The organism is Streptomyces sp. NPDC058052 (assembly GCF_042885515.1).
Classification (GTDB): Bacteria; Actinomycetota; Actinomycetes; order Streptomycetales; family Streptomycetaceae; genus Streptomyces.
Window position 1 is genome coordinate 52584 of sequence record NZ_JBHVRX010000002.1, and the last position, 55515, is coordinate 108098.

Annotated in this window: 56 protein-coding genes and 1 tRNA gene (1 of these 57 cut by a window edge); 18 read left to right on the forward strand and 39 right to left on the reverse strand. The window is 74.5% G+C overall.

The genetic code is table 11. From position 1 onward, the window contains the following. Positions 1–97: 97 nt before the first annotated feature. The 6 genes from ACFVU3_RS02810 to ACFVU3_RS02835 all read right to left on the reverse strand — a co-directional run bounded on the left by ACFVU3_RS02810 (position 98) and on the right by ACFVU3_RS02835 (position 5884). Positions 98–466, reverse strand: a complete 369-nt coding sequence (locus tag ACFVU3_RS02810) for a PRC-barrel domain-containing protein (protein WP_390063075.1) — start codon at positions 464–466, stop codon at positions 98–100. A gap of 227 nt (positions 467–693) precedes the next feature. Then, positions 694–1878, reverse strand: coding sequence for an endonuclease/exonuclease/phosphatase family protein (locus ACFVU3_RS02815; RefSeq protein WP_390063076.1), 1185 nt, complete (start codon positions 1876–1878; stop codon positions 694–696). A gap of 6 nt (positions 1879–1884) precedes the next feature. Beyond that, positions 1885–2841, reverse strand: coding sequence for a D-alanyl-D-alanine carboxypeptidase family protein (locus ACFVU3_RS02820; RefSeq protein ID WP_390063077.1), 957 nt, complete (start codon positions 2839–2841; stop codon positions 1885–1887). A 232-nt stretch (positions 2842–3073) separates the two neighbouring features. Then, positions 3074–4330, reverse strand: a complete 1257-nt coding sequence (locus ACFVU3_RS02825) for an ATP-binding protein (RefSeq protein WP_390063079.1) — start codon at positions 4328–4330, stop codon at positions 3074–3076. Positions 4331–4344: 14 nt separating this feature from the next. Further along, on the reverse strand, positions 4345–5052 hold the full coding sequence (gene cseB / locus ACFVU3_RS02830) for a two-component system response regulator CseB (RefSeq protein WP_390063081.1): 708 nt from the start codon (positions 5050–5052) through the stop codon (positions 4345–4347). 205 nt (positions 5053–5257) lie between these two features. Beyond that, the gene (locus tag ACFVU3_RS02835) at positions 5258–5884 is read right to left on the reverse strand and encodes a hypothetical protein (RefSeq protein WP_390063083.1); all 627 of its coding nucleotides are present in this window, start codon (positions 5882–5884) and stop codon (positions 5258–5260) included. Between the two features lie 214 nt (positions 5885–6098). On the opposite strand from ACFVU3_RS02835, the gene ACFVU3_RS02840 reads away from it, so the two are divergent. The 3 genes from ACFVU3_RS02840 (at position 6099) to ACFVU3_RS02850 (ending at position 10663) form a co-directional block, all read left to right on the forward strand. After that, positions 6099–7793, forward strand: coding sequence for a protein kinase (locus tag ACFVU3_RS02840; RefSeq protein ID WP_390063084.1), 1695 nt, complete (start codon positions 6099–6101; stop codon positions 7791–7793). Positions 7794–8285: 492 nt separating this feature from the next. Beyond that, positions 8286–9416, forward strand: a complete 1131-nt coding sequence (locus ACFVU3_RS02845) for a cellulose binding domain-containing protein (RefSeq protein WP_390063086.1) — start codon at positions 8286–8288, stop codon at positions 9414–9416. Positions 9417–9532: 116 nt separating this feature from the next. Continuing rightward, positions 9533–10663 (forward strand): lytic polysaccharide monooxygenase, encoded by a 1131-nt coding sequence (locus ACFVU3_RS02850; protein ID WP_390063088.1) that lies wholly within the window; start codon positions 9533–9535, stop codon positions 10661–10663. A 66-nt stretch (positions 10664–10729) separates the two neighbouring features. On the opposite strand, the gene ACFVU3_RS02855 is transcribed toward ACFVU3_RS02850, so the two are convergent. Beyond that, the gene (locus ACFVU3_RS02855) at positions 10730–11581 is read right to left on the reverse strand and encodes an RNA polymerase sigma factor SigF (RefSeq protein WP_390063089.1); all 852 of its coding nucleotides are present in this window, start codon (positions 11579–11581) and stop codon (positions 10730–10732) included. A gap of 231 nt (positions 11582–11812) precedes the next feature. On the opposite strand from ACFVU3_RS02855, the gene ACFVU3_RS02860 reads away from it, so the two are divergent. Both ACFVU3_RS02860 and ACFVU3_RS02865 read left to right on the forward strand, forming a co-directional pair. After that, the gene (locus tag ACFVU3_RS02860) at positions 11813–12235 is read left to right on the forward strand and encodes an ATP-binding protein (RefSeq protein WP_390063091.1); all 423 of its coding nucleotides are present in this window, start codon (positions 11813–11815) and stop codon (positions 12233–12235) included. A gap of 203 nt (positions 12236–12438) precedes the next feature. Next, positions 12439–12696 (forward strand): WhiB family transcriptional regulator, encoded by a 258-nt coding sequence (locus ACFVU3_RS02865; RefSeq protein ID WP_390063093.1) that lies wholly within the window; start codon positions 12439–12441, stop codon positions 12694–12696. Between the two features lie 189 nt (positions 12697–12885). Here ACFVU3_RS02865 and ACFVU3_RS02870 read toward each other — a convergent pair whose 3' ends face one another. Both ACFVU3_RS02870 and ACFVU3_RS02875 read right to left on the reverse strand, forming a co-directional pair. Continuing rightward, positions 12886–13371: an ATP-binding protein gene (locus tag ACFVU3_RS02870; RefSeq protein WP_390063095.1), complete on the reverse strand. Its 486-nt coding sequence runs from the start codon at positions 13369–13371 to the stop codon at positions 12886–12888. A gap of 254 nt (positions 13372–13625) precedes the next feature. Continuing rightward, positions 13626–14021: a hypothetical protein gene (locus ACFVU3_RS02875; RefSeq protein ID WP_390063097.1), complete on the reverse strand. Its 396-nt coding sequence runs from the start codon at positions 14019–14021 to the stop codon at positions 13626–13628. Positions 14022–14369: 348 nt separating this feature from the next. On the opposite strand from ACFVU3_RS02875, the gene ACFVU3_RS02880 reads away from it, so the two are divergent. After that, positions 14370–14654, forward strand: coding sequence for a cupin domain-containing protein (locus ACFVU3_RS02880; RefSeq protein ID WP_390063098.1), 285 nt, complete (start codon positions 14370–14372; stop codon positions 14652–14654). A 136-nt stretch (positions 14655–14790) separates the two neighbouring features. Beyond that, positions 14791–14867 (forward strand) — tRNA-Trp (locus ACFVU3_RS02885). A 21-nt stretch (positions 14868–14888) separates the two neighbouring features. Here the strand turns inward: ACFVU3_RS02885 and ACFVU3_RS02890 are convergent. Continuing rightward, complete coding sequence (locus tag ACFVU3_RS02890) at positions 14889–15263, reverse strand: PRC-barrel domain containing protein (protein WP_390063099.1); 375 nt, start codon at positions 15261–15263, stop codon at positions 14889–14891. 187 nt (positions 15264–15450) lie between these two features. Between ACFVU3_RS02890 and ACFVU3_RS02895 the strand changes: the two genes are divergently transcribed. The 7 genes from ACFVU3_RS02895 (at position 15451) to ACFVU3_RS02925 (ending at position 22088) form a co-directional block, all read left to right on the forward strand. Further along, on the forward strand, positions 15451–15810 hold the full coding sequence (locus ACFVU3_RS02895; protein ID WP_390063101.1) for a PRC-barrel domain containing protein: 360 nt from the start codon (positions 15451–15453) through the stop codon (positions 15808–15810). A gap of 167 nt (positions 15811–15977) precedes the next feature. Then, positions 15978–16124, forward strand: coding sequence for a hypothetical protein (locus ACFVU3_RS02900; protein WP_390063103.1), 147 nt, complete (start codon positions 15978–15980; stop codon positions 16122–16124). A 203-nt stretch (positions 16125–16327) separates the two neighbouring features. Beyond that, entirely contained in the window at positions 16328–16684 is a 357-nt protein-coding gene (locus tag ACFVU3_RS02905) for an STAS/SEC14 domain-containing protein (protein WP_390063105.1), read from the forward strand. A gap of 285 nt (positions 16685–16969) precedes the next feature. After that, on the forward strand, positions 16970–18133 hold the full coding sequence (locus tag ACFVU3_RS02910; RefSeq protein ID WP_390063106.1) for an NUDIX domain-containing protein: 1164 nt from the start codon (positions 16970–16972) through the stop codon (positions 18131–18133). A gap of 123 nt (positions 18134–18256) precedes the next feature. Continuing rightward, the gene (locus tag ACFVU3_RS02915; RefSeq protein WP_390063108.1) at positions 18257–20227 is read left to right on the forward strand and encodes a hypothetical protein; all 1971 of its coding nucleotides are present in this window, start codon (positions 18257–18259) and stop codon (positions 20225–20227) included. 273 nt (positions 20228–20500) lie between these two features. Next, positions 20501–20929 (forward strand): SRPBCC family protein, encoded by a 429-nt coding sequence (locus ACFVU3_RS02920; RefSeq protein WP_390063649.1) that lies wholly within the window; start codon positions 20501–20503, stop codon positions 20927–20929. A 94-nt stretch (positions 20930–21023) separates the two neighbouring features. After that, a complete protein-coding gene (locus tag ACFVU3_RS02925; protein WP_390063110.1) occupies positions 21024–22088 on the forward strand; it encodes a MerR family transcriptional regulator in 1065 nt (354 codons plus the stop codon). 43 nt (positions 22089–22131) lie between these two features. Here ACFVU3_RS02925 and ACFVU3_RS02930 read toward each other — a convergent pair whose 3' ends face one another. The 11 genes from ACFVU3_RS02930 to ACFVU3_RS02980 all read right to left on the reverse strand — a co-directional run bounded on the left by ACFVU3_RS02930 (position 22132) and on the right by ACFVU3_RS02980 (position 36153). Then, a complete protein-coding gene (locus ACFVU3_RS02930) occupies positions 22132–22935 on the reverse strand; it encodes a DUF1295 domain-containing protein (protein ID WP_390063112.1) in 804 nt (267 codons plus the stop codon). Continuing rightward, entirely contained in the window at positions 22932–24299 is a 1368-nt protein-coding gene (locus ACFVU3_RS02935; protein ID WP_390063114.1) for a class I SAM-dependent methyltransferase, read from the reverse strand. The genes ACFVU3_RS02930 and ACFVU3_RS02935 overlap by 4 nt, the downstream gene beginning before the upstream one ends. Next, complete coding sequence (locus ACFVU3_RS02940; protein WP_390063115.1) at positions 24296–25069, reverse strand: DUF1365 domain-containing protein; 774 nt, start codon at positions 25067–25069, stop codon at positions 24296–24298. The genes ACFVU3_RS02935 and ACFVU3_RS02940 overlap by 4 nt, the downstream gene beginning before the upstream one ends. Further along, the gene (locus ACFVU3_RS02945) at positions 25066–26325 is read right to left on the reverse strand and encodes an NAD(P)/FAD-dependent oxidoreductase (protein ID WP_390063117.1); all 1260 of its coding nucleotides are present in this window, start codon (positions 26323–26325) and stop codon (positions 25066–25068) included. The genes ACFVU3_RS02940 and ACFVU3_RS02945 overlap by 4 nt, the downstream gene beginning before the upstream one ends. A gap of 128 nt (positions 26326–26453) precedes the next feature. Next, the gene (locus ACFVU3_RS02950) at positions 26454–27095 is read right to left on the reverse strand and encodes a sigma-70 family RNA polymerase sigma factor (RefSeq protein ID WP_390063119.1); all 642 of its coding nucleotides are present in this window, start codon (positions 27093–27095) and stop codon (positions 26454–26456) included. 191 nt (positions 27096–27286) lie between these two features. After that, positions 27287–28660 (reverse strand): cryptochrome/photolyase family protein, encoded by a 1374-nt coding sequence (locus ACFVU3_RS02955; RefSeq protein ID WP_390063121.1) that lies wholly within the window; start codon positions 28658–28660, stop codon positions 27287–27289. Between the two features lie 163 nt (positions 28661–28823). Next, positions 28824–30377 (reverse strand): SDR family oxidoreductase, encoded by a 1554-nt coding sequence (locus ACFVU3_RS02960; protein WP_390063123.1) that lies wholly within the window; start codon positions 30375–30377, stop codon positions 28824–28826. 159 nt (positions 30378–30536) lie between these two features. After that, positions 30537–31115 carry a fasciclin domain-containing protein gene (locus ACFVU3_RS02965; RefSeq protein ID WP_390063125.1) on the reverse strand — a complete coding sequence of 193 codons (579 nt, stop codon included), beginning with the start codon at positions 31113–31115 and terminating at the stop codon, positions 30537–30539. Between the two features lie 184 nt (positions 31116–31299). Further along, the gene (locus ACFVU3_RS02970) at positions 31300–32118 is read right to left on the reverse strand and encodes an ABC transporter ATP-binding protein (RefSeq protein WP_390063127.1); all 819 of its coding nucleotides are present in this window, start codon (positions 32116–32118) and stop codon (positions 31300–31302) included. After that, entirely contained in the window at positions 32115–34895 is a 2781-nt protein-coding gene (locus tag ACFVU3_RS02975; RefSeq protein WP_390063129.1) for an ATP-binding cassette domain-containing protein, read from the reverse strand. Before ACFVU3_RS02975 ends, ACFVU3_RS02970 begins: the two co-directional genes overlap by 4 nt. Before the next feature lie 10 nt (positions 34896–34905). Continuing rightward, positions 34906–36153 (reverse strand): ABC transporter substrate-binding protein, encoded by a 1248-nt coding sequence (locus ACFVU3_RS02980; protein ID WP_390063131.1) that lies wholly within the window; start codon positions 36151–36153, stop codon positions 34906–34908. Between the two features lie 175 nt (positions 36154–36328). Between ACFVU3_RS02980 and ACFVU3_RS02985 the strand changes: the two genes are divergently transcribed. Both ACFVU3_RS02985 and ACFVU3_RS02990 read left to right on the forward strand, forming a co-directional pair. Further along, positions 36329–37177 (forward strand): TauD/TfdA family dioxygenase, encoded by an 849-nt coding sequence (locus ACFVU3_RS02985; RefSeq protein WP_390063133.1) that lies wholly within the window; start codon positions 36329–36331, stop codon positions 37175–37177. A gap of 137 nt (positions 37178–37314) precedes the next feature. Then, on the forward strand, positions 37315–38466 hold the full coding sequence (locus ACFVU3_RS02990) for a S1 family peptidase (protein ID WP_390063134.1): 1152 nt from the start codon (positions 37315–37317) through the stop codon (positions 38464–38466). A 28-nt stretch (positions 38467–38494) separates the two neighbouring features. On the opposite strand, the gene ACFVU3_RS02995 is transcribed toward ACFVU3_RS02990, so the two are convergent. Continuing rightward, on the reverse strand, positions 38495–39256 hold the full coding sequence (locus ACFVU3_RS02995; protein WP_390063136.1) for a hypothetical protein: 762 nt from the start codon (positions 39254–39256) through the stop codon (positions 38495–38497). 86 nt (positions 39257–39342) lie between these two features. Next, the gene (locus ACFVU3_RS03000; protein ID WP_390063138.1) at positions 39343–40842 is read right to left on the reverse strand and encodes a DHA2 family efflux MFS transporter permease subunit; all 1500 of its coding nucleotides are present in this window, start codon (positions 40840–40842) and stop codon (positions 39343–39345) included. A 326-nt stretch (positions 40843–41168) separates the two neighbouring features. Here ACFVU3_RS03000 and ACFVU3_RS03005 point away from each other — a divergent pair, with 326 nt between their 5' ends. After that, positions 41169–41924 carry an ABC transporter permease gene (locus tag ACFVU3_RS03005; protein ID WP_390063139.1) on the forward strand — a complete coding sequence of 252 codons (756 nt, stop codon included), beginning with the start codon at positions 41169–41171 and terminating at the stop codon, positions 41922–41924. Between the two features lie 154 nt (positions 41925–42078). Beyond that, positions 42079–43263 carry a mannose-6-phosphate isomerase, class I gene (gene manA, locus ACFVU3_RS03010; RefSeq protein ID WP_390063141.1) on the forward strand — a complete coding sequence of 395 codons (1185 nt, stop codon included), beginning with the start codon at positions 42079–42081 and terminating at the stop codon, positions 43261–43263. 68 nt (positions 43264–43331) lie between these two features. Here manA and ACFVU3_RS03015 read toward each other — a convergent pair whose 3' ends face one another. Beyond that, positions 43332–43985, reverse strand: a complete 654-nt coding sequence (locus ACFVU3_RS03015) for a hypothetical protein (protein WP_390063142.1) — start codon at positions 43983–43985, stop codon at positions 43332–43334. A gap of 36 nt (positions 43986–44021) precedes the next feature. After that, positions 44022–45173: an insulinase family protein gene (locus ACFVU3_RS03020; RefSeq protein WP_390063143.1), complete on the reverse strand. Its 1152-nt coding sequence runs from the start codon at positions 45171–45173 to the stop codon at positions 44022–44024. A gap of 3 nt (positions 45174–45176) precedes the next feature. Continuing rightward, positions 45177–45872: an HAD family hydrolase gene (locus ACFVU3_RS03025; protein ID WP_390063144.1), complete on the reverse strand. Its 696-nt coding sequence runs from the start codon at positions 45870–45872 to the stop codon at positions 45177–45179. Then, positions 45869–46072 (reverse strand): (2Fe-2S)-binding protein, encoded by a 204-nt coding sequence (locus ACFVU3_RS03030; RefSeq protein ID WP_390063145.1) that lies wholly within the window; start codon positions 46070–46072, stop codon positions 45869–45871. The genes ACFVU3_RS03025 and ACFVU3_RS03030 overlap by 4 nt, the downstream gene beginning before the upstream one ends. After that, on the reverse strand, positions 46065–47396 hold the full coding sequence (locus ACFVU3_RS03035; protein ID WP_390063651.1) for an aminotransferase class III-fold pyridoxal phosphate-dependent enzyme: 1332 nt from the start codon (positions 47394–47396) through the stop codon (positions 46065–46067). Before ACFVU3_RS03035 ends, ACFVU3_RS03030 begins: the two co-directional genes overlap by 8 nt. Further along, complete coding sequence (locus ACFVU3_RS03040) at positions 47393–48400, reverse strand: nucleoside-diphosphate kinase (protein ID WP_390063147.1); 1008 nt, start codon at positions 48398–48400, stop codon at positions 47393–47395. Before ACFVU3_RS03040 ends, ACFVU3_RS03035 begins: the two co-directional genes overlap by 4 nt. Further along, on the reverse strand, positions 48397–49215 hold the full coding sequence (locus ACFVU3_RS03045; RefSeq protein WP_390063149.1) for a formyltransferase family protein: 819 nt from the start codon (positions 49213–49215) through the stop codon (positions 48397–48399). Before ACFVU3_RS03045 ends, ACFVU3_RS03040 begins: the two co-directional genes overlap by 4 nt. Then, entirely contained in the window at positions 49212–49943 is a 732-nt protein-coding gene (locus tag ACFVU3_RS03050; RefSeq protein WP_390063150.1) for an alpha/beta hydrolase fold domain-containing protein, read from the reverse strand. Before ACFVU3_RS03050 ends, ACFVU3_RS03045 begins: the two co-directional genes overlap by 4 nt. Further along, positions 49940–50683, reverse strand: a complete 744-nt coding sequence (locus ACFVU3_RS03055; protein ID WP_390063152.1) for a hypothetical protein — start codon at positions 50681–50683, stop codon at positions 49940–49942. Before ACFVU3_RS03055 ends, ACFVU3_RS03050 begins: the two co-directional genes overlap by 4 nt. Then, the gene (locus ACFVU3_RS03060) at positions 50683–51360 is read right to left on the reverse strand and encodes a hypothetical protein (RefSeq protein WP_390063153.1); all 678 of its coding nucleotides are present in this window, start codon (positions 51358–51360) and stop codon (positions 50683–50685) included. Before ACFVU3_RS03060 ends, ACFVU3_RS03055 begins: the two co-directional genes overlap by 1 nt. Before the next feature lie 64 nt (positions 51361–51424). Further along, positions 51425–52561 (reverse strand): hypothetical protein, encoded by a 1137-nt coding sequence (locus ACFVU3_RS03065; RefSeq protein ID WP_390063154.1) that lies wholly within the window; start codon positions 52559–52561, stop codon positions 51425–51427. A 17-nt stretch (positions 52562–52578) separates the two neighbouring features. Continuing rightward, positions 52579–53640 (reverse strand): diiron oxygenase, encoded by a 1062-nt coding sequence (locus ACFVU3_RS03070; RefSeq protein WP_390063156.1) that lies wholly within the window; start codon positions 53638–53640, stop codon positions 52579–52581. Positions 53641–53642: 2 nt separating this feature from the next. Then, positions 53643–53921: a PqqD family protein gene (locus ACFVU3_RS03075; protein ID WP_390063158.1), complete on the reverse strand. Its 279-nt coding sequence runs from the start codon at positions 53919–53921 to the stop codon at positions 53643–53645. Next, complete coding sequence (locus tag ACFVU3_RS03080) at positions 53921–54703, reverse strand: hypothetical protein (protein ID WP_390063159.1); 783 nt, start codon at positions 54701–54703, stop codon at positions 53921–53923. The genes ACFVU3_RS03075 and ACFVU3_RS03080 overlap by 1 nt, the downstream gene beginning before the upstream one ends. Continuing rightward, on the reverse strand, positions 54700–55515 hold the full coding sequence (locus tag ACFVU3_RS03085) for a type II CAAX prenyl endopeptidase Rce1 family protein (protein ID WP_390063161.1): 816 nt from the start codon (positions 55513–55515) through the stop codon (positions 54700–54702). The genes ACFVU3_RS03080 and ACFVU3_RS03085 overlap by 4 nt, the downstream gene beginning before the upstream one ends. Continuing rightward, position 55515 carries a 1-nt sliver of an asparagine synthase (glutamine-hydrolyzing) gene (gene asnB / locus ACFVU3_RS03090; RefSeq protein ID WP_390063163.1) on the reverse strand. Its footprint extends 2189 nt past the window's final position, so only 1 of the gene's 2190 nt is visible here; its start codon lies off the right edge, out of view; the stop codon is cut by the window's right edge — 1 of its three bases falls inside, at position 55515. The genes ACFVU3_RS03085 and asnB overlap by 1 nt, the downstream gene beginning before the upstream one ends.

Sequence of the window (55515 nt, forward strand, 5' to 3'; positions counted from 1 at the left end):
GGGGGGGGTCGCCCCGGCCCGCGGGGGGCGGGGGCCCCCCGGGCGGGGGGGGGGGGGGCCCCGCCCCCGCGGGCCGGGCCCCCCCCCACGACGGCGCTCAGGCCATCGGGCCGCCGAAGGGGCCGCCCGGTCCGTAGTACGCGCCCAGGTCGTGGCGGTAGGCGGGGTCGTCGAGGTGCTTCTCCCGGTGGAATTCCGGGGCGTCCTTGATCTGCTCCTTCGTGCGCTCGACGTAGACCTTCCGGTCGTCCACGTCGATCCGCACGACGGTGGCGGCGGGGAGGAGGACCTCCTTGCCGAAGATCCAGACCCCCGTGTCCACGACCAGATAGGCGTCCCCGACCTCGTCGGAGTGCTTGTCCACCTTCCCGATGCCGCCGTCGGTCGCCTCGACCTTGTAGCCGGTCAGTTCCGTACCGGCCACGTGGCCCGCGGTCGACCTGTAGCTCCACACGTGCTCACTCACGCGAAAACAACTCCTCCGGTGGTCGAGGGCGGCCGGCGGATCGCCGGCGCCCTCCTTCTCCGTGTTGTGTGTCTTTCGCGGCGGGGCGTTCTCCCCGCCTGGGCATCGCCTGCCCCGAGCCGTGCGAGCCAATCCCCCTCCTGTCGGCGGAGCCCGCGAGCCGGCCGGTGATCCTCTCGGCGTCGGCGACGAGGCCGCCGACGATCTCGTCGGCGCGAGGGGGCCTGTCAGGGCCCCGCCGCGGCCCGCGGGGCACGGTCGAGGCGGATGCGGGCCGCCACGGGGAGGTGGTCGCTGGGTGTCGCGGGGAGGGTCCACGCCGCGGTGGCCCGCGCTCCCTTGAGGAGGATCTGGTCGATCCGTACGAGCGGGAGGCGCGAGGGCCAGGTGAAGCCGAACCCCTCGCCGGCCGCGGCCTGGACCGACGTCATGCCCCGGGTCAGGGGGCGCAGCGCCCGGTCGTCCGTGGAGCCGTTGAAGTCGCCCATGACGACGAGGCGCGGGGCGCGCTCGGCCCGCAGGATCCCCGCGAGGACGTCCACGACCTCGTTCCTCGTGCCGGCGGTGAAGCCGGAGGGACCGACACGGACGGACGGCAGGTGGGCGACGTACACGGCCAGCGGGCCCTCGGGGGTGACCACCGTGGCGCGCATGGCCCGGGTCCACGGCATGATCGGCACGGCCCGCGCGTCCCGCAGCGGGCGGGTGCTCCACAGCCCCACCGTGCCCTGGGAGAAGTGGTACGGGTACGCGTCGGCCAGGGCGGCGGCGTAGGCGGGCGCGGTGTCCGGGTCGAGTTCCTGGAGCGCGACGACGTCCGCCCGCGCGGCGATCAGGCTCCGCGCGGTGCCCCGCGGGTCCGGGTTGGCCTGGTTGACGTTGTGGCTGACCAGGGTGAGGTCCCCGCCGGCGGACGACTTGTCGGTGAGCGTGCCGCCGAAGACCGTCAGCCACGCCGTCACCGGCAGGAGCAGGGACGCCGTCGCCGTCCGTGATCCGCGCAGCAGCGCCGGCGCCGCGAGCGCGGGGACCCCGAGAGCCGTCCACGGGAGCAGCGTCTCGGCCAGGCTGCCGAGGTGCCCGGGGAGCTCGGGGAGCCCGACGTGCCCGGCCAGCGCCAGGAGGAGGGCGAGAGCGGCGGAGCAGATGACGACGGACGTGCCTCGGCGCCGTGCGCCCCGGCGGCGGGCCGGACCGGGCGTCCCGGGCACGGGCGGTGCCGCGGGCGCGGGCGGTTTCGCGGGGCGGTGCGCGGGTTCCGGATCGCGCTCGGGGCCGGGCGCGGGCTCGGGTATGGGTACGGGCTCGGGTACGGGTACAGGCTCCGGGTCGCGTACGGGTACAGGCTCGGGGTCGCGTACGGGTCCCGGTGCCGCCGGGTCCGGGGTGGTCTCGTGGCGTGCCGTCGTCATCGCGGTTCAGCCCTCCGTACCGGCCCGCGGCAGCTGGTCGCGCAGGCCGGCGATCAGCCGGCGGCTGCTGTCGACCGCCGCGCGGAGGCCCTCGCCGGGGGTGGTGTCCGCCCGCTGGTGGAGGACGGCTCCGACGAGCAGGCGGGGCTCACCCCCGAGGCGGACCTCGCAGGCCCACAGGAGGTTGCCGCCCGCCGGGGTGCTGGAGCCCGTCTTGATGCCGACGACGCCCGGGACGTCCAGCAGGGGGTTGGTGTTGGTGAGGGGGCCGACGCCGGGGACGGTGACGGTCCGGGTGGCCACGATCTCGCGGAAGACGGGGTGCTTCATCACCGTCCGGGCCAGGACGAGCTGGTCGGCCGCGGTGCTGGTCGTGGTGGGTTCGATCCCGCTCGCCCCGGTGTACGTCGACCGGTCCATGCCCAGCCGGTCGGCGGCGCGGCGCATCTTCGCCGCGAACGCCTCCTGGCTCCCCGCGTCCCAGCGGGCGAGCAGACGTGCGACGTTGTTGCCGGAGGGGATCAGCAGCATCTGGAGGAGCCGGCGCTGGGAGTGGCGGCTGCCCGCCCGGAGCGGCACCTTCGACTCGCCCCCGACGCCCGCCTCGTGGGCCGCCTGCCGGTCCACCTCGATCAGGGGGCCCTCTTCCCCGGGCCGCAGCGGGTGCTCCTGGAGGATGACGTGAGCGGTCATCACCTTCGCCAGGCTCGCGATGGGGACGGGGCTCCGGTCCCCCCGGGTGCCGACCGGGCCCGAGCCTTCGAGCGCGACGGCGGTCTGGCCCTCCTCGGGCCACGGGACCGCGCCGTCGTCGAAGGACCAGGTGCCGGACGGGGAGGACGGGGCGGAGCTGCCGTCCGTCCCCGGTCCGGGGCCGGAGACGGAGAAGCCGAGGACGGTCACGAGGAGCAGGGCCAGCGCGCCGCCCGCGACACGGACGCGGTGGGCGGGGGAAAGGGACATGGAGCCACCTCCGGGTGCTGCCGAACGGGATCGGTACGGCAGCAAGGCTCCGGGGGCGGTGTCTCCGGACGCCGGACGGAAGGGCTTCGCCGGGGCTCGGGAACCCATCGATCGTGTATCGGCGCCGGCGCGCGGCGGCCCCCTCGTCGCAGGACTCGTCAATCGCCGGGCGTGTCTTTCGTGGGGCAGGTCAGTCGCCGGACACGTCAGTCGCCGGGCACGTCATCGGCCTTCACGACCGGGCCGCGCCGGCCCCGTCCTCCGGCAGGCGGAGGGTCGCCACCGCTCCCCCGTCCCCGGCGTGGTTGGCGAACTCCAGCACCGCTCCGATCACGTCCGCCTGGCCGGACGCGATCGTCAGGCCGAGGCCGTGGCCGCGTCCCCGCTCGGCGGTGCCCGTCCGGAAGCGCTGGGGTCCGTGGGCCAGCAGGTCCCCGGGGTAGCCCGGGCCGTGGTCCCGTACCGTGATCGCCCCGGCGGAGACGGTGATCTCCACGGGGCCGGCGCCATGACGGTGGGCGTTGACGACGAGGTTGGCGACGATCCGGTCGAGCCGCCGCGGATCCGTCTCCGCCACGGCCTCCTCGTCGGCGGTCACCCGCGCCTCCAGCCCGGTCCTCGCCGCCGACTCCCGTACGAGCTCCGCCAGGGCCACCGGCCTGCGCCGCGCCTCCTCGGCGCCGGCGTCGAGACGGGAGATCTCCAGCAGGTCCTCGACCAGGTCGCGCAGGACCTGGACCCGGTCCCTGACCATGTCGGTGGCCTCGCCCTCGGGCAGCAGTCCCGCGGAGGTGACCAGCCCCATCAGGGGGGTGCGGAGCTCGTGCGCCACGTCGGCGGTGAAGCGCTGCTCGCGGGCGATGCGCTGCTGCAGGCTGTCCGCCATCGAGTCGACGACGGCGGCGATCTCACCGATCTCGTCGCCGTCGGCGTCGCGGCGGCCGGTCCCCGTGCGCGCGTCGAGGTCGCCCGCCGTGATGCGGCGCGCCGTGCGGGCCACGCGGCGCAGCCGCCGCGCGGGCAGTTCGGTGGCGAGGGCGGTGACGGGGACGACGACGCCCAGGGTGAGCAGTGAGTACTTCCACATGTGCCGGTCGAGTGCCTGCCGGGTGAGCAGGTCGGCGGTCATGTCGACCTCGACCGCGTACAGCTGCCCGCCCTCCTGACGAGCGGCCCAGAAGGCGGGTGCCGGGGGGCCGTTCTCGTACCGGGTGCCCCGGCCTTCGCGTTCGACCTGCCGCAGCAGGGCGTCCGGGAGTTCGGCCGGGGAGACCACGGGCGCCGGACCGCCGGACTCCCGGGCCTCGGCCAGGGCGCGGTCGAGGGCGGCCTCGGCCTTCCCGGCACCTTCGTGCATGGACCGGTTCAAGGTCGATTCGTGGACCAGAACGCCGACCGTGAGGGCCATCGCGGCGCAGGCGAGTGCCGTCAGCAGCAGGATCTTCCAGCGCAGCGAGCGGGGGTTGGACAGGGCGCGTACCAGCGTCATCCGCAGTGTTTCCCTCAGCGTCGCAGCTTGTAGCCGAAGCCCCGGACCGTCTCGATCCGGTCGGCTCCGATCTTCTTCCGCAGCCGCTGGACGCAGAGGTCGACGACCCGGGTGTCGCCGTCCCATCCGTAGTCCCAGACATTGCGCAGCAGGCTCTGGCGGTCGAGCACGATCCCGGGGTGGGCGGAGAACTCGAGCAGCAGCCGGAGTTCGGTCGGCGCCAGGGCGATCTCCTCGCCGCCCCTGCGTACTTCCAGTGCGGCGGGGTCGATGCTCAGGTCGCCGAAGACGAGCCGCCCGGCAGGCGCCTCCGGGGGGCCGGTCCGCCCGGTGGCCGGGGGGACGAAGGCGGCACGGCGCAGCAGGGAGCGGATGCGGGCCACCAGGACCGCGGTGTCGACGGGCTTGACCACGTAGTCGTCGGCCCCGGCCTCCAGTCCGGAGACGACGTCGAGGGCGTCGCCGCGCGCGGACATCATGAGGATCGGGGCGGTGCTGGACTCCCTGATCCGGCGGCACAGTCCGATGCCGTCCAGCTCCGGGAGCATCACGTCGAGCAGCAGCAGGTCATGGTGACCGTCGCGGAACAGTTCGAGCCCGGTCAGTCCGTCGCCCGCGACGGAGACGCGGTAGCCGTACCGCTCCAGGGCCATCGCGACGGACCGCCGGATCACCTCGTCGTCCTCGACGAGCAGGATCGTCACGGGAACGGGCTCAGACATCTGCATCCATCGAACGCGGGGGCGGCGGGTCTCCCATCATGCCCCACACCGCGGCGCGACGGCCCCGGGGGCACCGGCCCTGGCCGTACGGCTCCGGCTGCCGGAGCCGCTGCCGCACCGCGGACGACACCCCCGCCACCGCCGCCGCGGTGCGTCACCGGCGGTTCGAAGGGCCCGTCCGCGACTCCCTCGGCGGGCCCGGGGGTCACCGCCCCCGGCCGTGCCGGGCGAAGACCTCACGGACGACCGGCAGGTCCGCCTCCTTCTCCTTCTCGTCCTCGTAGCAGCCGTCCTCGTCCCGGTCCGCGACGACGGCCTCCGGGGTGAAGTCCCGGCCGAGCCGGTAGACGTCCAGGCAGTAGTCGAAGCCGGATTCGCCGAACAGGTCCAACCCCTCGCGGCCGCAGTGGTCCGCCAGACCGTCGGCCACGTGCCAGCGCGTGCCGTCGTACCAGAAGGCACCGCCCGCGTAGTGGATCGTCCGGCCCGACTCCGGGTCGGTGAGGTTCAGCGACTCGTAGTTCTCGGGCCGGTCGCGGACCAGGTCCACCAGGGGCGCGGGAACACCCTCGTAGAAGGACTCCTGGAGGGCGAACTCCTCCTCGGCGTACAGATTCAGCTCCGACTCGTGGTCGAACGTCAGGAGCAGCGCGCGGCCGTCCTCCGCGAAGTACCAGACCGCGGACTGGCCGCCGCCGTCGTTCCAGGCCAGACGGCGTGCGCCGGGCACCGTCACCGGGGCCACCTCGGCGAGGTCGTCCACGACGACCGCGCGGCGCAGCACTTCCTGGAGGGGCGTCGCCGCCAGGGCTTCCCACACCGCGTTGCTCATTCCCGAAGGGTATCCACCGCCTCCGACACGCCCGGCACGGGACGTCCGCCCCGGCACGCCGCCGGGCCGGCGGGGCGGACGTCCCGCCCCGGGGCGCGCCGTTCGCTCCCGCTCCGGGGATCAGTAGGATCACAGCGCGTTCCCTGGGGGGGAGCAGGCACCTTGCGACATCGGAAAGCCACCGGGGGTGGCACAGCGCGGTGGGAGACTTGTGATGGAACCGCTCGACGGCTCCGCACCGACCGAGATCGGCCCGTACCGGCTGCTCGCCGAGCTCGGACGGGGCGGCATGGGCCGCGTCTTCCTCGGCGCGGCACGCGACGGACGGCTGGCGGCCGTGAAGCAGGTGCATCCCCGGTTCGCCTCCGACGACGACTTCCGGGCCCGGTTCCGGCGCGAGGTCGCCGCCTCGCGCACGGTCTCCGGCGCCTACACGGCCGCGGTGATGGCGGCAGACGCGGACTCCGGACTGCCCTGGCTCGCCTCGGTGTTCGTCACCGGCCCCTCACTGGGCGCCGCCGTCCGGGAGACGGGGCCGCTTCCCGAGGCGGCCGCCCGCCGCCTGGCGCTCGGGCTGGCGACCGCGCTGGTGGAGATCCACCGGGTGAACCTGATCCACCGTGATCTGAAGCCGGAGAACGTGCTCCTCGCGGGGGACGGCGTCCGCGTCATCGACTTCGGCATCGTGCGGGCCGCCGAGACCACCGGCGCCACCGAGCTGACCCAGACCGGCTGGGTGATCGGCTCGCCCCCGTACATGTCGCCCGAGCAGGCGGAAGGCAGGGACCTCACCCCGGCGAGCGACGTCTTCTCGCTCGGCGCGGTCCTGGCGCTCGCCCTGACGGGCCGGGCCCCCTTCGCCGGGACGTCGACGCTCCAGACGCTCTACAACGTCGTCCACCACTCGCCCGACCTCGAAGGCGTCCCGGCCGGACTGCGCGGCATCCTCGAGGAGTGCCTCGCCAAATCGCCGTCGGACCGTCCCACTCCGGCGCGCCTGCTCACCCTGCTCGGTCCGGTCCCGCCGGCGGCGCGCGCCTGGCCGTCGGCGATCCATGACATGGTCGCCGCTCAGGAGGCCCGCATCGACGCGCTGCTGAGCGGCGCGGAGGCGGCCACGGTCGTCGTACCGCCGCGGCGCGTCACCGCACCGGTGCCGGCACCCGGACGCACCACGCCCGCCTCCCTCCTCGCGAAGACGCCGACGGCGGCGACGGCACCGGCGGATCCGGCGGCGACGGCACTTCCGGCGGCACCGACGGCGCCTCTGCCGGCGGGGGTGCCACCGGCCGGGCCCGTCCCCGACCGGCCCACCCTCGCCGAACCGCCCTCACCCGCACCTCAGGCGCCCCTGCCGCGGCGGCGACGGCCGGGGGGCGGAGCCCTCGTCGCCCTCGTGGTGCTCGCACTGGCGGGCGCGGGGGTCGGGGGCTACTTCCTGACGCGGCAGGAGGCCACCAGCCACGCGGCCACACCCGACTGCGACCAGGTGTCCTTCTCGCTTCCCGGAGCCGTGCGGCTGCCGGAGCGGGACGTCGCGGTCGCCCTGCCCGACGGCAGGGAGAACCGGTGCTCCTGGGAGGCGGACCGGACGGTCGTCGAGGTCTCGTGGACCTTGCGCACGGGCGCCACGGCCGCCGAGGCGACGGAGCGGCAGGTCCGGGCGTTCGCGGCGGGCCGGGGCGACGCGCGCGGCGCGGACCTGTCGTTCGGCGACGAGGCGTACTGGGCGGCGGCACCCCAGAACCCCGCCGGGTCCGGCTGCTCGCTGCGCGTCCGCGACGCCAATCTGGTCGTGACGGTCGACCTGACCCCCACGCAGGGCTCCTCCCCCGCGGGCGACCGGGTTCCCGACTGCGAGGCGAAGGCCGAGGGCTTCGCCCGGTCCGCGTACGACGCCATGCCCTGACGTTCCCCGGCCCGGCACCGGCGGCGCGGCCGGCCCCGGAGGCGGCATGCCTCCGGGGCCGCGTCACGCCTCCGGGGCCGCTTCACACCTCCGGGGCCGGCCGCGCCGACGGGGCCGCGAGGCCGTCGAGCATGCGGGTGAAGGCCCGGACGGCGCGCTCGTCGAGCTCCTCCAGGGGGATCGCCGCCCCTCCCCACCACGGCGACCTCGCCCTCGCCGCCGCGCACGCCCTCGAAGCGTCCCTGGGCGCGCCGCGTCCGCCGGCCTTCGTCCGACGACGGCCCGGAGCGCCGCGACGGCACGGGCGGAGCTCCCCGGCGGAGGGGACGCGTGGCGACCGCACCTTTCCCGACGGGTTGTCAGGTCTCCTTCCCGCTCCTACAGTTCCGCCCAGAACCACGCGATGGGAGCGCTCCCATACGGCAGTTCCGTCGACCGGGAGACGCCTCCCCCGCCGCTCCCCCCACACACACCTTCGTGGAGAGGACCCAGATGCGAGCGTCACCCCACCGCCCGACGTCGCCGCGCGGCGTGCTCGGCGCGCTCCTCCTCGCCCTCGTGACCGTACTGGCGACCCTGGTCGGCGTCGCGCCTGCGGCCCAGGCCGACACCCTGATCTGCGAGCAGTACGGCACGGCCACCGTCCAGGGCCGGTACGTCGTCCAGAACAACCGCTGGGGCACCGGCGCGACGCAGTGCGTCACCGCCACCGACACCGGCTTCCGGGTGACCCGGGCCGACGGATCCGTGCCCACCGACGGCCCCCCGAAGGCGTACCCGTCGCTCTTCAACGGCTGCCACTACACCCGCTGCTCACCCGGCACCGCCCTCCCCGCCCGGATCGACGGCATCGCCGCGGCCCCCAGCGACATCGCGTACGGCTTCGCCGCCGACTCCGTCTACAACGCCTCGTACGACATCTGGCTGGACCCGGCACCCCGGACCGACGGGGTGAACCGCACCGAGATCATGATCTGGTTCCACAAGGCCGGGCCGGTCCAGCCGATCGGTTCCCCCGTCGGCACCGCCACCGTCGGCGGGCGTTCCTGGCAGGTGTGGACGGGCGGCAACGGTGCCAACGACGTCATCTCCTTCGTCGCGCCCTCGGCCGTCGCGGAGTGGAGCTTCGACGTCATGGACTTCGTCCGGGAGACCGTCGCCCGCGGGATGGCGCGGGACGACTGGTACCTGACGAGCGTCCAGGCCGGCTTCGAGCCGTGGCAGAACGGCGCCGGGCTCGCCGTGCACTCCTTCTCCTCCACCGTGGACCTCGGCACCCCCGCGCCCGGCCCCGGCACCCCCGGTCCCGCCGCGTCGTGCACGGTGACGGTCGTGCCCCACGTGTGGACCGGCGGCTACACGGCGGACGTCACCGTCACCAACACCGGCCCCGCCGCCGTCGACGCCTGGCACCTCGCCTTCACGCTGCCCGCCGGGCACCGGATCACCCATGCGTGGAACGCGGCCGTCACGCCCACCTCCGGCACCGTGACGGCGACCGGCCCGCCGCACGACGCGCGCATCGCGGCCGGAGCGAGCCGGACGTTCGGCTTCCAGGGCACGTACGGCGGCACGTTCGCCCCTCCGTCCGGATTCCGCCTCGGAGGTGTGGCCTGCACCTGACCTGACCTGGCCTGACCTGGCCTGACCTGACGCCGACGCACAGCGCACCGCGCACAGCGCACCGCGCACGAGGAGAACACCGGACGAACGCACCTCCCCACACACAGGAGACACGAATGGCTGGACGCAAGAAGCGGCTCGCCTCCCTGGCGGCGGCGCTCGCGACGCTGCTCGCCGGGATCGGCCTGACCCTGCTGGGCCAGAACAGCGCGCAGGCGCACGGCGTCACGATGATGCCGGGCTCCCGCACCTACCTCTGCTGGGTGGACGCCAGGACCAGCACCGGAAGCCTCGACCCGACCAACCCCGCGTGCCGGGCGGCGCTCGCCGAGAGCGGGCCGAACTCGCTCTACAACTGGTTCGCCGTGCTCGACTCCCAGGCCGGCGGACGAGGCGCCGGTTACGTGCCGGACGGCACGCTGTGCAGTGCCGGCGACCGGTCGCCGTACGACTTCACCGGCTACAACGCGGCCCGGGCCGACTGGCCGCGCACCCATCTGACCTCAGGGCGGACGATCCAGGTCAAGCACAGCAACTGGGCCGCCCATCCGGGCTCCTTCCGGGTGTACCTCTCCAAGCCCGGCTACTCACCCGCCACCGAACTGGGCTGGGACGACCTGGAGTTGGTCCAGACCGTCACGGACCCTCCGCAGACGGGCTCCCCCGGCGCCGACGGAGGACACTACTTCTGGGACCTGAGCCTGCCCTCGGGCCGCTCGGGTGACGCCGTGCTCTTCATCCAGTGGGTCCGCTCGGACAGCCAGGAGAACTTCTTCTCCTGCTCCGACATCGTCTTCGACGGCGGCAACGGCGAGGTGACCGGGATACGCGGCTCGGGCGGAACCCCCACCCCGACGCCGACCCCCACGCCCACGCCCATAGAGCCGACCCCGACCCCGACCCCGACCGGGCCGACGCCCACCCCGACCGATCCGCACACCGGGTGCATGGCCGTCTACACCGTCGTCAACTCCTGGAGCGGCGGCTTCCAGGGCTCCGTCGAGGTGATGAACCACACCGCGACGGCGCGCGACGGCTGGGCCGTGCGCTGGACTCCGGGCGCCGGCACCCGGATCACCTCGCTCTGGAACGGGGCGCTGTCCTCCGGCACCGACGGCACGCTCACCGTCAGGAACCTCGACTACAACCGGACCGTCCCGGCGGACGGCAGCGTGACCTTCGGGTTCACCGCGGCCTCGGCCGGCAACGACCACCCGGTCGGTTCCGTCACCTGCGTCACCCCGTGACGATCCCCCCTCGGCAACGAGCGAGGGGCCGTCTGCCCTACGGCGGGAGACGGCCCCTCGCACGGGTCAGCCGGTCTCGAGAAGACCCGCGCGCAGGCGCTTCATGGTGCGCGCGAGGAGGCGGGAGACGTGCATCTGGGAGCACCCCAGGAGTTCCCCGATCTGGGACTGGGTGAGCTCCTCGACGAACCTCAGGTGGATGATCTGCCGATCGCGCTCGTCGAGCCCGGCGATGAGCGGGGCCAGGGCGTGGAAGTCCTCCACCAGCTCCATGGCGGGGTCCTCGCTGCCGATGCGGTCGGCCAGGGACACCTCGCCGTCCTCGCCCTCGCCGTTGAGCGCGGCGTCGAGCGACGAGGAGTTGTAGGCGTTGGACGCCAGCCGGGCCTCGGTGACCTCTTCCTCCGTGAGGCTCATCAGCTCCGCCAGCTCCGCGACCGTCGGCATCCGGCCCAGGCGCGTGCTCAGCTCCTCGGTCGCCTTGGCCAGTTCGACCCGGGCCTCCTGGAGGCGGCGGGGCACGTGCACCGCCCACGAGGTGTCCCGGAAGAACCTCTTGATCTCCCCGACGATGTAGGGCACGGCGAAGGTGGTGAACTCGACCTCCCGCGCGAGCTCGAAGCGGTCGATCGCCTTGATCAGGCCGATCATGCCGACCTGGACGATGTCCTCCATCTCGTCGCCACGGTGACGGAAGCGCCCGGCCGCGTAGCGGACCAGGCTCGCGTTCATCTCGATCAGGGTGTTGCGCGCGTACTGGTACGCGTGCGTGCCCTCCTCCAGCACCGCGAGCTCCTCGAAGAAGACCTTCGAGAGGGCGCGGGCGTCCCTCGGCGCGACGGCCGACGCGTCCGGGATGATCGGCAGCGTTCCCGTTCCGACCTCAACTCCTGTGGTCGACATCGTGGTGACCGTCACACCTTTCCCCTTTCCCGTCCATCCCGCCGGGGCGCGTGCCCGAGCCGGGATTCATGGCCCTGTGCCGCTTCGCCTACCCGGAGCGCCGAGCTCCACACGGACTGATTCTCCGAACACGTCCGGGGACGGGGGCAGTCGGCGCCCGGAGACCGCTTCTTCCGCCGGTCGCGGGGCAGATGGAGCATGCAGGATGGCCGTGCGAGGACGAGCCATCGCACGGGAAGGAGAGACATGGCACGGGATCCCTCGATGAGAGCGGTCGGCTGGGCGCGGTCGCTGCCCCTCGGCAGCAGCGTGAAGTCGGCACGGGACTGGACGCGTGCGCACCTGACGGGCCTCGGCTGGGACCGGACGGCGCCCGACCTGGTGGACTCCGTGGTGCTCGCCGTGTCCGAACTGGTCACCAACGCCCACGTCCACGCGCACAGCGACGCACAGCTCATCCTCACCTGGGACGAGGAGTGCCTGCACGTCACCGTGCACGACGCGTCGCCGCGGGTGCCCGAGCAGCGCGACCCCGACGACGGGGCCCTGGGCGGGCGGGGCCTGCTGCTGATCGACGCCCTCGCCGACGAGGTGCGGACCCACCCCTGCCCGCGGGGCAAGGACGTCACCGCCTGCTTCCGCCCGCCGACCCCCGGCCGCACGGGCTGAGGCCGCCGCCCGGCGGTCCGCCGCGATCCTCACCCCGGACGGGGCCGCGTACGGCCCCGTCCGGGTCGTGTTGTCGGCCGGCCCCCACCGAGCGGTCCTCCGCCGCGCCCTGGGTGCCGGGCCCCTCCGGTGCGGTTTCACGTACGGCCGAGCGGTCAGGCGAACGGGGACGCAAGTCCCGACTCATGTGCCAGGAGGCTCACATGGACAGCTGGCGTGCCGCCGCGGCCTGCCAGGAGGCCGACCCCGATCTGTTCTTCCCGGTGGGCACCGGGTCCCCCGCGCTCGCCCAGGCCGAGGAGGCCAAGAAGGTCTGCCGGCGCTGCCCGGTGCGGGAGGAGTGCCTGCGCTGCGCGATGGCCGGATCCCACCCGCCGGCGGGTGTGTGGGGCGGTCTCACCGAGAACGAACGGCGCTCGCTGCGCCGCCGGTTGCGCCCCGGGGCGGACGGGCGGCGGTGAGATCCCGCCGGGCCCGGTCTCTCGGATCCGTCACGGAACCGGGGGCCGGGCGGACCGGGCGGACCGGGCGGACCGGGCGGACCGGGCGGACCGGTGGCTGAACAGCCGGACGACTGCACGGCTGGACGGCTGGACGGCTGGACGGGCAGGGGCGTGCCATGCCGTGGCCGCACGGGGCGGGCCGGGGGGTCAGCCGGGGAACCCGTCCAGGGGGTTCGCCGCGTCGGCGTACTCCGGCACGAGGGAGAGGCACGCCCGTACCCGCTTCCCCTCCGGGTCCGGCTCCACGGTCAGCCGCTCGCAGACGGCGACGACGATCTCCACTCCGTGCTGTCCGATGCGGCGCGGGTCGTGGCCCTGGGGCACGGGGGCGTGGGCGGAGCGGTCGAACACCGAGATCTCCAGGGTGTCCCGGCACAGCTCCAGCAGGAGCCGGCAGGGACCGGGCGCGTGCCGCACCGCGTTGGTCACCAGCTCGCTGACCACCAGCTGCGCCAGCTCGACGCGCTCGTCCGCCACCGGCTCGCGCCGTACGGAAGGAGCGGCGGCGAGGAAGTCGGCCGTGAAGGCGCGGGCGGAGGCGATGGCGCCTCCGTCGGAGGGGTGGTCGTAGACGGCACTCGCGGACAGCAGGGGCTCCGGTGCCGCCCATTCTGCGGTGATCACGTCCCCCATGGTGCTGGTACTCCTTCCCTTCCAGGTGGGTGGGCGCGGTGGACGCCTCGTACACCGCCTTTCCCCTCTTCACGGTTCCCACACCGCCCGCCTCGGGGATCACACCGGCCCGCCGGATCCGTCCGTCCGGACGCGCGAACGAGCCCGGCACGCTCCGAAGGGGGAGTGCCGGGCTCTCCTGGTCCTGGGGCCGCCCGGACCGGGGTGGACGGCGGGATCCGCCCACCGACGACGGGCGAGGGGCTCCTCGGCCCTCAGCAGCGGCGTTCGAGGAGCAGCGCCACCGGCCCGAGACCGCGCCTCCCCGCGCGCAGACCCGCCCGCCTTCCCCGTGCGTACACGAGAGCGATCACGGCGGCCGTGCCCACGGCCGCGCCCGCCGTCACGGCCTTGCGCGCGCGGACGGCGGTCCACAGCGCGTTTCCCGCGCCGCGGGCCCGCTGCCCGGCCGTGCGGGCCTTCTCCTCGGACGGTGCCGGAAGGACCCGAAGGTCGCCCATGCCCGCCGGGTCGTAGGCGTCGGCCAGGTCGGGGTCGTCCGTGTCGGCCAGGTCGGGGTCGTACGCCTCCGGCATGTCGGGGTAGTCCGGCACGGCGTACGGGCCGGTCCAGGGCAGCGCGTTCTGTCCACTCTTCTCCGAAGCACTCATGGGGGTCGTCTCGCCGGACACGCGCTCCGTAAACATCATTCTTCATACCGGCGCCGCCGGCGGGACGCGCGTGCGGCCCGCACCTGGATCCGGTGCGGGCCGCACGGCGGTGCCGGTGACGCGCGGGAAGGGGGGAACCGCGGGTCTTCCGGCGTGAGCGTGTCCCTCGCTCGGGGTCCGTGTGCCCCGGCGCCGACGATCCATGCCGGCCTCTTCGCCGGGGGACGCGGGCGGGGGCGGGACGGCGGGCGGGGGCGGGGGGCCGCCGGGGCAAGGGGCTAACCTGCCGTCCACGGGCTCTCGGATCTGCCGCGGCGCCCGGATCCGACGACGGCGAGAGGAGCGAGCATGACCACGACGGCCCGCGCACGGACGCAGCACGAGGACGACCGGGTCCGTGTCACCCGCTGGGACTTCGATTCCGGCCAGTCCACCGGCCGTCACGTCCACGCGTACGACTACGTCGTCGTCCCCGTCACCGACGGGCGGACCCATGTGATCACCCCCGACGGCGCCGTCACCGTCTCCGAGCTCAGGGCGGGCGAGTCCTACGCGCGCCCGGCCGGCGGCGAGCACGAGGTCGTCAACGCCGGCACCGCCCCGCTCGCCTTCGTCGAGATCGAGCTGAAGTAGTCCCTCGCGGGGCGCGCTGAAGCAGTCCCTCGCGGGGGCGCGTCCGCTCTCCGCGCTTCCCGGCCGCGCCCGGCCTCGGGCCGGATTATCGAGTGGCGCCGCTCCGCACCGGGCTGCGATGCTTCCCTCACACCGAAGGGGTGTAGCTCAGCTGGTCAGAGCGCCGGTCTCCAAAACCGGATGTCGCAGGTTCGACTCCTGTCACCCCTGCCACGCAGGGCTCCCGGCGGCACGTCAGCGGATGCCCGTGCTGCCCGGGAAGGGTCCCCCGGCCCGGTAGTACCGGCCGACCTCCTCCCGGTACCGCAGGTCCGCGAGGTGCTGTTCGGAGACGAACTCGGGCGCGTCCTTCACCTGCCGCCTGGACAGGGCGAGGTGGACCGCGCGCTCCTCCAGGTCGACGCGGGTCACCGCGCTCGCCGGGATCAGCGCCTCCTTGCCGAAGATCCAGACGCCCGTGTCCACGACCAGCCAGGCGGCGTCCACCTCGTCGGAGTGCTTGTCCACCTTGCCGATGTGCCCGTCGGACGCCTCGACCCGCCACCCGGTCAGATCGGTGCCCGTCAGGTGGCCGGACTGCGTGCTGTAGGACCAGAGACCCTCGGTCATCGTCGTCACTCCTCCGTCGTCGTGCTGCGTGTCGGGCGTCCGCGTACCCGGGCCTCCGGGGATGATTCCGCCGCCCCCGAGGACCGGCGACCGCACGACGGAGGTGTGGGACGCCGGCATCGGGCAACACGGAGGAGCAGCACGGAACCCGGTGGCACGCGCCCTCGACGGAAGGAAGGCAGCGCACATGGCACACGACATCTGGACCTACAGGGAGGCCGCCGCGAGCGCGGCACGTCTGGACCTGACCGGCTACCGGGTCGAGGCCACCGACGGTTTCGCCGGCACGGTCGACGCGCACGAGCCCGCGGCCGGCCGCGGCCATGTCGTGGTGGACACGGGTCCCTGGCGGCCCGACCGGCGCGTCGTGGTGCCGGCCGGGGTCGTCACCGCTGTCGACCCGGGTACGGAGACGCTCCGCGTCGACTGCTCCAGACGGCAGATCGCGGAGGCCCCGCCCTTCGAACCCGGCCCCGACCACGACCGGGACGACGGGCATCCGCACCGGATGCGGCTCGTCGACTACTACCTGGCGTTCTTCCGATAGGCGCTGCCCGCCCTCGGGAGCGTCCTCGGACGCCCCGTCGGACCGTCCTGGGAACGCCCGGTCGGGGCGTTCTCGGAGCGCCCCGTCGTGGACGCCCGTCGTGGACGCCGTCGTGACCGTCCGTCCCATCCCGTCCGCCCCGCCCCTTCGACCGGAGGAGAATCCTCATGACCGCACTGCTGTACCGCATCAGGCGACTCGCCCACGGCGCCCAGGGCCGGCGCGCGGCGGCTTCCGTCCGCAGGGCCGCCGCCGATCCCCGCAGGCGTGCCCAGGCGCGGCGTCTCCTCGGCAGGCTCCGCGGCCGCCGCTGACGGCCGTTCACGCACGCCCCGCCGTCCGTACGGGCGGCGGGGCGAGCGTGGTCCCGGCCACGAGGCGCACGGGCGTTCGCCCGGTCGGACGGCTCCGCGTGGCCGGGCGGAACGGGCGGGCCGAGACTGGAAGCCCGCCACGCCGGGGCGCCCCCGTCGGCCACGGGACGACGCGCGGGGATCGACCGCCACGGGAGGCACGCGTGATCAAGAGGCTCGAAGGAATGCCGGCGGGCGTCATCGGTTTCGAGGCGTCCGGCAAGCTGTCCGCGGAGGACTACCGGGACACGGTGCTGCCCGTGCTGGTGGAGGCCGCGGCGGCGGGTGAGGTGCGGTTCCTGATCGTCGTGCGTGACTTCGACGGCATGTCGGGCGGCGCGCTGTGGCAGGACCTCAAGGTCGGCGTCGAGCATCTGCGCGCCTGGAAGCGGGTAGCGCTGGTCACCGACATCGAGTGGATGACCCATGTCACCTCGCTCTTCGGCTGGATGACTCCCGGAGAGACGAGGACCTTCCCGCTCGGCGGGCGGGACGAGGCGGTCGCGTGGGTCTCCGCGTGACCCCGCTCCCGCCGCCCTGAGTACGCGCGGACCGGCGGGACCCCGGCCCCGGCGCTCGTGACCCCGCGGCCTCCTCCGTCGGCGTTTCGGCCAACCACGGTCCTCCGTCGCCCTGTTGCGCGATACGGGTCGATGCATGGCCCACGCTCCGACACGCCCCGGATACCGGGGTTCCCACAGCGACCGAAAGACACCAGTTCGATAGCGCGGCGACGTCGTTGAGCCTCACGAGTACGGCCGACACGACCCCTCAGGGGCCCGCCCATCGAGCAAAGGAAGCATCTGGTGCTGGACATCGAGAAGCACTCCGCCGAGATCTGGACGCTCTACGGACGGCACCAGCTGGGCCGGACGTTCGACCTGCCGGAGCTGGAGACGTGGGCCTGGGACATCCCGGGGTGCGGCGGCCCCGGGATCGAGGTGCTCGGCGAGGTCGCCGGGATGCGCGTCCTCGACCTGGGGGCCGGGGTCGGCCGGCACGCCGCCCTTCTGGCCGCCCTCGGCGCCCGGGTGACCGCCGTGGACTCCTCCCCCACCCAGCACCAGCGCGCCCTGGCCCGCTACCCCGACACCCCCGGCCTGCGCCTGGTGTGCGCGGACGCCGTCGACCACGTGCGCGACGCCGCCCCCTACGACCTGATCTACTCCGTGAGCGGGGTGCCCTTCCTGGACCCGCACCGCCTGCTGCCCGTCCTGGCCAACGGGCTCCGGCCCGGTGGCCGGCTCGTGTTCAGCGCCCTGCACACGAACTCGCGCGGTGCCGGACCGTCCGACGCGGTCACCGCGCGTCCCGAGGTCCTGCGGCTGCCCGGCACGGACACCGAGCACGCGATGCACATGTGGGTCCTCACCCCGTCCCTGTGGCAGGACCTCCTCGTCGAGGCCGGGCTCGTCATGGAGGCGGTCACGGCGATCGACGCCCCGCAGGACGACCGCCCGCTCTCGTACCGGCTCTACGAGGCGCGCCGCCCCGGTCGGGTCCGGAGCCGCCCCCGGACGTCCGCGCCGCCCTCGGCGAACGCGGCCCTGGGGGTCGGGGTCCTCGTGCACGGGCCGGACGGGGTCCTGCTGGGCCGGCACCGGCGAGGAACACTGGAGATCCCGGGGGGTTCGGTGGAGCCCGGCGAGACGCTCGCCGAGGCCGCGGTCCGTGAACTCGCCGAGGAGGCCGGCCTGGTCGCCGAACCCGGGGACGTGCGCCTGCTGGGCACGCTCCTCGACCACGTGGGCGGCGTCCCGCGGCTCACCGTGCCCGTGCTGGTCACCCGCTGGTCCGGCATTCCCCGGCAGCGGGAGGGGACCATCGGTGACTGGCGGTTCTGGGGCCTCGACGCGCTGCCCCAGCCCCTCCTCGCCGCCAGCAGTCAGTGCCTGACGGCCTGGAGGCCGGACCTCCCGCTCGACCACCCGCCCGCCCACTTCCAGCCCTACCGCCACGGCTCCTTCTAGGCCGGCCGCGTCCCACCGGCGCACGACCGGGTCCGCCGCGGCGCCCGACGCCGCCCCACCGGCGTGGCAGGACCCGGTCAAGGGTGCGAGGTGACGTCGCTCGCGCGGGGTCGTTCACCGTGTATGCAGTCCCCTCAGACGAACGGTCCGCTCGGCCGCACGGCATCCATACCCGCCCCGCGCACGCCCTCGCGTGACGCTGCCGAGGCGGCGCTCGTCGAGCACTATCCCGCGCTGGTACGGCTGGCGCACCTGATCCTGCCGCCGGGCCTCGGCCGCCATCGCCGGGTCCTCGCGGCCCATGCCGTCGTGCAGCGCGGCCTCGCCGGGGCCGCCGGCGGCACGGCGCCCTCCGGCACCGCTGGCGGCGCTCCGCCGCTCCCCGCGCCGCGCGGCGGGGAGCCGGCCGGGCGCCCGGCCCACGACTGGCTCCGTGCGCGTGTCGTCCGTGACGCCCTGCGGCCGCCCCGCCGGGTGACATGGGGGACGGCCCTGCCCCAGGCGCTCGGCCTGCGCGTCTTCCCGCGGGCCGGCGGGACGGACGAGCTCGCGCTGGACCGCGCGCTCGCCGCGGCGGCGCCCGAGACCCGCGCGGCCCTCGCCCTCACGGCGATGGAGGGCCTCGACCGGGCCCATGTCCGCTCCCTGCTCCTCGCGGCCGGCGCGGCTGCCCCGGACCGGGCCCTGGAGGAGGCCGGGCAGCTGTGCGCGGTGGGTGCTCCGGACGTGGCCGAGCTGCTGCTGCGGCCGGAGTTCGATCCGTGCACGGTCCACCTGCGGCCCACCGACCTGCTGCGCCGCCGCAGACGCGTCCGGTTCGCGGCCCTCTCCTGCGGTCTGGCCCTCCTCGCCGGGATCGGTGCGGGTGTCGTGGACGGGTCGTCCGGTTCCCCGCCTCGCCGCGCCGTGTCCGCGACCGCCGCCCCGCCGGCGCCGGCGCGCGTCCCGGCCGACCTGTGGGCCGACACCTCGCGCGTCGACTTCACGGCCTGGCCCGCCCGCGGCGGGCGTTCCTCGGACCGGTCGCTGCTGCGGCGGGCGTCGGCCCGGTGGGCGGACGGCGCGGCCGTCGCCCCGGGGGCCGGGGCCGGGCCGCCCGCGCTGCTCTACGCGGGCACCGTGGACGGTGCGGCCGTCGTCCTGCTGCACACGGGCCGGACGCTGGTCCGCTACACCGAGCCGGGCGCCGGGCGGGGCCGTCCCTCGCTCGTGGAGACGCGGGCCGACGACAGCGGTGTGACGACGGCGGCGGCCGTCGTCCTCGCGCGGACGGGCGACCGGACCCGCTACCTCCTCGCGCCCTGGATCGCGGAGGCCGGGGTACGGGACCTGCGTGCCCCCGGTTCCGCCGTGCGCCCCCTGCGGGTGGCGGCGGACGGGATCACCGAACCGGTGGCGGGCCCCGTGCGGTCGCCGGCCGCCGGTGCCGGAGGCGGTGCCTGTGGCGGGACGACGGTCCTCGAACTGCGGTCGTCCTCGCGGATCGTGGAGAATCATTCCTTCCTCGTCGCCGACCTGGGTGGACTGGCCGCCGCCCATCTGACCTGGACGCCGCCGCCCGCACCCGGGGACATCGCGCGCGGCCCGCGCGAGGCGACGGGCCCCCGCGGCCTCGCCGCGTGGTCGCGCTCCGTCTGTTCCCTGCCGGGTCTCCGGGACAGCGGTGTCCGCTCGGTCAACCGCTGGGAGTTCGCCGCCCAGGCCCTTCCCGAACGTGCCGGGAGCGCGGTGTGGGTCTGCTCGCGGGCCGACACCTGGGACGGACGGGGTCGGGCGGACGTCACCCTGGAGGCGGCCGGGCGGGTGCTCCCCGCCGCGACGGTGCGCGACACCGCCGCCTGCGGGCGGTTCGGCCAGGACGTCCTCGCCGGGACGGTCTGGTCCGCCCCGGGCGGGACCCGCTACCTCCTGGCCGCGGGCAGCCGGCGCGTCGTGGGGATCACGGTCGACGGGGGCGTGGACGCCCGCGCCCGGGGACGTCTGCTCGCGGTGCGCGCGGGGACGGCGGAACGGCTGCGGCTCACCGGAAGGCTCCTGGACGGCACGCAACTGCCGGGATGGTGGACGGACCGCACGGCGGAACGCGACGGATGAGCGGCCCGGGCCCGGCGGACCGCGACGCGTGAACGGGGGCCGGGCCCGGCGCCACCGCGGACGAGGAGACCCGTGGACGCCCCCGCCCGTGCGGCGGCCGGAGCCGGAACCCGCCCCGAACCGCACGGGCCCCTCCCTTCGGGCCGCCGTTTTCCGGGCCGAACGGGGTACGGGGCGGCGCATCCGGCCGGGCCCCGGGACGGGAAGCACAGGTGTCCGGGGGCATCCGCGTACCCGGCGGTGGCACGGAAGGAGGACCGTCCGGTGATCCGTGTGGAGCGTGTGATGGTGGTACGCCGTCCCCTGGCGGAGGTCGTGGCGTATCTGGAGGACTTCGCCCACGCCGAGGAATGGGACCCCGGCACCGTGCGCTGCGTGCGGCTCGACGAGGGTCCGCTTCGCGAGGGGGCCGTGTGGCGGAACACGTCGCGGTTCCGGGGGCGCACGACGGCACTGCGGTACGAACTCGTCGTCCGCGAGAGCGCGCGGCTGGTGTTCGCCGGGGAGAACGCGACGGTGACGGCGCACGACGACCTCCGGTTCACCGAGGAGGGGGTGGCGACGCGGCTGACCTACCAGGCGTCGCTGAGGTTCAAGGGTCTCGCCCGCCTGGCCTCGCCTTTCCTGCGCGGGGAGTTCGAGCGGCTGGCCGACGGGGTCGTCGACCGTCTGCCGCCGGCCGCCGAGGCGTGGCGGCCCTGACCGCCGGCCGCCTCCCGGTTCCGTCGGCTTCCCCCTCTTACGTCCCGAGCGAGCGCGACCAGCTCGCATCGTTTTCGCATCGTATGGTGGTGCCATGTCCGAGACCGTCCACGGAATCACCACCGGCGCCCTGGCCCGACGGCTGGGGGTCTCCCCCACCACCGTGCGCTCCTGGGATCAGCGGTACGGGATCGGTCCCGCCGTGCGCGCGGACGGGCGGCACCGGCGGTGGAGCCCCGCGGACGTCGCGATGCTGGAGGAGATGTGCCGCCTCACGGCCTCGGGCGTCCCCCCGGCCGAAGCCGCCCACGCCGCCCAGCAGGTGAGGTCCGCGGTCGTGAGGACCGGGCCGGACGGCCCGCCGCCCGTGAGCCCTCCGGTCGCCCCGGACGTCACCGCCGCGCCGCCAGCGCCGCCCGCGCCGCCCGAGGAGCGGGAGGAGCGGGAGCCCGAACCCGCGCGGCGCTCGGAGGCCGGCAGCGGGCTGCCCCTGGGCGACGTGCGGCAGGAGTGCCGCGGGCTCGCCCGTGCCGCGGTGCGCCTCGACGGGCCGGCCATGGAAGGGCTGCTCCAGGACGTCCTCGCCCGGCACGGCCTGGTCACCGCCTGGGAGGAGATCATGGCTCCGACGCTGCACGCGGTGGGCCGCAAATGGGAGTCCTCCGACGACCGGTACGTCGAGGTGGAGCACCTGCTCTCCTGGCACATCTCCACCGCCCTGCGGCGGGCCATCGTGACCACGCCCGCCGACGCCTCCTCGGGGCCGCCGGTGGTCCTCGCCTGCGTCCCGGCCGAGCAGCACACCCTGCCCTTGGAGGCGCTCACCGCCGGTCTCGCCGAGCAGGGCCTGCCGACCCGGATGTTCGGCGCGGCCGTGCCGGCCGAGGCCCTCGACGCCGCCGTGCGGCGGTCGGGTCCCGCCGCCGTGGCGCTCTGGTCCCAGGCCCGGTCGACCGCGAACCACGCGCTCGCCCGGCACGTCGCCGGGACGGCGTTCGGCGTGCGGGGGGCCCGCAGGACTCCGCTGGTGCTGCTGGCGGGTCCCGGCTGGCTCGGCCGGCCCCCCGCTCCCGGCATGGTGCGCCCCGCCGGGCTGCGGGAGGCGATCGACGCCGTGGCCCGGCTGTACGCGGAGCCGGCGGGGAGCGGCGGAGCCTGAGGCCCGTCCCGCCGCCTCCGAGGGGGCGTCCGGGAGACGTGCGTCAGGGACGCCTCGGCGGCCGGGGCACGAAGCCGCTCGTCCGCGCCCGGTACTCCGCGTATCCCGGTCGGTCGGCCATGTGGGCCTCCAGGAGCCGTTTGCCGCTGCCCCAGATGAGCAGGGCGCTCATGACGAGCGGGGAGACCAGGGTCGCCAGGGCGGTCTGCCAGGTGGCGCAGGCGGTCAGGTACAGGCCCCACCAGACGAGGAAGTCGCCGAAGTAGTTGGGGTGGCGGGTCCAGCTCCACAGTCCCCGGTCCATCACGCGTCCTCGGTGGGCCGGGTCGCTCTTGAAGCGGGCCAGCTGCCGGTCCCCGACCGCCTCGAAGGCGAGGCCCGCCGCCCAGACGGCGAGGCCGAGGCAGGCCGTCGCGTCCAGCGGGCCGGGCAGCAGGACCGCGACCTGCACGGGGAGGGAGACGAGCCAGACGAGCGCGCCCTGGAGGAGGTACACCTTCCGCAGGGCGTACAGGGTGGGATTGCCCCGGCCCCGGGAGAGCATCCGCGCGTAGCGGGGGTCCTCTCCGTGGCCGCGTCCGCGCCGGGCGATGTGGGTCGCGAGGCGCAGGCCCCAGACGACGGTGGCGAGCGCGACGGCGGTCCTGCGGAGGTCGTCGCCGTGGCCGGCCGCCAGGACCCAGGCCACGACGGCGACGGCCGTGAAGGCGATCCCCCAGGCGACGTCGACCAGCCGGTGCAGTCCCCTGGCGGTGCCGATCGCGAAGGTCACGAGCATGACGGCGAGCGCGGTGGCCGCCGAGGCGGCGAGGACGAGGCCGAGGGTCCCGGCGTCGATGCCGCTCATCGTGGACCGCCGTCCCGTCCGGAGGGCGGGACGGGCCCGGCGGGCTCGTCGGCGGCGGTCAGGCGGATCTGGCGGACGTCGAGGTAGCCGGAGCGGAACCCTGCCTCGGAGTAGGCGAGGTAGAAGTCCCACATGCGCCGGAAGACGGCGTCGAAGCCGAGCGCGGTGACGGCGGGCTCCGCGCGCAGGAAGCGGGCGCGCCACTGGCGGAGGGTCTCGGCGTAGTGGTCGCCGTAGCCGGCGTCGTGGGTGAGGCGCAGGCCCGCGGCGGCGCTCTCGCGGGCGATGGCCTCCGGGGAGGGGATCAGGCCGCCGGGGAAGACGTACTTGCTGATCCACGTGTGGGTGCGGGCGGTGGCGAGCATCCGCGCGTGCGGCATGGTGATGGCCTGGAGCGCGACGCGGCCGCCCGGGGCGAGGAGGCGGCGGAGCGCGGTGAAGTAGTCGGGCCAGAACTCGGCGCCGACGGCCTCGATCATCTCGACGCTGACGACGGCGTCGTAACGGCCCCTGACCTGCCGGTAGTCGAGGAGTTCGACGGTGACGCGGTCGGCGACGCCGGCCTGGGCGACGCGGCGGCGGGCGAGGCCGAGCTGCTCCTCGGAGAGGGTGACCGTGCGGACGCGGGCGCCCCGCCCGGCGGCGTGGATCGCCAGTTCGCCCCAGCCGGTCCCGATCTCCAGGAGGGACGTGCCGGGGCCGGCGCCCGCGAGGTCGAGGAGCCGGTCGATCTTGCGGTGCTGCGCGGCGGTGAACGTCCCGTCGGGGAGGAGCGGGTCGGCGAGGTGGCCGCGCGGGTCCGGGAGGGGGTCGAAGACCGCCGAGGAGTAGCTGAGGCCGGGGTCGAGGAAGAGGGCGAAGAGGTCGTTGGAGAGGTCGTAGTGGCGGTGGATGTTCGCGCGTGCCCCGTCGGGGGTGTTGCGGTCGGCCCCGGGCCGGCGGCGGACCCAGGCCCCCCGGAAGCGGTGCAGCGGGGCGGGGACGAGGTCGTCGACGTGCCGGGCGAGGACGGTGAGGACGCCGACGAGGTCGTCGGCGTCCCACTCGCCGGCCATGTACGACTCGCCGAAGCCGATCAGTCCGCAGGCGCCGATCCGGCGGTGGAACGCCTCCGGGTCGTGGAGCGTGAGCGTCGGTACGGGGCCGTCGTCGCCGGCCGGCGCCTGCTCGGGCGGCGCGCTCCGGTCCGTCCGTATCCGCAGCGGCACCCGGGCGAGGGCCCGCTCCACCAGCAGGCGGGCCACGGCGGTGCGGACGGCGGAGGCGCGTGGCGGCGCGGCGACGTCGGGCCAGCGGTCCGGGTCCGCCGGGACGCGTCCGGGGCGGGCGGTCCGCGGCGCGGCCGGGGGGATCGAGAGGGTCACGGGGTGCCTTCCTGCGAGGTGGGGGCGGTGCGGGGGCGGACGCGGAGTCCCTTGAGGTAGAGGTGGATGCCGTGGCGGCGGATGCCGAGGGAGACCGCGGCGGTCGACCAGGGGTGGCGGAGCGCGGCCGCGAGCAGGGTGCCCGGGCTCGCGGGCCGCCGGCTGCCGCGGACGGTGGCGGTCAGCGGCCTGGTGCCGTCCGGGTGGCGGAGCTGGACGGTCAGGTCGAGCCGGTCGCCGGGGCGCGGCAGCCGCATGTGGTAGGTGCCCGTGACGTCGAGGAACGGGGACACGTAGAAGTCCTTGGGCACCTCGGCGCGGCCCCGGTCGTCGGGCTGCAGCACGTACGTGTGGCGGCCGCCGTAGGTGTTGTGCACCTCGGCGACGACGCAGACGGGGCGGCCGGCCCGGTCGTGGCACCAGTACACGGTGAGCGGGTTGAAGACGTGTCCGAAGACGCGCGCGTGGGTGAGCATCAGCGCGCTCCCGTCCGCGCCGGTCACGCCGTGGCGGGCCAGACAGGTGTCGAGGCCGGCCCGCAGGGTGGGGGCGTCGCCGTCGAAGTGGTCGGCGGGGTCGAAGCGGGCGAGGGGGCGCAGGATCCGGGGCAGCTTCGGCAGGTGGTCGGGGTCGACCAGCCACATGTACGTGCGGTGGCGGACCGCGTGCCGGATCGGGGTGACCCGGGTGTGGGCGATCTCGGTCTCGTACAGGGCCGGGGCGAGCGGGGTCCCGGAACCGGGCGGCGGTACGGGCGGGGTGCGGCTCACAGGGATCGCGCTCCCAGGTGGCGGGCAGCCTCGACGCCGGAGCGGCAGCCGTCCTCGTGGAAGCCCCAGCCGTGGTAGGCGCCGGCGTACGCGGTGACGGAGGTGCGGAGGGTGGGCAGGAGACGCTGGGCGGCGACGGACTCCGGGGTGTAGACGGGGTGTTCGTACGTCATGCGGGCGAGGACGGTCGACTCGTCGACACGGTCGCCCGGGTTGAGGGTGACGATGTGCGGCTCGGAGGTGCGCAGCCGCTGGAGGCGGTTCATGTCGTAGCTGACCTGGACCGAGCCCGGCCGGGCGGTGCAGGACGGCAGCCGGTAGTTCCAGGAGGCGCGGGCGTGCGGCGAGCGGGGCAGCAGGCTGGTGTCGCGGTGCAGGACCGTGGGGTTGCGGGAGTAGGGGAACGCGCCGAGCACACGCGCCTCCTCCTGGGTGGGGTCCGCGAGGAGCCTCAGGGCCTGGTCCGGGTGGACGGCGAGGACGACCGCCGCGTGCTCGGTGGACTCGCCGTCGGCGGTGACGACGGTCGCGCGGTCGCAGCCGCGGACGACGGCGCGCACCGGGGTCGCGGTGCGGACGGAGGCGACGGGCTTGGCGACGCGCTCGACGTAGGCGGCGGAGCCGCCGGTGACGGTCCTCCACTGCGGTGATCCGGTGACCGAGAGGAGTCCGTGGTGGTCGAGGAAGCGGAAGAGGTAGGCGGCGGGGTAGCGCAGGGCGGTGTCGGGTGCGCACGACCACACGGCGGAGACGAGGGGGATCGCGAAGTGGCTGACGAAGTGGGCGGAGAAGCGGTGCGCCCGGAGGAAGTCGCCGAGGGTGAGGGTGAGGTCGTCCGCGGCCAGCACGCCGCGGGCGGCGCGGTGGAACCGCGGGACGTCGGCGAGCATGAGCAGGTGGCGGCCCCGGAGGGCGTTGCCGCCGCCGAGGAGTCCGCGGATCCCGCGCGCCCCGGCGTATTCGAGGCCGCAGCCGTCGCAGCGGACCGACATGCTCATCTCCGCGTCCTGCGTGGCGACGCCCAGCTCCTGGAAGAGCCGCAGGAGGTGGGGGTAGGTGCGCGCGTTGTGGACGATGAACCCGGTGTCGACCCGGACGGTGCCGCCCTCGGCGGCGGGGAGTTCGTGGGTGTGCGCGTGGCCGCCGAGGCGGCCCTCCGCCTCGTACAGCGTCACGTCGTTCGTGCGGGAGAGGAGGTAGGCGGCGGTCAGTCCCGCCACCCCCGCCCCCACCACGGCCACGTTGCGTCCGTTCATCGTCTCCACCCCTCGTGCGGTCTTCTGGTGTCGTGGCCGGCGGCCGGTGCGGCCCGTGCGCTGCCGATGCCGGTGGTTCGGAGCCGTCGGGCGGCCGGATGGGCCGGACGGCCGGCGGTCCGGCCGGCTCAGCGCCCGGCGCCCGCGGGTGCCAGGCTGTGGCGCATGCGCTGGAGGCCGCGGCGGGCGTGGCTCTTCACCGTGCCCAGCGGCATGCCGGTGCGGTCGGCGATCTGGACCTGGGTCAGGTCGGCGAAGTAGGCGAGTTCCAGGACGTCGCGCTGGACGCGCGGCAGCCGGGACAGTTCCTCGGTGACGACCAGCCGGTCGAGGACCCGCTCGGGTTCCTCGCCCGTCCGCGCCTCGTGCTCCAGGGAGGCGCCGAGGGTCGCCGCCAGTTCGGTGCGGCGGGTGCGGGCGGTCAGCGCGTCGGCGATCTTGCGGCGGGTGATCCCGATGACCCAGGCCGGCAGGGAGCCCCGGTCCGGGCGGAAGTTCGCCCGGCCCCGCCACACGGCGACGAACACCTGCTGGGTGACGTCCTCCGCCTCGCGGGGGTCCCCGAGCGCCCGGGCCGCGAGGGTGTGGACCAGGCGGCCCCAGCGCCGGTACGCGGCGGCGAGACAGTGCTCGTCGCCGCGGACCAGGCCGTGGGCGATCCAGGCGTCCGGGTCGGGAGCGGCGGCCTCGGCGGCCTCCTGCACGGCGTCGGGGGCGGGAGCCCCGGTGGTGGGGGCGGACCGATCGCGGGGCGTCCGTCGTGCGGTCATGACGCTTCCTCCTCCGGGGGCGGTGGCGCTGACGTCCACCGGGTGTGCGTCCGCCTCGTTCGTGCGGCGGCTCCGGGACCTCGGCGGCCCCGTGTTCCTTCACGGTCCGCCGCACGGCCACCCGTCCACAACTCGCGTCGTTTTCGCATCGAATACGAAGGGCGTATCGATGCGGAGCCGGAGGGAGGAGCTCAGTCGATGCCCCGCGTCTGCCGGAAGCGCGCCAGGGCCTCGGAGAGGTCGACCAGCGGGTCCGGGTAGTCGAAGGCCGCCCGGTCGAGTCCGGTGAGCCGCCAGGGCTCGTGGACGGCCGGGGCGTCGAGGCCGGCGAGCTCCGGCACCCAGCGCCGGACGTAGCTGCCGTCGGGGTCGTACCGCTTCGCCTGCGCGACCGGGTTCAGGACGCGGTTCGGCCGGGTGTCCGTGCCGGTGCCCGCCACCCACTGCCAGTTCAGCTGGTTGTTCGCGATGTCGCCGTCCACCAGCAGGCCGAGGAAGTGGCGGGCCCCCTCGCGCCAGTCGACGCAGAGCGTCTTCGCCAGGAACGACGCGGTGAGCAGCCGGCCCCGGTTGTGCATCCACCCCTCGTGGGCGAGCTGCCGCATGGCCGCGTCGACCACCGGATAGCCGGTGCGCCCCTCCCGCCAGGCGGCGAGGTCGGCCTCGGCGTCGGCACCCCGCCTCCACTCCCCCGGGCGGGACCGGTAGTCGTCGGTGGCGCTCCCGGGGCGTGCGGCCAGCACCTGGTGGTGGAAGTCGCGCCAGCACAGCTGCCGTACGAACGCGTCGGCCCCCGCCCCGCCCCGCTTGCGCGCCCGGTGCACCACCTCGGTGGCGGAGAGGGCACCGAAGTGGAGGTAGGGCGAAAGCCGGGAGGTGACGTCGCCCGCCAGGTCGTCGTGGCGCTCCTCGTACGTGGCGAGGTGGTCGGTCAGCCAGGAACCGAGCCGCTTGCGCCCCTCGCTCTCCCCGCCGGCCAGAAGGGCGGGCGACACGTCGGCGACGTCGGAGCGGCGGGGGACGCGCGCGGAGCGCACGTCCCGCGGCACGTGCAGCACCCTCGGCGCGGCGAGGGCCGCCCGGACGGGCTCGGCGGACCAGCGCCGGTAGTAGGGCGTGAACACCGCGAAGTGGTCCGAGCCCTTCGGGAGGACCTCGCCGGGCGGGACGACCGTGACCACGCCGTCGTGCACGTACAGCCGGCAGCCGTCGGCCTCCAGCGCCCTGCGCAGCCGCGCCTCCCTCGCCCGGGCGAAGGCGGTCACCCCGGCGGCCATGTGCACCTCGTCGGCGCCGGTCCGCCGCGCGAGGGCGCGCACCTCGGCCACCGTGTCGCCCTCGGCCACCACGAGGCGGCCGCCGCGCTCCCGGAGCCCCCGGTCCAGATCGGCGAGGCAGTCGGCGAGGAAGGCCAGCCGGTTGGGCGCGGCGAAACCGGCCTTGTCCACGGCCGGGTCGCGGACGAAGACCGGCAGCACCTCCTCCGCGCCCTCGGCCGCGGCCCGGAGCGGCGGATGGTCGTGGACCCTCAGGTCCGAGGTGTACAGAACGATCGAGACGGTCATCGCGTCCTCCCTGCTCGGCCGCCGGCCGGGGACGCGCCGCGTCCCGCCGGGGCACTGGTACGGCACTCCTGCATCCGCGGGTTCTGCGCGGCACGGGGAGCCGGATGCGGCCTTCCGGCGCGCCGCGCGCCCGTTCTCCTCCGCCGGCCCGCCTCGGACGCGCTCACCCTCCGCCCGAAGCCCCCGAAGCCCCCGAAGCCCCCGAAGCCCCCGGGGCCCGCTCGCTCTCCGTCTCCGCGGTCCGGGCGATGTTCCTGGCCATGCCGCCGAAGACGACGGCGTGGAAGGGGGCCACGCTCCACCAGTACGCCTGCCCCGCCAGGCCCCGGGGGTGGAAGAGCGCGCGCTGCCGGTAGGAGGTGCGGCCCCGCTCGTCCCGGTCGACGGTCATCTCCAGCCAGGCGAGACCGGGCAGGCGCATCTCGGCGCGCAGGCGCAGCAGACGTCCGCGGTCGATCTCCTCGACGCGCCAGAAGTCCAGCGCGTCCCCCACCCGGAGGCGGTGCGCGTCCCGGCGTCCGCGCCGCAGGCCGACTCCCCCGACGAGGCGGTCCGCCCACCCTCGTACGGCCCAGGCCAGCGGGAAGGAGTACCAGCCGTTCTCGCCGCCGACGCCCTCGATGACCCGCCACAGCGCGTCCGGGCTCGCGTCGACCTCCCGGGACCGGGAGTCCGTGTAGAGGCTGCCGCCCGCCCAGTCCGGGTCGGTGGGCAGCGGGTCGCTGGGCGCCCCGGGCGGTGAGGCGGAGGACCAGCGGGTGGTGACCTGGGCGTCGCGCACACGGCGGAGGGCCAGCCGGAGGGACTCCGCGAAGGGGATGGGCCTCCCGGGCCCGTCGGGGAGGTACCGCGCGATGTCGTGCTCGGCGCAGACCACCTCGTGGCGCAGCGATTCGGTGAGCGGCCGCGCGAGGGAGGCGGGGACCGGGGTGACGAGGCCGATCCAGTGGCTGGACAGGCCGGGCGTGAGCACCGGCACGGGGACGATGAGGCGCTTGCGGAGCCCGGCGGTCTCCGCGTACCGCGTCATCATCTCCCGGTACGTGAGCACGTCGGGGCCGCCGATGTCGAAGGCGCGATTGACGTCCGGGGGCATGGCGGCGCTGCCGACCAGGTAGCGCAGCACGTCGCGGACGGCGATCGGCTGGACCCGGGTGCCGACCCAGCTCGGGGTGACCATGACGGGCAGTCGTTCGGTCAGGTAGCGGAGCATCTCGAAGGAGGCGGACCCGGATCCGATGACGACGGCGGCGCGCAGGACGGTGGTGGGGATTCCCGAGTCGAGGAGGATGCGGCCCACCTCGGTGCGGGAGCGCAGGTGGGGGGAGAGCTCGTCGTCCGGTACGCCGCGCGGGGCGAGGCCGCCCAGGTAGACGAGGCGCCGCACGCCGGCGGCCCTGGCCTTGGCGGCGAAGGTGCGGGCGGCGAGGCGGTCGGTGGCCTCGAAGTCGGGGGTCGAGCTCATCGAGTGGACCAGGTAGTAGGCGACGTCGACGCCGTCGAACGCGGCCCGGAGGCTCTCGGCGTCGGTGACGTCGCCGCGTACGGTCTCGACCCGGTTCGCCCAGGGGAAGTCACGGAGTTTGTCCGGGTGCCGGGCGAGGCAGCGGACGGAGTGGCCGCTGCCGAGCAGCTCGGGCACGAGCCGTCCCCCGATGTAGCCGCTCGCGCCGGTGACCAGGCAGCGGGCGTTCGCGGAGGGGGTGGGAATGTCCATGCGCTGATCCGTTTCACCTGTGTCCGTGGCGTACACGTCCCGCCCCGGTGCTTCGTCACCGTGGAGTCACGCGGATGCGTCGCCCGGGCGGTCGGTACCCGGGCCGGGACGCGGTTCCGGGGTGCGGCCGTGGCCGTACCCCGGGGCCCTTCGTCCTCCTCACTCGGGCATGAGCACGGTGTCGATGAGGTGCACGGTCGCGTTGGAGGTCTCCACGTCGCCGCAGACCACGGAGGCGGTGTCGTTGACCTTGTACGCGTCGCCGGAGCCGTCGGTGGTCAGCGTGCCGCCCTGCAGGGTCTTGAACGAGCCGTCGGCGAGGTCCGCCTTGTCCACCGGTTCGTCGACGACGTGGTAGGTGAGGATCTCGGTGAGCGTGGCCTTGTCGGCGAGGACCTTGTCCAGGTCCGCCTTCGGGATCTTGGCGAAGGCGTCGTTCGTCGGGGCGAAGACCGTGATGTCCTCCGCCTTGTTCAGGGTCTCGGCCAGACCGGCCTTCTCGACGGCCGTGGCGAGGGTCGACAGGGCGGGGTTGTCCGCCGCCGCGGTCGCCACCGGGACGTCGGCCATGGCCTCGAAGGAACCGGCGCCCTGCTTCGGCACGGAGGCGCACCCCGGGCCGAACGGCGCGTCGCTGTCGTCGGCGACGGCCTGGGGGGCGAGCGCCCCGAACGAGAAGGCGAGGGCCGCGGCGGCCAGGGCGGCCGAGACGCGGCGCCGGGTGAACGTGGGGTTCATGACGTCCTCCTCCCACAGGCCGGACGCCGAGGGCCGCGGCCGTGGATCGGTTGTCTCTCACCCATGCCTTCGGCGCGGAGCGGCCGTCCGGATGGCGTCGGCCGCACATTTCTTCACGTTCGCGCGAAAACCGCTCGTTCCGCGCCCGCCGTGCCCGCCCGGCCCGCGGCCCCTGGCCCCGGGCTCATCCGTCGGCGGCGGGACCGCTCCCCTCCCCGGCGGGACCGCTCTCCTCCGCGGCGGGCGCACGGGAACCGGTGGAGTCGGCGGGACCGGCGGAGCCGAGGTACGCCTCCCGTACCGCCGGATGGGCGTGGATCTCCGCCGGGGTGCCTTCGGCGAGGACCTGGCCGAGGTCGAGGACGACGACGCGCGAGCAGAGGTCCATCACGAAGGACACGTCGTGCTCGACGAGGAGCACCGCGCAGCCCTCCTCGCCGGCCACGCGGCGGACGACGGCGGCGAGCCGGAGCCGTTCCTCGGCGGTGGTGCCGGAGGCGGGCTCGTCCAGGAGCAGGACGCGGGGCGGGTCGGCGAGCGCGCGGGCCAGTTCGACCATGCGGGCCTGTCCGACGGGCAGGCCGCCCGCGTACGTGGCGGCGAGCCCGTCGAGCCCGCACTCCTGGAGCACGGCGGCGGCGCGCCGCTGGTGACCGGGGGCCACGGGGCGGAGGCCGCCCCGCCAGTCCTGGGCGACGGCGAGGTTGTCCGCGACCGTGAGCTGGCCGAAGAGCTGCTGGCGCTGGAAGGTGCGGCGGATGCCGTGCCGGGCCCGCCAGACCGGGGACCGGCGGGTGATGTCCGTGCCGTCGTACGCGATCCGTCCCGCGTCCGGCCGGCGCATGCCGGACAGCACGTCGAAGAGCGTCGTCTTGCCCGCGCCGTTCGGTCCGATGAGGCCGCAGATCTCGCCGGGGCGGACGGAGAGGGACACGTCGCGCAGGGCGTGGACGCCGCCGAAGCGGACGCCGATCCCGCTCGCGTGGAGCAGCGGGCGGCTCATCGGCGGACTCCCGTCCCCAGGTATGCCTCGGCGAGCCGGTCCCGGTCCACCGCGGACCGCGGCCCCGACCAGACGAGGCCGCCCTGCGCGAGGTACGCGACGGTGTCGGCGATGCCGAGCACCTCGGCCGCCTTCTCCTCGACGAGGACGAGCGCGGTGCCGTGGCCGCGGAGTTCGGTCAGGAGGTGGAAGACCTCGTCCACGACGCGCGGGGCGAGTCCGAGGGAGGGCTCGTCGGCGACGAGGACGGCCGGCGGCCGCTGGAGGAGCGGGGCGAGGGCGAGGAGCTGCTGCTCGCCGCCCGAGAGGGATCCGGCGGCGACGGTGCGGCGGGCGGCGAGCGCGGGGAACCGCGTGTAGACGGCCTCGCGGTCGCCGGCGTCCGTGAGCTGGAGGGCGAGGTTCTCCTCGATCGTGAGTCCGGCGAAGATCCCCCGGCCCTCGGGGGCCAGCCGGACCCCCCGGCGTGCCCGGGCGACCGCCGTGTCGCCGGTGGCGTCCTCTCCCGCCACCCGGACGAGGCCGCCGGCCGGGCGCAGCAGTCCCGCCGCCACCCGGCACAGGGTGGACTTCCCGGCCCCGTTGGGCCCGAGCAGGACCAGCGTCTCCCCCGCGCGCACCACGAGGTCCACGCCGTGCAGCACGTCCGCGCCGCCGTACCCGGCGCGGACGCCGCGCAGTGCGAGTGCCGCCGCTCCCTCTCCGGGCGCGCCGCCCCCCGCGCGAGCGGTGTCGGCGGCCGGTGCGGGGTCCGCCACCGGAGTGGGGCGCGGTCGCGGGAGGGCGCCGGGCCCCGGGGCGGCGCCGGGTCCGCTTCGGGGCGTGCCGGTGTCGTCCTCCGGGGGGCGCGGGGTCTTCGCCGGCCGTGTCGCGGCGCGCCGGGCGGCGCGGCGTGAGGGCAGGGCGGCGCAGTATCCGTCCGGGTCGTTCGCCAGCGCGAGGCCCGCCAGGCCGAAGAGGATCACCGGCAGGTGGGCGGAGTCGGTCACGTACTCCGCCATGAGGTGCGGGACGACGGCGAAGACCAGCCCGGCCACCACCGCGAACTGGGGTCGGCGGACGCCCGCGGCAACGACGACCGCCAGCCACACGAGGCCCGTCATCGCCGTGAAGTCCGTGGCGGTGATGCGGGTGTTGTACGAGGCGTAGAGGACGCCGCCGAAGCCGGCGAGGCCCGCCGACACCGTGAACAACAGGAGCTTCGTCCGTATCACCGACACCCCGGACGCCGCTGCGGCCTCCGGGGCCGAGCGGACGGCGAGCATGGCCCGGCCCCAGCGGGAGCCGCGCAGCCAGGTGAGCAGGGCGACGGCCACGGCGCTGAGCAGGACCAGCGCGAGGCCGAACGCCCGGTCGTCGCCGAGGTCCACGGGTCCGGCCACCGGCCGGGGAATCTCCCACCCGGTGTCGCCGTTCCGCAGCGGGCCGAGCTGGAAGAGGACCTGGTCGGCCAGGAAGGCGAGGGCGAGGGTGGCCAGGGCCAGTGAGCGGCCGCCGAGTCTCAGGGCGGGCAGCGCGACGATCGCGCCGAGCAGGGCGGCGGCGGCCGTGCCGGTGGCCGCGGCGGCGACGAAGGGCCAGCCGTGGCTCATCAGCAGCCCCGCGACCAGGGCCGCTCCGGTGACGAAGGTCGCCTGGGCCAGCGACACCATGGCGCCGAGGCCGGTGACGACGGTGAACGACATGAACACGAGCCCGATCGCGAGCCCCTGGGCCAGGATCCCGCTCCAGAAGGGGGTGGTGACGGTGTAGAACGCCGTGCCGAGCAGCACGCCGGCCACCACCCACACGCCCCAGCGGCGGCCCGGTCCCCGCCCGGCGAGGTAGTCGACCGGCGGTGGGTCCGCGGCCGCCGTGCCCGCCGCGCGCTGCCGCCGGACCAGGACGACGAGGCCGGCGAAGAGGATGAGGAACGGGACGGCGGTGCGGAAGCCGGTGATGTCGTCGGTGAACGAGGCGTACCCCGCCACCAGGTTCTGCAGCACGCCCAGCCCGAGGCCGCCCGCGAAGGCGAGCGGCACCGAGACGAACCGTCCGAGGACCGCCGCGGTGGCCGAGACGAACAGGAACAGGGTGTAGTCGTGCGCGGAGAGCCCGAGGAGCGGGGTCGCGAGGACGCCCGCGAGGCCGGCGAGGCCGGAGGAGAGCATCCAGGCGATCGAGGACAGCCGGTCCGCGCTGATGCCCCGCAGCTCGGTGAGGGTGCGGTCGTCGACCGCCGCCCGCAGGCGCAGGCCGAGCCGGGTGTGCCGCATCAGGAGCCACAGGCCGGCCGCCGCGAGGGCGGTGGCGATCCAGGTGATCAGCTGGTCGGAGTCGACGCCCACGCCGTCGAGCGGCTGCCAGGACACGGCGGGGCTCGGTCCGACGCCCGGCAGCCCGAACTGGTTCTCCGCGGGCTGGACCGGCGCGCCCGCCCGCTCCAGGAGTTCGACCAGCCACAGTCCGGCCGCGGGCAGCGCGACCAGCAGTCCGATGGTGGCCACGATCTGGGCCGCCTCCCCGGCCCTGGCCAGCTTCCGGAACATCAGCCGGTCCAGGGCCCAGCCGAGGCCGGGCGCCACCCCGCACACCAGGAGCAGCGCGGTGGGGACGGCCGGCCAGCCGAAGCCGGAGTGGAGCTCGTAGAACGCGAGCGCGCACAGGTAGGCGGTGGCGCCGTGCGCGAAGTTGAAGAGTCCGGAGGCGGAGTAGGACAGCACCAGGCCGGTCGCGAGCAGCGCGTACAGCGCGCCCGAGACCAGTCCGCTCAGTACGAAGCCCAGCAGGTCACCCACGCGGCGCGCCTCAGCCGAAGGGGATCGGCGGGTAGCACGTGAAGGGCACCGCCACCTCGTACCGCCCGTTCTTCAGCCGGACGAGCGCCCCGCAGCCGAAGCTCTCCTTCTTCCCCTTGGGCTCGGCGCGGTCGCCCACGAGCGTGCCGGTGTCGGAGAAGCCGTCGGCGGCCTTCTGGAAGGACTCCACGGTGAGGTCCTTGCCGGCCTTCGCCGCGATCGAGAGGAAGAGGTCGGCGCTCATGTAGCCGGTCATCATGTGCATGTTGAGGGGGACGTCCTTGCCGCCGGCCGCCTTCCTGATGTCCTCCTTGAACTGCCGCATGGCGGGACTGTCGGACTCGAAGGGCTGGAACTGGAGCAGCACGTGCACCCCGTCGAGGGCCTGTTTCGTCGCGTTCTTCGCGAGCAGTCCGGGGTCGTAGTCCGTCGGGTCGGAGATGACCCCCTTGTAGCCGGACCGCTTGAGGGCGGTGAACAGGCCGATGTTGTACGGCGTCTGCATCACGGAGATCACGGCGTGCGGCGGGGCGCCGCCGGGGCCCGAGCGGAGGATCTCCTTGGTGTAGGCCGACCAGTCGCTGGGCATCGAGGTCGCCGGCACCACGGCCTTGGCGTACGGGACCTGGAAGCCGGCGGCCTTGAACCCCTGGGTGAAGGTGCGGATGCCGAACTTTCCGGCGTCGTTGTCGCCGGCGATGAGCGCGACCGACTTGCCGCGCGCGCCGCCGAGGACGGACGCGAGGCTCTCGGGCCAGGTCTGGTTGAGGGTGCCGCCGGGCATGGGCACGAGGCAGCCGTTGAAGCCGTAGATGTGGTCCGGCCCGCAGAAGGAGGGGAGGGTGCCCCAGCCCACCGTGGGGACCTTCTGGGCGTCGAGGAAATCCGCCCCGGCGAAGGTGACCGAGCTCATCGGGGAGACGGCGAAGACCTTCTCCTGCTGGACGAGCTTGCGGGCCGCGGCCAGGTTCCTGGCCGGGTCCTGGCCGTCGTCCTCGGCGCCCAGGTACTCGATCTTCCGTCCGTTGATCCCGCCCTCGGCGTTGGCCCGGTCGTAGCGTGCCCGGGCTCCGAGGTCGGTGTCCTTCTTGGAGTAGCCGCTGGCGGTGGTCATGGAGACGATGCCGCCGACCTTGATCGTGTCGGCGGTGACTCCGCGTGCGGAGGACGGGGTGCTTCCGCCGGTGGAGGCGGAGTTGCAGGCGGTGACGAGGAGCAGGGTGAGCGTGGCGGCGAGGACGCGGAACGGTCGATGCACAGTCGATCCCTCCATCGGGTGACGGCATTCTGTGACCGACCTGACGAACCGTCAATAACTGACGCATCGTCAATTACGCTCCCCCGGCGCACCGCGTCCCGGCGCCTCCTCGCCCCGACGGGTTTGAAGCGGCTCCGGTGCCGCCAGCCTGTGAGGGGGCCGAGAGGGGAGTCCGATGACCGCACCGCACCGCGCCGGGGAGCCGTCGAGCTGGACGGCGGACACGCTGGAGGAGAAGGACTGGCTGCTGCCGGCCGCGCCGCACACGGGCGGCGCGCCGGTGGACCGGGCCGACGCCGCCCTGTGGCGGGGGCCGGGGTTCGCCGTGCTCAGGGGGCTCGAACTCGCGGGCCTCACCGACCGGGAGTGCGTCGAGCTGTGCGCCCGGACCACCGCGCGCGTGTCCGTCCCGGCGGGCCTCCGCCTCCAGCGCTCCGCCCACGAGCTCCTGACGGCGGCCACGGCGCCCGCCGTCCCCCGCGCGCCGGGCCCGGGCGCCGCCGCACCCCCGAACGGCGACGAACAGGTGCTGCTCCCGCACATGGACCGCGGCGAGGGCCCTCGTCCGCCCCGGCTCCTCGCGCTCCTGTGCGTCCGGCCGGCGCCCGAGGGCGGCGAGTCCCTCCTGGCCAGCGGCCCGGCGCTCCACGACCGGCTGGCCGGTGAACGGCCCGAGGCCCTGAGGGAGCTCCGGCGGGACTTCCGCTTCGGGCGCGGCGAGGACTTCGACCGCGTCCTGCCGGTGTTCCGCCGCGAAGGCGGGGCCCTGCGGGTGCACTACAACCGCTACTGGATCGAACGCGGCCAGGAGGAGACCGGCAGCCCCTTCGGCCCGGACCGGCGGAGCGCCCTGCGGGCCATGGAGGCGCTGCTCCAGGACCCGTCGATGGTGAAGAGCCTGCCCCTGCGCCGGGGAGACCTGCTCCTCGTGAACAACTCCGCCGTCCTGCACGGCAGGGCGCCCTTCAGGAACGGGGGCGCGCGACAGGACCGGCGCTGCTACGCGCGCGTCTGGGCGGACTGACCCGCGTTCCTCCTCGGGGGTGCCGCCCCGCCACCTCGGAACCTGGTATGGACCTGACAAGCGAGGGCCGCTAGCCTCTCGTAGGCACTCTCTGAGAGCGCTCTCAGCGTTCGGCTCCCCCCACACCAGGAGGTCCCGTGAAACGCACCACCCCCCTGCGCACCGCCCTCGCCGCCCTGCTCCTGACGGTCGGTCTGGGCGCCGCCCACGCCGGCGCGGCGAACGCCGCCCCCCTCCCGGAACCCGCCGCCGCGCCGTCCGCCTCGGCCGGACTGCTCGACGCGATGCGCCGGGACCTCGGGCTCACCGCCGACCAGGCCGAGCGGCGGCTGCGTGCCGAGAAGGCGGCCGTCGAGGTGGAGAGGGCCGCGCGTGAGCGCACCGGCGCCGCCTACGGCGGCTCCTGGTTCGACCCGGCCGCCGGCCGGCTCGTCGTCGCCGTGACCGACCGCTCCGAGGAGGCGGGTGTACGCGCCCTGGGCGCCGACACCCGGCTGGTCCGGCACAGCGCCGCCGCCCTGGACCGCGCCAAGGCCCGACTCGACGCGCTCCGCGCACCCGCCGGAGTGGCCGGCTGGCATGTCGACCCCCGGTCCAACAGCGTCGTGGTCGACGTCGTACGGGGCGAGCGGCACACGCCCGCTGTCCGGTCCTTCGTGGAGCGCGCCCTGGCCGACGGGCTCGTCACCGTCGCCGAGACGGCACGGGCGCCCCGCACGTACGCGGCCGGCACGGTCGGCGGCGACCCGTACTACACCGGCAACGTCCGCTGCTCGATCGGCTTCTCCGTGCACGGGGGCTTCGTCACGGCCGGGCACTGCGGGCGGGCCGGCGCGGCGGTGCGCGGCTGGGACGGTTCCGCGATGGGCACCTTCCAGGGCTCGTCGTTCCCCGGTGACGACTACGCGTACGTCTCGATCCACAGCGGCTGGTGGACCGTGCCCGTGGTGCTCGGCTGGGGCACCGTCCCCGACCAGCTCGTCCGCGGCTCGGCCGAGGCCCCGGTCGGCGCCTCGATCTGCCGGTCCGGTTCGACCACGCGCTGGCACTGCGGCACGGTCCTGGCCAAGAACGAGACGGTCAACTACAGCCAGGGCGCCGTCCACCAGATGACCAAGACCAGCGTCTGCGCCGAGGGCGGCGACTCCGGCGGCTCGTTCCTCAGCGGCGACCAGGCCCAGGGAGTGACCTCCGGCGGCTGGGGCAACTGCTCCTCCGGCGGCCAGACGTGGTTCCAGCCGGTCAACGAGATCCTCGCCCGCTACGGTCTGCGCCTCCACACCGCCTGACCCCGCACGGCGGGCCGCCGGGCAGGGGCTACACGGGCGGCGCGGGCCCGAAGGCCGGCGGCCTCAGGTCGTCGCCCGCGGGACCGGCGTCGCCCTCGCGCCACTCCGGGTCGTACGCGCAGGGCACGGTGGCGCCGCCGGTGAAGTACTCCCGGTCGGGGTACCAGGTGAAGGACATCCGCTCGTCGCCGTCGTCCCGCTGGACGAACAGCTCCCCGTCCCTGCCCCGCCCGCCCTCGCGGTACGACGTGACCTCCCAGCCCTCGTCCACGAGGAAGCGGTGCAGCCGGCGCAGTCCGGGCACCGCCCGGCTCTCCGGCACGCGGTCCAGGGCCCAGCTGTGGCTGATCCTGTAGGCGCCCTCGACGCTCTTGTCCTCCATCCCCAGGAGGCCGCCGTCGTGGCAGAAGCCGGAGCCGAGCGTGTTCTCGGTGCTGATGCCGAGGGACTCGACCCCGGGCGGGAGGGTCCGCTCGAACCCCATGACCCCGTACGCCTCCTGGGAGCGCTGGAGGGCCCGGTGCGCCATCTCCTCGGGGGCGACGCGGGGGAAGTCCTTCGACCGCCACGACACCCATGCGAGCCCGGCGACCAGGACGAGGACGACGGCGAGCGCGGCGCCGCCGCATCCCAGCGCCGCGCGGAGGCAGGAGGAACCCCCCCCCGCCCGGGCGGGGCGGGGGTGGCGGTGCTGGGCGTGATCGCGTCGGGCATGCGTGCACCGTACGCGGGCGCGTTCGCGCGGCGGATGGGTGCGGCGACCGGGCTCGGAGTGAGTACGCGTACTCATCCGGGCGGTGCCCTGACGGCCGCGGAGACACGGAACCCCGGCCGGAGCCGGGGCTCCGGGCCGGGGCGGGCCGCTCGTCCCCGGTGTCAGCCGGGGGTGTGGGCGGTCTTGCTCGTCGTGGTGTCGTCCTCGTCCGGCGCCTCCGGCGCGGCCGGCGGCTGCGGAACCGGCGGGGTGCGGACGAGCAGCGCGACCAGCACGGCCACGGCTCCGAGGACGGCGCCGACGCCGAATCCCCAGCGGATGCCGGTCGCCAGCGCGCCGGTGGCGCCGGCGCCCTCGGCCGCCGCCGTGGCGGCGTGGCCCGACATGACGCTGATGACCAGGGCGGTGCCGGCGGCGGCCGCGACCTGCTGGAGCGAGCCCAGGATGGCGGAGCCGTGGGGGTAGAGGTGCGGCGGCAGGACGGAGAGACCGGAGGTGAAGACGGGGGTGAAGACGAACGCCATGCCGGCGCTGAGGGCCACGTGCAGGACGAGCACCACCCACGGCGAGGTCCGCTCGCCGGTGAGGGCGAACAGCGCGAGACAGAGCGCCGTGAGCGCGGCGCCGGGCACGACCAGGCGCGGCGCGCCGAACCGGTCGTAGAGCTTGCCGACCTGCGGGCCGAGCAGGCCCATGGTCAGGCCGCCGGGGATGAGGAGCAGCCCGGTCTGCAGCGAGGTCAGCTCGCACACCTCCTGCAGATAGATCGGCAGGAGGATGAACGCGCCCATGAGCGCCATGAAGGACAGGCACATCAGGGCCAGCGCCACGGAGAAGTGACGGAAGGTCAGGGCGCGCAGGTCCAGCAGCGGGGTGGAGGAGCGCTGGAGGAACAGCTGGCGCCAGACGAAGAGGCCGACCAGCACGGCACCGGCCAGCGTCGTGGCGACCGGGGGCAGCGCGGCCTGGGCAGCGTTCTCGGCGCCGAGCCCGCTCAGGCCGTAGACCAGGGCACCGAAGCCCGCCGCCGCGAGGGGGACGGAGAGCCAGTCGATCGGGCCCGCCTGCGGCTCGCCGATGTCGACCAGCTTGAGCCGGCCGAAGACGGCCATCGCTCCGGCGATGGGCAGCACGGCCAGGAACAGCAGGCGCCAGGTCCCCAGCTGGAGCAGCACGCCGGAGAACGCGGGGCCGAGGGCGGGTGCGACCGAGATGACGAGGGTGATGTTGCCCATGACGCGGCCGCGGTCGTGCGGCGGCACGAGAGTCATCAGCGTCGTCATGAGCAGCGGCATCATGACGGCCGTGCCACTGGCCTGGATGACGCGGGCGGCCAGCAGGACGGGGAAGGCGGGCGCGGCCGCGGCCAGCGCCGTGCCGGCCAGGAACAGCGCCATGGCCAGGCTGAAGGCGGTCCGCGTCGTCACGCGCTGGAGGAACCATCCCGTGACCGGGATGACGACGGCCATGGTGAGCATGAAGGCCGTGGACAGCCATCCCGCGGCCGCCGCGCTGACCTCGAACTCGCGCATGAGGCGCGGGATCGCGTTGACCATGATCGTCTCGTTGAGGAGGACGACGAACGTGGACAGCACGAGGATCCGCAGCACGGCGGTGACGCGGGCGGGCGGGAGGGTGGGTGTTGCGTGGGGAGCGAGCATGGCGCCTTCCGTGATGTGAGTGTCCTCCGCAGGTGGCAGGTCACCTCGACAGACCTCGGCGCCGGGAAGAACTCATCGGTATCCCCCGATCCTGTCGGTGCCGCCGCCCGAGCTCAAACGATTTTGCCGACTCGGGACGGACCGGGCGGGGTTTTCGGAGAGTCCCGGCACCGTGATCCGCGTCTCGGACCGCCGTACGGTGGGCCGTTCGTCCGCGCGCGGGTGTCGTGAACCGGGCGTCGCGCACCGGGCGTCGCGCACCCGGCGTCGCGCATCGGGCGGGGCGCATCGGGCTCGTACGCCGGGAGCGACCATAGGGTTGGCGCGTGCTCCTGAACGTGAACGTGACCTTCGCGGTCCTGCTGGCCGTTCTGCTCGCCCTGGCGGCCGGGGTGGTCGCCGTCGCCCGGCTCGGCCGGCCGCGTGACACGCTCCTCGCCGGGGCACGCGCCGCCGCGCAGCTCGTCGCGGTCTCCTTCGTCATCGGCTGGGTGGTCCGCGCGGCGCCGCTGCTCCTCTGCTTCCTGCTGCTCATGTACGCGGTCGCGGTGCGCACCGCGGGCCGGCGGGTGGTCCCGTCGCCCGGGCGCTCCTGGCCGTGGACGGCGGTCCCGATCGGCGCCGGGGTCGCGCCCGTGGTGCTCGTGCTGCTCGCCACCGGAGTCGTACCGGCGCGGGGCATCGCGCTCGTGCCCGTCACCGGCATCCTCATCGGCGGCGCGCTCACCGCCACGGTCCTCGCGGGGCGCAGGGCCCTCGACGAACTGGCCCTGCGCCGGGGCGAGGTGGAGGCGGGGCTGGCGCTCGGGCTGAGCGGGCGCGAGGCGCGCATGGAGGTGGCGCGCCCCGCCGCGGCCGACGCCCTCCTGCCGGGCATGGACCAGACCCGCACCGTCGGTCTGGTCACCCTGCCGGGCGCCTTCGTGGGCATGCTCCTGGGCGGCGCGTCCCCCCTGCACGCGGGCGCGGTGCAGCTGTTCGTCCTCGTCGCGCTCCTGCTGGTGCAGGCGGTCGCCACCGCCCTGACCCTGGAGCTCGTGGCCCGTGAGCGCCTCGTCCGGGCCGAGGACCCGCTCCCTTAGACCGTCTGTGCCGGAGCCGCTGCGGCGGGGAAGGCCGCCGTCCCGCACGCGCGTCAAGTTCAAGGTTCACGTACCCGGTTCACCGATATGCGGGGCGGACACGGCGGAAATCGGAGTCTCGTGTTCCGCGGCACACTCGCAGTACGTTGATCGGATGGATCTTCTTCGACCTGTCGTCCAGCCGTACGCTTGGGGCTCCAGGCACGTCATCGCCGCCCTCCAGGGGCGTCCGGTCCCGTCCGCGGGGCCGGAGGCCGAGCTGTGGATGGGGGCCCACCCCTCGGCCCCCTCCGGGGTCGTCCGGGGCGGGCGGGAGACGACGCTCGACGCGGTGGTGTCGGCCGACCCCGAGGGAGAGCTCGGCGGGGAGTGCCGGGAGCGTTTCGGCGGCCGGCTGCCGTTCCTGCTGAAGGTCCTCGCCGCCGAGACCGCGCTGTCGATCCAGGTGCACCCCGACCGGGCCCGGGCCGAGGCGGGGTTCGCCGCGGAGCGGGGAGAGGGGGGTGCGCGGACCTACGTGGACGACTGGCCGAAGCCGGAGATCCTGTGCGCGCTGACGCCGTTTGAGGTACTGGCCGGGTTCCGGGACGCCCACGAGGCCGGCGACGTGGTCGACGGGCTCGGGATCGACCTGCTGCGGCCGGTGTCCGGGGCGCTGCGGGCCGGCGGCGGACCGGAGCGGCTGACGGAGGCGCTGCGCCTGGTGCTGACCTGGCCCGTGCGGGAGCGGCCGGAGCTGCTCGACGCGGTCGTGTCGGCCTGCGCCCGGCTCGCGGCGGACGGCGGGGCGCGGGCGGGGGCGTACGACGCGGTCGTGCGGATGGCCGCCGACCACCCCGGGGACATCGGCCTGCTCGCGTCGCTCCTCTTCCGGCATCTGACCGTACGGCCGGGGGAAGCGCTCTTCATGCCCGCCGGCGGCGTGCACGCCTACATCAAGGGGGTCGGCGTGGAGCTGCTGGCCAACTCGGACAACGTGCTGCGCGCCGGGCTCACGCCGAAGCACGTGGACGTGCCCGAGCTGCTCCGGGTCGTCGACCCCGCGGTCGAGGTGCCGGTGCTGCTGCCGCGCGCGCTGCCCGGGTCGCCGGCGGTGTCGGTGTACGACTCCACCGCGCCGGAGTTCCGGCTGTACCGGTTCCTCCTCGACGGCGCGCCGGTCGGCGTGCTGGAGGGCGGGCCGCGGATCGTGCTGTGCGTCGAGGGCGACGCGGTGCTGCGGGACGCCTCCGGCGAGGAGCTCAAGCTCGGCCGCGGCGAGTCGTGCTTCCTGTCGGCCTCGGACGCCGGGGTGACCGCGGAGGGCGGGGCGACGCTGTTCGTCGCGGCCGTCGGCTGAGCGGCCGGGCAGCTGGGCGGTTGGGCCCGTCCGGGGCGCGGGGTCGACCGCGCGCCCCGGACGGGGGTTCAGCGGTCGATCACGCCCGTGCGGAGGGCGAGTTCGCGGACCTCCAGCAGGCGGTCCTTCGGCATCTCGACCTGTTCGACGGCGGCCTTGGTCTCGGTCGCCCGGCCGCCCTTCCAGATGATCGACCCGTTCTGCGCGGTGCGCAGGGACTCGGACTTCAGCCGGGGCCCCTGGATCACCAGCGAGAAGGTGTTGGTCGCCGAGGTGACCGAGTGCACCATGTGCTGGTCGATGGCGTACGAGGAGCCCTCGCCCTCGGTCCGGATGGTGCTGGGCACCAGCGGCTTGGGGTTCTCCCCCTGGAGCTGGGCCTTCACGTACTCCTCGGGGCCGTACAGGCGGTGGAGGTACTGGCCCTTCAGGATCCGGGTGTGGAAGGGCCAGCGGTGGCTGTGCGGGAAGTGCGTGCCCTGGTCGAAGCGGTGGAGCCGGATGCGGAGCATGCTGTCGGGGTCGTCGAAGAGGACGATCCGGTCGCCCCACCACTGACGCTCCGACAGACCCAGCAGCTGGGTGTCGTCCAGGGCGTTGTCGATCAGCTCGCGCAGGGCGCCCGGAGAGCCGATCGCGTGGGTCACCTGGCCGGCCACGTGCTCGGCCACCTCGATCCGCGACCAGTCGAGGCGCGTCAGCCGGGTCAAATTGCGGTCCATGTCTCCACTCTCCAAGTTCCGTCGGCCGGGGGCCGTTCAGACGACCGCGACCGAGTAGGTGCGGAGCACCCCGGCGGCCGCCGACGCGAGTTCTTCCCGGGTCACCCGCTCCGGGCGCCCGGCGGGGTCGCCGGCCCCATCGCCGTCGAGGGCCTCGACGGCGGCCCGGTACGACGCCAGCGGCACGTCGGACGCCTCGGCCGCGGCCCGGTCGGCCGCGGCGGTCCGGGCCGCCAGGAAGGCAGCCTCGCCGAGGCGGCCCGCGGCGGTCAGTTCCAGCAGCTCGCGGACGAGGGACTCCACGATGGCGACGTCCGCGGTGTCGAGGTCCAGCTCGACCTGGAACAGCCCGCAGTCCTGGTACCCCTCGTACGTGGCCTCCGGGGCGCAGTCGATGCCGACGTCGGTGTTCAGGGTCCGGCGGAGGGCGGAGCCCGCGCCGTCGCCGAGGAGTTCGGCCAGCACCCGCAGGGCGGCGACGGCGGCCCGGTCCGTCCTGGCCGCGGCGATGCCGCCGGCCGCCACCCGGGCGCGGGCGGCGCCCGCGGCGGAGCGCAGGTTGAGACCGCCGGTCGAGAAGACCTCCAGGGGCGGTGCCTCGCGCCCGTCGGGGCCGGCGGGAGCGGACTCCCCGGGCAGGGCCTTCTCCAGGATCTCCAGGACGGCGGACGCGCGTCCGTCCGGCGCCGCCACGACCACGACCGGGGTCCCGAGCTCCGGCACGTCCCCGTGGGGGGCGGTCGGGCCGGGCGTACCGCTGCGGCCGGAGGCCGTACGGGCCAGGGGGTGGTCGGCGAAGAGGAGTTCCCGCAGCATCGCGTGCGCCGCGCGGCGGGCGTCGGCCGGGTCCTCGCCGTGCGGGTCCCCGCCCTGCGGCCGGTCGCCCCCGGCGGCCGGCGCGGGGTCCGCCACGGCCGCCAGGAAGGCGGGCAGGCAGTCCTCGGCCGCGTCCAGCGGCATCCGGCACCGGAAGGCGAGCGTCTCGTGGCCGACGGCCGCCGCGGCCGCGGCGCCGCGGGAGGCGAGGAACGCCTCCAGGGTCGTACCGTCCGGGCCGGCGGTCGCGGTGAGGACGCCGCGGGAGAACGGGGCGAGCGCCGCGGCGGCGGCCTCGTCGTGGTCACGCAGGCCGGTCGGCAGGACGACCGTGACCGTCACGTCGTCCTTCGCGGGTATCACCAGGAACATGGATCACGCCTTCTCGTGTCGGATGCCGGTGCGCCGACCGGGTTCGCGTACCGGCGCGTCGATCAGGCCGGGCAGGAGGTCGAGCGACGCGATGACGTGGTCGGCGCCGGCCAGCCGGTCGGCCGGTGTCGTCGCGGCGAAGCCGACGACGCGCATCCCGGCGGCCCGGGCGGCCTCCACACCCAGCGGGCTGTCCTCCACCACGAGCGCCCGCGCGGGGTCGACGCCCATCCCGGCGGCCGCGTGCAGGAACAGATCGGGGGCGGGCTTGCCGGCCGCGACCTCGTCCGCGCTGAACACCCGGTCCCCCAGGAGCGGTGCCAGGCCGGTCACCCTCAGCGTCAGGTCGAGCCGTTCGCGGTGGGAGCTGGAGGCCACGCAGAAGCGCGTCCCCCGGGCGGCCAGCGACTCCAGGAGCGCGCGGGCACCCGCCATCGGCCTCAGCTCGGTGCGCAGCAGATCCATCAGGCGCCGCTGGAAGCGGTCCTGGAAGTCCTCGGGCAGCGGGAAGCCGGCCCGCTCCTCGGCCAGCCGGCGTACCCGGTCGAAGGTGCCCCCCATGTACGTCCGGATGCTCTCCTCCAGCGTGGTCGGCAGACCCGCCTCGGTGAGCATCTCGGCCAGCAGCTGGTTGGCCTGGCGCTCGGAGTCGACCAGCACGCCGTCGTTGTCGAAGACGATCAGTTCGACGGGGTTCACCGGAGGCTCGTCCGCCCGTCCGGGAGCGCGAACTCCAGGAGTTCCTCGATGTCGACCGCGCAGTCGCCGCACCCGGTGTTGGCCCCGGTGGCCTCGCGGAGCGCCGGCAGGTCGTGGTGGCCGAGGGCCACGGCCGCGAGGAGTTCCTTCTCGGTCACCTCCTGGCAGATGCAGACCGTGGGGTCGTCCGCGTCACGCATGCGACTCCTCCTCCGCCAGCGCGCGGAAGGCCAGGTCGAGGACCTCGGCCATCCGGTCCAGGTCGTCCGGGGTGATCACCAGCGGCGGGTGGATGTTGATCACGTCGGGGGCCATGCCCGTCGAGGCGACCAGCAGACCCAGGTCGGGGTGGACGGTGGCGCACAGCTGCCGCAGGCGCGGGGCGTGCGCGCCGCGGAGCACGATGCGCGCGGTGCCGCCCGTGGCGTCGACGCGGTCGACGAGCCCGGGGTGGGCCTCCGCGAGGGCGGTCAGCCGCTCGGCCATGCCTCCGGCCAGGGCGGCGACGTCCGCCTCGACGTCCTTCCACGCGTCCCAGCGGTCGAGGACCGTGTCGACGACGGCGAGGGCGTGCGGGATGCCGACGTACGTCGACGAGTGGCTGCCGGGCGGGTAGTGGGTGGCGTCGGCCAGCGGTTCGCGGGCCCACACCGCGCTCAGCGCCGCGCCGCCGTTGCTGAGCCCCTTGCTCGTCACGACCACGTCCGGCTCGACGCCCGACAGCTGGAAGCCCCAGCGCGGGCCCACCCGGTGCATGCCGGTGAAGATCTCGTCGGCGATGACCACGGCGCCCTGGCCGCGCGCGTGGGCGACGGCCGCCCGGAGCAGTTCGGGGTCGGGGACGACCATGCCGCCCACGTTCTGGACGGACTCGAAGATGAACGCCGACACCTTGCGGCCGAACCCCGCGCCGCCGACCCCGGACAGTTCGGAGCCCCAGCGCGTCACCGCGCTGACGCAGCCCGGTCCGCAGCGGCCGGAGACCGGGTCCACGTGCGGGCAGGTCCGGGCGTCGGGGCTGGGCAGCCGGACGACCTCCAGTCCCCAGGCGGCGAGCAGTTCGCGGTAGCGCGGGCTGGAGCTCAGCATGCTGGTCACGCCGGAGCGGCCGTGGAAGGCGCCCTCGAACACGACGACCGTGCCGGGGCCGTTGGCGCTGAAGGCGATGCGCAGGGCCGTCTCCATGCCCTGGGCTCCGCCGAGGTCCAGCTCGACGCGTCCGGGCGTGCCGAGGACGTCCGAGAAGAGGCGCTCCAGGCGCTCCAGGACGGACAGCCGCAGGGGCGACTCGCAGAACGACGGCAGCGCCGGCAGGTCGAGGCAGCGGCGGGCCGCCTCCTGCAGGATGGAGGCGTCGTAGCCCCAGGCCACCGTGCCGTTCGCGGCCTCGGCGTCCAGGTAGCGGCGGCCGTCGTCGGCCTCCAGGTAGCACCCGGAGCCCCGCACGAACCGGGGCACCACGGCCGACCGGTAGATCAGGTTCCCCGCGCCCGCGAACGGCGGGACCGCGGGCCCGCCCGTCACACTCGACAACTTGCGACCTCCTGCTCCGTGCGGAGCCGTTCGTCGGTGTCCGCCCGCCATGCCGCCGCCGAGGAGGTGGGCAGGATCGGGGCGACACCGTGTTCGTTGCAATCGATCCACTGGGTGGTCACGGTGACGACGTCCCAGCGGCCTGCGCCGTCGGGGAGGGCCGTCCCGCGCCGCAGCTCGGCGAGCCACTCGCCGATCTGCTCCGGGGTGCCGGCCCGCCGGGCCAGTTCGGCCCAGACGCCGGTGCTGCGGGAGAGCCGGCCCAGGGCCGCGTCGACGTCCAGGTCGTGGGCGGGGATCGCGGCGTGCACGACGTCCAGCAGGGCGTGCGCGGGATCGGCCGACCGCGCGCGCTCGGCGGCCCGGGGGGCGTCTCCCGCGAGCGCCTCGCGGCACCACTCCCAGCCCGCCTGGTACGAGAAGAGCTGGAGCTCGCGGACGACGTCCGCCGGGTCGTCCGCGGTGTGGATGAAGTTGAGCAGGCCGTTGACGCGTCCGATCCTGGTCCGCAGGTCCGCGTGGCGGGCCGCTTCCGGGTCGGCCGAGCCCTTCGCGGCGGTCAGGCGCACGCTGGCGGGCATCCCGGGCGGCCTGCGGACGTCGCGCAGCAGGACCAGCAGGGCGGGGCCGGAGCCGAGCAGGTGGTCGACCACGTCGATGCGCTGCTCGGAGGCCGCGTTGAACTGGTAGCGCCACAGCTCGCGGGTGAGCAGGGGGTCGAACCGGATCGTGGTGGCGGCGGCCGGCAGCCAGCCCTCGTCGCGCAGGATGCCGAGGATCAGCTCGCAGCGCCGGCCCGCGACGGCGTCCGGCTTCAGCACGACGAAGGTGAAGTCGTGGCTCCGGTGCAGCCCGGTCACGCCGGCGAAGCTGCGCAGCCCTTCCCGCAGGTAGGTGTCGTAGCGGTAGACCTCGCGCTTGGCGGGGTCCGCCGTCAGGGTGTCCAGCGCCGTCGCGGCCACGGCCGATCCGGGGGTCGCCGATGCGGTCCTCATCCGAGCCTCTTTCCGCCGAGGGCCGTGGGCCGGCCGTCGATCAGGACGGTCCGGCTGCCGTCCGCGTGGGTGTCCGCGCCCAGGGCCAGCCGGCCGGCCGCGAAGGCGCGCACGGTCCATTCCAGGCAGGGCCGGTCGCTGAGCGTCTTCTGCCGCAGCTCCTGCTCCCAGGCGTCGTCGGGCGTGGCCTGTCGGGTCTCGACGTCGACGGGCGGGCCCATGCAGAGCACCGCTCCGCCGTCCTGGGTGCCGTCGACCACGAAGCAGGACGTCCGGGTGGTGGTGTGGCCCTCCGCCATGGCGAGCCGTACCGGGTCCTTGCCGGTGAGCAGGCGTCCGCCGTCGGCGTCGAGCACCGAGAGGTCCGCCGGGTGCTGGTTGATCATGCGGCCGCGGAAGCGGTCCAGGAGGGCGCCCTCGATCCAGCGGTGGTACGCGAGCACGACGAGGTCCAGGGCGCCGTGCTCCGCCTCCCAGGCGGCGATGCGCGCGTCGAGTCCGTCGTGCCACTCCCGGGCGCGCCGGCGGTAGCGGAGGGCGTCCTCGGGCGTGGTGGCGCGGGAGGCGAGTCCGCAGTGCGCGTCGAAGTCGCCGGTCCAGGTCTCCACGCCGGCGTCCCTGGCGACGTCCAGGGCCTTGGCGGTGGTGCCGTGGGAGGCGACCAGGCAGACGTCGAAGGCGTCCGGCTCCCGGTCGCGCAGGTCCAGCAGGGTGCCCAGGTTCGCGCCGGTCGCGGAGACGAGGACGCCGATGCGCAGGGGCCCGGACGGCCGGTCCGGCCCGAGCGGGGTGGTCGCGTGGGGCGCGGCGTTCACGAGAGCGCTCCCGCGGCGGGGGCGAGGAGCTCCAGGGTGACGGAGCAGCCGGGCCGGTCGGGGTTGACCAGGTGCATGTGGCGGGCGTCCGGAACGACGTGCTCCACGGGTCCGAGGCCGGCCGTGCGCCAGTCGGCGAGCTGGAGGTCGGTGAGCGCGTCGGGGACGGCCTGGTCGCTGCCGGCGCGTACGACGGCCAGGGTGGCCACGTCCGCGCGGTCGGGGCGGGGGGTGGCCTCGGCGAGGGTGCCGCCGGAGGCGAGGTGCGGGCCCGCGAAGTGGGTCACGGCGCCGCCGCCGACGTCCAGGGAGACGGCGTGGTCGAGGTCGACCACGGGGGCCAGGAGCACGAGTCCGCGTCCGGCTCCCTGTCCGGCCGCCGCCGACATCGCGAGGTGCGCGCCGGCCGAGTGGCCGGCGAGCACCGCGTCGTCCCAGGCGGGGTCGTGCGCCGAGAGCGCCCCGAGCGCGAGCGCGGCGTCGTCGGCCGCGCCGGGCCAGCTGCCGCCGTCCCACACCGGCCGGTACTCGACCACGGCGACGGCGCGGTCACGGCGCACCAGCGCGACCGCCAGCGGTTCGAGGTCGCGGGCGATGCGGTCGTGGCGCCAGAAACCTCCGTGGAACAGCACGATCCGGGACCGCACCTGCTGGTCCCCCGGGCCGTACAGGTCGATGCGGTGCCAGGAGGACGGCCCGTAGCGCAGGACGCTCTCGACGATGCTCACAGCACTCCGATCGCTTCCAGCCGTGCGACCCAGTGCTCGAAACGCTCGTCGCTCATGCGGACTTCGGCACGGCGCTCGGCGGTCTCGTCGGCGGCGCCCTCGCGCCACCAGACGTGCCCGTCGTCCTTGCGGATCATGAAGGCGCGCCGCTTCTGCGCCGGGCTCTGGATCATCAGGGAGATGGTCTCGGGCTCGGTGATGGTGGTGTGCAGCTGCTCGTGGTGGAGCGTGATGCTGCGGCCGGCCGGCTCCTGGCGCACGAAGTAGGGCCAGAAGCGGGTGACGTCCGCGGTCTCGTCGAGCGGCTGGTCCGTGGCGTACAGCGTGTGCTCGTAGGCGCCGCTGAGGATGTACGCGGTGAAGCTGAAGCGGTGGTTGTGCACGCGCTCGTACTGGTCGGTGTTGGCCAGCCGCAGCCGGATCCGGAGGCCCTTCTCGGGGGCGTCCCAGATCACGATCTTGTCGTCGAGCGCGTGGCACTCGCACTTGTCGCGCAGTTCGGGGGTGCGGCGCACCCGGTCGACGAGGGTGCGCAGCAGGGCGCGGTCGTCGCCGATCCGGCGGGCGATGGCCTCGGTGACCTCGGCGGCCGCCTCCAGGTCGTCCCAGCGCACGGAGGGCAGGGAGTCCATGAAGGCGACGGCGGCGGCCTCGGTGACGTCGCTGTCGAGCGCGGTGGTGGTCGTCCCGGTGGTCACGTCGCTCGTCGTCCCGTTCGTCGCATCGGTCGTCGCGGTCATCAGAGGACCTCCATCCCCTGCAGGCGCTGGGTCAGCTCGTCGAAGTACGCCTTGCTGATGCGCTTGCTCGTCCGGCGCTCCGCCTTCTCCTTGTCCTCGCCGAAGCGCCACCAGACCTTGCCGGTCTCGCGCTCGGTGATGAGGGAGCGCTCCTTCTCGGCCGGCCCGCGGAGGAAGAGCGAGACCGTGTCGGGCGTGGTGTACGTGGTGTGGATCTCGCTGTGGTGGAGCGTGTAGCAGTTGCCCCGCATCTCGTTGGTGACGAACCGCGGTTCGACGCGCAGGTCGCTGTCGCGGGCGTCGAAGTCGTCCTGGACGTCGTCCGGGATGTCCTCCGGGCGGCCGACGAGCTGGTGGCGGACGTGGCGGTAGCCGCCGCGCATGATCAGCGACGTGAAGGAGAAGCGGTGGTCGTGCGGACGGTCCCGGTGGTCTTCGGTGGAGACGTGCACGCGGATGCGGAAGCCGCGGTCCAGGGCGTCGTAGATGACGAGCTTGTCGAGGAGGCGGTGGTGCTCACACTTGTCGAAGAGGTCCTCCTCCTCGCGGGACCGCTCCAGGAGCTCCCGCAGCGCGTCCTTGTCCTCCGACAGGGCGAGCAGGATCTCCTTGGTCTGGGCCCGTGCCTTCTGGAGGTCCGACCAGTCCACCGTGAGGCGGTCAAGTGCGTCCAGCATGTTGTACTCCCTCTTGCGTCCACGTTCGGGGTGGGATGGTGGGCGGGCTTCCGGCCGGCCCCGGTCAGCCGGTGGTGGTGCCCACTCCCGCCGGCAGTTCGGTCTCGGCTCCGGTGCCGAAGGCGCGGTGGGCCGTACCGGCCACCAGCTGCCACAGCGGCTCGTCCGTGACCCCCATGCCTCGCGCGTTGCGCATCTGGCGCGCCAGCGGCTGCGAGCCCGCGGCGACGATCCCGCCGTCCTGGTACCAGAGGCCGTTGTCGTCGGTCTGGTGGAGGGCCTGGCCACCGATCCGCGCGGAGTCGCAGCGGTCGGTCATCATCATGGAGTTGCGGAACCCCATGAGTTCGACGGCCCTGCTCGCGATCTCCAGGTCGACGTGCTCGCCGTCGAAGTTGATGCAGGCCGCGATCCGGCCGGCCGCCGCCTCCTGCATGATCGCGGCGGGGACGGGCCCGGCGATGGTGTCCATGTCGGCCAGCGTCCAGCCCGGGAGGTCGTACGCGGCGATGGTGCTCTCGCGCTTCGCGCGGGCGGCGGAGGTCCGGAAGGCGTGCCGGATGTTCAGCGGCATGTCGTTGAAGAGGTGGTCGGTGATGACCCGGGTGCCCGAGCCGTTGAACTCGCTCTCCCACGCGAGGTCCACGATGTCGTGGACCAGCTCGGCCGCGCCCTTGGGCTCGTCCCGGGTGAAGTGGCCCAGGGCGGGCCTGACCCCGTGCGCCATGAGCAGCGGCACGATCCAGTCGAAGCGGGGGTGCCGGTCGTCGAGGTTGTCGTGGAGTCCGGACGCGCTGGTGAAGGCGTCCGGGCTCACCACGGTGTAGACCAGGCCGAGGTCGCCGAGGACCGCGAGCCGCTCCCACTCGTGGCGGGTCGGCGCCCACACGGTGGTGGCGGGCGTGCCGCCGTGGCTGGCCAGCAGCGGGCCCTCCAGCGCGATGCCCACGATGTGGGGGATCCGGCCGGCCGTCCGCATGGCGTGGTAGCGCCGCATGAACTGCTCGAACTCGCCCAGCTTCGACCGCCGGAGGTAGAGCGTGGGGATGCAGGCGACGTTCTCCTCGGCGCACTTCCTGTCGAGCAGGAGGAGGTCGAGTGCCCCGAACTCCGAGAAGTCCACCTCGCCGAAGCCGTGACAGTGCACCTCGACCGGGAGTCCCAGCGCCTCCTGCGGCTCTTCCACAATTGCGTTGCCCATTGCAGCTTCTTTCTCTGTTACGCAACGATCCCGTGGCGGCGGAGCTCGTCCGCCGCTTCCGGGTCGTCGAATGCACCGAGTCCTTCGAAGTACCTGACGGTCTGCCGCGACGTGGCGGCCAGGTGCGCTCCCACCGCTTCCGGTGTGTACGTCTCCGCGATCACCCGCTCCGCCTCGTCGCGGCTCAGTCCGTACCCGTCGAGCTCGTGCCGGACGGCCGGCAGGTCGGGACGGAGGAACGCCTCGATCAGCCGCGGGACCAGCAGCCCCGCCGTGCGCCGCTCCGACGGGGACAGCTGTCCCCACAGGTGGCGCAGGAAGACGGCGAAGTAGGCGTGGTGCCGTCCTTCGTCCGAGGCGTGGTCGCGGACGGTGCTGCGGACCGCGGCGACGACGTCGGACCGCTCGGGCACCTCGGCGAGGCTCGCGGAGATGAGCGTCTCCGAGACGATGACGAAGAGCAGCTCCGCCAGCGCCCGGTCCTGGGAGGGGAGTTCCTCCTGGATGGCCCGCAGCCGGGCCAGGAAGTACGGCTCCTCGGGCAGCCGGGGGGTGATCCGGGTCCGCTGCCGCACCTGCCGGGCCAGGTCGACGGAGAAGAGCGTGTGGTACGCCTCGTCGCAGTAGATCTTGTAGGCGTCGAACCGCATCTCCTCCGGGAGTTCCACCCCGACGGAGCCCTGGGCGATGCCGAGGACGGTCCGGTTGACCACCACGTACTCCAGGCGCGCGGTGAAGTCGAGGTAGCGGTAGAGGTGCTGGACGAGCACTTCCTCGAAGCGGCCCTCCGGCAGTCCCTTCACCAGCGGGTGCTGGGCGATGGGGACGAGGTCGGGCGAGAAGTAGTAGCGCTCCTTCTCGTCGCTCTCCAGCATCCGGCGTGGTGCCTGCCGTACGGCGGCGCGCTCGTACCAGCTCCCGAACGGGCTGCGGTACTCGGCCTCCGGGGTCTCCGGGGAGCCGGGCCGTGTCCCTGTCTCCTCGGGCGACCCGGGCGTCCGGCCCGGGCGCGCGAGGAGCTGCTTGGGACAGTAGGACAGCGCTGTGCAGCCGACGAACATGCCCACGATGCCGCACATGGCTACTCGACCATGCCGTTGCCGGCGAGCTCGGTCAGCAGTTCCAGGGTGTCGGCGACCGCCTCGTCCGCGGAGATGTCGTACGTGGCGGCCACCTTCTCGCCGATCTGGCGCACGGTGGCGGTGCCGTCGACCTGCTTGAAGATGAACTCGGCGACCTCGTCGAGCTCGAAGGCCAGCGAGGCGTTGGCGACGAAGAGCTTGCCGCGGAACTTGCGCACGCGGGCCTCGAGCTTGCGGCGCGGCACGGTCTCGGGGACGAAGGACTGGGGGGTCGACATCAGATCTCCACCTCGATCGAAAGGTCCTTGCACAGCTTCACGACCCGCCGGACCCACTCGGCCGGGTCGGCCTCGTCGTAGTCGGCCATGGTCTCCAGGGCCCAGAAGGTCTTGAAGGGCAGTACGTCGAGGTCGGCTTCCTTGACCCGGCGGGCGCGCCACTTCGGGGTGCGCGAGCCGTAGTTGCCGGAGCCTTCGAGCACGGCGTCGGTCGCGTGGCCGAGTGCCTTGCGGGCCGCCATCACGGCGCTCACGAGGTCGCCGACGTCCAGCATGCCGAGGGCGTCCTCCACGTTGCCGTCCGCCTCCGCGAGCGACCTGGTGGTGACGAACGCCTTGTACGCCGTGTCGTCGAGCTCCGCCCGGCGCCGCTGCACCCAGTCCTCGCCGAGCAGCGGCATGCCCGTGGAGATCCGCTCCAGGAACAGCTCCTCGGTGTCGACCATGACCTTGAGGGAGGAGACGCCGGCGTCGAACTCGGACCAGGAGACCTTGGCGAGCATCTGGTCGACCTGGGAGTCCAGCCAGTACGCGACCTCCCAGCGACGGTCCTCGAACGGGAAGTCGAAGGTGCTGATCGTCTCGTGGGCGAGCGGGACGGGCACTGTGCGGGCGCCCTCGATCCCGGGGACCGTGCGGGACACCAGGTAGAAGTCGAAGTCACTGCTGGGGTTCGCCCAGCCGCGGGCGACCGAGCCGACGTTGAACACGGCCAGGGTGTCGTCGGGCACGAGGCCCCGGCGCCGCAGCTCGTCGATGCAGCCACTCAGATCGAGCTTCATGACCAGCCCCTGTCGTCGTCCTCGCGCTGCAGCTCCAGCACGATCGTCGGAATGTTGTTGAGCACGTGCGCCAGCAGGGCGGGGTAGATGGAGCCCGAGGCAACCGTCAGAAGGAGCAGGACGGCGGCGGCGCTGATCTCGACGAGGGTCGACCGGGTCGTACCGCGCCGGTTGGTGCCCGGCTGGATGTGGTGGCGTGCCACGAAGGCGATGGCGCCGAGCAGACCCAGCGGGGTCGTCGCTCCGACGAGCAGCACGGGGGCGCGGAAGAGCGCCTCCTCGCCGACGGGGCAGATCGCGCTGGCGAAGGCGCGGGCCGAGCCGTGCGCCCGGGGGGTCGGCCCGAAGACGAAGGCCAGTTCGCCCGAGAGCAGCGACTTCATGCGCATGTTGCTGAGGGAGACGAGCCCGACGGTCGTGGCGACGGCGATCAGGAACCACCACCAGTCGGCGCCCTGGGTCAGCCACTCGGGGCGGTCGACGGCGACGAGGACGAGCGCGCCGAGCGGGGCGATGAGGCCCACGAGCGTCTCGGCCCAGAAGCTGATCCCGCTGCGCATCGTCCGGGGGACCCGCCAGGGCAGGATCATCAGGGCGGTCTCGATCACCAGCAGGCCGGCGAGGACGCGGGTGGTCGTGGAGCCGAAGCTCCACAGGCCGATGGCGAAGGCGGCGACGCAGGAGATCGCGATGACCCGCCGGGAGTCGAACACGTAGCCGGCGCGGTCGAAGGAGGAGGCGTAGGGCCGCTTGGCCCCGGCCGTCTCCGTGGACGTGTCGTTCTCCGGGCCGGTCTGGATGACGTCTGCCAT

Coding starts and splice junctions, on each gene's coding strand:
- ACFVU3_RS03015 (WP_390063142.1), bottom strand. CDS start 43,985: ATGGACCGCAATTTGACCCGGCTGACGCGCCTCGACTGGTCGCGGATC.
- ACFVU3_RS02995 (WP_390063136.1), bottom strand. CDS start 39,256: ATGAGTACGCGTACTCACTCCGAGCCCGGTCGCCGCACCCATCCGCCG.
- ACFVU3_RS03070 (WP_390063156.1), bottom strand. CDS start 53,640: ATGTGCGGCATCGTGGGCATGTTCGTCGGCTGCACAGCGCTGTCCTAC.
- ACFVU3_RS02820 (WP_390063077.1), bottom strand. CDS start 2,841: ATGTCCCTTTCCCCCGCCCACCGCGTCCGTGTCGCGGGCGGCGCGCTG.
- ACFVU3_RS03000 (WP_390063138.1), bottom strand. CDS start 40,842: ATGCTCGCTCCCCACGCAACACCCACCCTCCCGCCCGCCCGCGTCACC.
- ACFVU3_RS02960 (WP_390063123.1), bottom strand. CDS start 30,377: ATGGACATTCCCACCCCCTCCGCGAACGCCCGCTGCCTGGTCACCGGC.
- ACFVU3_RS03060 (WP_390063153.1), bottom strand. CDS start 51,360: ATGCTGGACGCACTTGACCGCCTCACGGTGGACTGGTCGGACCTCCAG.
- ACFVU3_RS02925 (WP_390063110.1), top strand. CDS start 21,024: ATGTCCGAGACCGTCCACGGAATCACCACCGGCGCCCTGGCCCGACGG.
- ACFVU3_RS02860 (WP_390063091.1), top strand. CDS start 11,813: ATGGCACGGGATCCCTCGATGAGAGCGGTCGGCTGGGCGCGGTCGCTG.
- ACFVU3_RS03080 (WP_390063159.1), bottom strand. CDS start 54,703: ATGAAGCTCGATCTGAGTGGCTGCATCGACGAGCTGCGGCGCCGGGGC.
- ACFVU3_RS03030 (WP_390063145.1), bottom strand. CDS start 46,072: ATGCGTGACGCGGACGACCCCACGGTCTGCATCTGCCAGGAGGTGACC.
- ACFVU3_RS02875 (WP_390063097.1), bottom strand. CDS start 14,021: ATGAGTGCTTCGGAGAAGAGTGGACAGAACGCGCTGCCCTGGACCGGC.
- ACFVU3_RS02985 (WP_390063133.1), top strand. CDS start 36,329: ATGACCGCACCGCACCGCGCCGGGGAGCCGTCGAGCTGGACGGCGGAC.
- ACFVU3_RS02870 (WP_390063095.1), bottom strand. CDS start 13,371: ATGGGGGACGTGATCACCGCAGAATGGGCGGCACCGGAGCCCCTGCTG.
- ACFVU3_RS02955 (WP_390063121.1), bottom strand. CDS start 28,660: ATGACCGTCTCGATCGTTCTGTACACCTCGGACCTGAGGGTCCACGAC.
- ACFVU3_RS02845 (WP_390063086.1), top strand. CDS start 8,286: ATGCGAGCGTCACCCCACCGCCCGACGTCGCCGCGCGGCGTGCTCGGC.
- ACFVU3_RS02815 (WP_390063076.1), bottom strand. CDS start 1,878: ATGACGACGGCACGCCACGAGACCACCCCGGACCCGGCGGCACCGGGA.
- manA (WP_390063141.1), top strand. CDS start 42,079: ATGGATCTTCTTCGACCTGTCGTCCAGCCGTACGCTTGGGGCTCCAGG.
- ACFVU3_RS02895 (WP_390063101.1), top strand. CDS start 15,451: ATGGCACACGACATCTGGACCTACAGGGAGGCCGCCGCGAGCGCGGCA.
- ACFVU3_RS03085 (WP_390063161.1), bottom strand. CDS start 55,515: ATGGCAGACGTCATCCAGACCGGCCCGGAGAACGACACGTCCACGGAG.
- ACFVU3_RS02880 (WP_390063098.1), top strand. CDS start 14,370: ATGACCACGACGGCCCGCGCACGGACGCAGCACGAGGACGACCGGGTC.
- ACFVU3_RS02865 (WP_390063093.1), top strand. CDS start 12,439: ATGGACAGCTGGCGTGCCGCCGCGGCCTGCCAGGAGGCCGACCCCGAT.
- ACFVU3_RS02840 (WP_390063084.1), top strand. CDS start 6,099: ATGGAACCGCTCGACGGCTCCGCACCGACCGAGATCGGCCCGTACCGG.
- ACFVU3_RS02835 (WP_390063083.1), bottom strand. CDS start 5,884: ATGAGCAACGCGGTGTGGGAAGCCCTGGCGGCGACGCCCCTCCAGGAA.
- ACFVU3_RS02900 (WP_390063103.1), top strand. CDS start 15,978: ATGACCGCACTGCTGTACCGCATCAGGCGACTCGCCCACGGCGCCCAG.
- ACFVU3_RS03065 (WP_390063154.1), bottom strand. CDS start 52,561: ATGGGCAACGCAATTGTGGAAGAGCCGCAGGAGGCGCTGGGACTCCCG.
- cseB (WP_390063081.1), bottom strand. CDS start 5,052: ATGTCTGAGCCCGTTCCCGTGACGATCCTGCTCGTCGAGGACGACGAG.
- ACFVU3_RS03075 (WP_390063158.1), bottom strand. CDS start 53,921: ATGTCGACCCCCCAGTCCTTCGTCCCCGAGACCGTGCCGCGCCGCAAG.
- ACFVU3_RS03040 (WP_390063147.1), bottom strand. CDS start 48,400: ATGAGGACCGCATCGGCGACCCCCGGATCGGCCGTGGCCGCGACGGCG.
- ACFVU3_RS02945 (WP_390063117.1), bottom strand. CDS start 26,325: ATGAACGGACGCAACGTGGCCGTGGTGGGGGCGGGGGTGGCGGGACTG.
- ACFVU3_RS02825 (WP_390063079.1), bottom strand. CDS start 4,330: ATGACGCTGGTACGCGCCCTGTCCAACCCCCGCTCGCTGCGCTGGAAG.
- ACFVU3_RS02890 (WP_390063099.1), bottom strand. CDS start 15,263: ATGACCGAGGGTCTCTGGTCCTACAGCACGCAGTCCGGCCACCTGACG.
- ACFVU3_RS02850 (WP_390063088.1), top strand. CDS start 9,533: ATGGCTGGACGCAAGAAGCGGCTCGCCTCCCTGGCGGCGGCGCTCGCG.
- ACFVU3_RS02915 (WP_390063108.1), top strand. CDS start 18,257: ATGCAGTCCCCTCAGACGAACGGTCCGCTCGGCCGCACGGCATCCATA.
- ACFVU3_RS02950 (WP_390063119.1), bottom strand. CDS start 27,095: ATGACCGCACGACGGACGCCCCGCGATCGGTCCGCCCCCACCACCGGG.
- ACFVU3_RS03055 (WP_390063152.1), bottom strand. CDS start 50,683: ATGACCGCGACGACCGATGCGACGAACGGGACGACGAGCGACGTGACC.
- ACFVU3_RS02965 (WP_390063125.1), bottom strand. CDS start 31,115: ATGAACCCCACGTTCACCCGGCGCCGCGTCTCGGCCGCCCTGGCCGCC.
- ACFVU3_RS03020 (WP_390063143.1), bottom strand. CDS start 45,173: ATGTTCCTGGTGATACCCGCGAAGGACGACGTGACGGTCACGGTCGTC.
- ACFVU3_RS02930 (WP_390063112.1), bottom strand. CDS start 22,935: ATGAGCGGCATCGACGCCGGGACCCTCGGCCTCGTCCTCGCCGCCTCG.
- ACFVU3_RS02970 (WP_390063127.1), bottom strand. CDS start 32,118: ATGAGCCGCCCGCTGCTCCACGCGAGCGGGATCGGCGTCCGCTTCGGC.